A 57671-nucleotide genomic window follows, 5' to 3' on the forward strand; every position below is an offset into this window, starting at 1 on the left:
GACGACTTACCTTTAACTGGCGAGCAACTTGAGCGCGATTGTGGCATTCCAAGAAACATGAAATGGCCAATAAGCGAATGCGCATACGAGCATCTTTTTCTGACTTTGATAATTTAACGAGTTCAACAGCTGTGTAGTTTTTCAAAGAATAAAATGATTTAGAAATGATGAGCACATTAGATCACAATTCAATGCGGATTGGTATGATAGCAGTGTGGTCGATATGCCCATGTGAGAATAGGTCATTTCCAGACGCCTAATTTCTCTGAAAAGAGAGTGATAAGCCCGTTGCTAACGCAACGGGCTTTTCTACGTCTGGAATTTGAGTTTTGTGCATCAATTTTTATTTATCAAAATGAGCAATAAAGTAGTGTGGTCGATATGCCCATGTGATAGTAGGTCATTTCCAGACGCCTAATATACGAAAATTGTTCCAGACAATTTAAGGCACTTCCTATATCGTCAATCACTGGTCTGTTGGTATTTTTTTACTAAGAAGCTTAGCCTTTATATCGTTATAAAAAAGCCATCTAAATCGATGGCTTGTTAATTTATAAATCTAAATTGAATAACTTTTCTAGGATGGGTTTATTCGCTTCGGGAAACTCATACTCGTTTAGTGATTGTATTGCTACCCATTTAACTTGTTGACCTTCCATACCAGAAGCATTACCACTGAAATCAGTGACGAGATGAATATCGAGTCTTACGTGCTTATCAGGGTAGTCGTGGCTGATATCCATAAATTCAGTTGTACTGTTCACATCTAAATTAACTTCTTCTTTAAGCTCACGCACTAATGCATCGCTGACCGATTCATTTGTTTCTACTTTACCGCCTGGGAACTCCCATTTACCGCCTTGATGAAGATGATCGTGGCGTTTGGCAAGTAGGATTTGTTTTTGTGGGTTTATTACTATTCCAACGGCGACATGTATTCTCTTTGACATAAAAACTCTTATTACTGTTTAAAGAAGTCTTCTTCATCATAGCCAATATCATCCATCATATCTGGGTCGATATTGTCTTTCACAGGGATGCTGTGTTTTTCGCTAGCCCAATCCCCAAGATCGATAAGTTTGCAGCGTTCACTGCAAAATGGCTTAAATAAAGATGTGGCGTTCCATTCAACAGATGTACTGCAAATAGGACATTTAACGGTTAAAGGCATATTGGTATCTTTTACCCCACAGACTAATCTCGTAATGACTAGTCGTGTTATTAATTGATCATGGCTTAATGGTAAAGCGTTTAATCACAGGTTGCCAGTGAGAACTCGATTGTTTCGTTGGTATGGCGATGTAAACTGAAATCAACAAAATGGATAGCGTATCTATTTCTGTGGCCGCTAATCGTTGGATAACAGTTATAGATGGGATTAATTTTAACGCGGATTAATGATAAAGGGTGTGGTGAATCCCCCTGGTAAAAGCCTGCTTGGGCGCTAAGACAAGTAAACTCAGCAGTATTGCGATATAGGGTTAACAAAAGTGTGATAGGCGCTAAAAGAGGCTTAAATTGCTGCAGCCAGTATTGAATATCTTGTTGTCTTTGTGGCCAGTCTTTTCCTAACCAAAAATGAAGTTGAGGCAGGTCGAAGTTGCAGTAAGCACCGGTCATATTAAAACGTTGTCGTAATGCTGAAATAAATTTATCTTGTTTGAGCTTATAGCCTATTCTTTCGGGGATCTGTAATGGCGCTTTTAGTGAAGTGAGTTGCTGGATAAGTTGATTAACTTGTTCGCTATCGGCTTCTTGTAAATAGCAAATGCTTCTCAGCTGTTGAACCTGCCTATCTATATCTTTTAATACTTCAGATCGATAATCACAACGTTCGGTTAATTCTAAAAGTGAGAATAGCGGATAAAAGCATTGATGGTGTTGATCTTGAACGACATTATTTTGTAACTGTTGTGCTAAATTTTCTAAGCGTAAATAGCTGCGGACTTTTTCATTTAAGGGTTGTTCGTAAATTAAATCAGTCATTGGGTTTAGTTGTTAACTCAGCAGCTTGTTGTAAAAATAGTTTATGCAGGCGACTCACTTGACTGCGCAACAGGTTAATGTCTCCTTGATTATCGATGATGTGTTCGGCTTTATCTAAGCGTTGCTGTCTGCTCATTTGGCTCGCAAGTATATGTTCAACTTGCTGTCTGCTAACGCCATCACGTTGCATCGTCCTTGATATTTGCAATTCTGGTGAAATATCTACCACCAAAGTTGTAGTTACTAAACTATCTAAATGATTCTCAAATAGCAAGGGGACAACCATAATCACGTATTTAGATGTCGATGCATTTACTTGGTCCAACATTTTTTGTCGGATCATTGGGTGCAGTAAGTTATTAAGCCATAACCGCTGTGCTTCGTTATCAAACACTTGGTTGCGCAGAGTTGCTCTATCTAGTTGGCCATCGGCAAGTAATATTTCATTACCGAAGTGTTGAGCAATGGCTGCAAGCCCTGCAGAACCTTTATCAACGACCTCTCTGGCTATTACATCAGCATCAACTAGCTCAATACCGAACTCTGCAAACAGATTCGCCACAGTGGTTTTGCCACTGGCAATACCGCCGGTAAGACCAACAACAAACTTTTGACTTATCATAAGGTGCTTAGATACCAATTAAGAATATCTTGTCCCCAGACTAATGCTATCCAACCTGCTGCGGCTATGTAGGGGCCAAACGGGATTGGATTACCCTTATTGAGCTTTTTAGTGATGATCATTAAGATGCCGACAACAGCGCCAACAAGAGATGATAGTAATATGGTCAGTGGCAACATTTGCCAACCGAGCCAGGCACCAAATACGGCTAATAATTTAAAGTCGCCATAGCCCATACCTTCTTTGCCCGTGACGAGTTTAAATAACCAAAATACTGACCATAAGCTTAAGTAACCTGCCGCCGCACCAATAATGGCATCTTGTGGGCTGGTATAAATACCTTTGAGGTTGATGACTAAACCGAGCCATAATATCGGCAAGGTGAGTTGATCTGGTAAGAGCATTTCATCTAAATCAATGCCAGTGAGTGCCACTAGCACAAAGGTTAATATGCTGGCATAGACAAATTGCCATGTTGGGCCAAAATGCCAGGCAAGAGTGGCAATCAGTATCCCCGTTAATAATTCGATAATAGGATAGCGAGCAGAGATTGCGGTTTTACAATTAGCGCATTTACCTTTTAATGATAACCAGCCCAGAATTGGTAAGTTATGCCAAGGTTTAATGTTACTTTTACACTTAGGGCAAGCCGAACCCGGCACGACTAAGTTATACTTTGCAGGAAACTCATCAATGGGTTTATTTAAATGTTCATTACCTATTTGTTTAACAATATCTGGGTGATATTCATTCAGGTAAAAGTTACATTCGCTTTGCCATTCACGCTTCATCATCACTGGTAAGCGATGAATCACAACATTGAGAAAGCTGCCAATGGTGGCTGCAAAAATAAAGCTAATAACAACAAATACCCAAGGATACAGCTGCATTGTTGTCGCAAAAGTTGAGATAAATTCAGTCATTTTTATTCTTATATTAAACTTGTTAACTTACAATTTTACCCATTTGGAAGATAGGTAGGTACATAGCAACAATTAAGCCACCGACTACCGTTCCAATAACCACCATCATAATGGGTTCAATCAAACTTGATAATCCATCAACCGCATCATCTACCTGCATTTCATAGATGTTAGCAACTTTATTGAGCATTTCATCCAGACCGCCAGATTCCTCACCAATCATCACCATTTGAATTAACATATCCGGAAACAGACCTGTGGTGCGCATGGCTACGTTCATTTGCATGCCTGACATGACTTCTTGACGCACTTTTAATAGTGCAGAGCGGTATACATAGTTTCCCGATGCTCCAGCAGCTGATTCTAAACCATCAATTAATGGTACACCTGCAGCAAAGGTGGTTGCTAATGTGCGAGCAAATCGTGACATTGCAGCTTTGTGGAGAATATCGCCAATTGCTGGAATTTTAAGCACTATCTCATCAATTTTATTTCTAAAGGTTTGCGAGGTTCTGTGTGCTCTTCGAAAGATCCATATCGCAGCAATGGTAATAATCGCAAAATAGTACCATGAGCTTTGTAAACCACGAGAGAGTTCTACTACCATTTTAGTAAAAGCAGGAAGTTCAGCGCCAAATCCTTTAAATATATCTTCAAATTGAGGGACAACGAAAAGAAGTAGCAAAACAGTGACGGCAATGGCAACCACCACTACAGCAGCAGGATAAAACATAGCCTTTTTGATTTTAGACTTTAATTGTTCAGCTTTTTCTCGATAGGTTGCAATGCGATCAAAAACTGCATCGAGTGAGCCAGAGTGCTCACCAGCGGCAACTAAGTCTACGTAAAGGTCATCAAAATACTGTCGGTGTGGCCTTAGTGCATCTGATAGTGGGATGCCTGATTGTACATCTGATAAAATCGTAGCAAGTAATTCTCGAACTTTGGCTTTTTCATGACCACGGCCAAGTAGCTCGATAGTGGTGACTAATGGCACACCGGCAGCTAGCATAGTGGCAATTTGGCGGGTAATCATTGCAATGTCCATTGCAGTGATCTTTTTTTCTGATTTAAATAATGGTGCTGACTTCTTACGCACTCCTTTTGGCGTTACACCTTGGGCTTTAAGCACGCTGCGGATCTCAGCAATGCTTGATCCTCGTAACTCACCAGAAGTCCGCGCACCATCACGGTTTACTCCTTTCCACTCAAAAGTAAACACTTTAGGCTGGTGCTTTTGGGTTTGCTTTTTAGTTTTAGTTTTAGGTTTTCTTTTTGCTGTTGCAGTGGCCATAGAGCCAAGTCCTTTTATTATCGAGCTCTCACTCAAAAAATGCAGTTAAGAGCATGTCTGCAAATCGGATTAAATTTAAGCAGTTAACTGACTCACTTTAGACTATTTAAAAGCTGGTAACACGGTTTATTTCAGCAATACTGGTGACACCATGGATGACTTTTAATAAGCCAGATTGACGTAAATCGCGCATGCCTTGTTGTTTTGCTTGCTTAGCAATCTGCAGTGAGTTACCGCCTTCCATAATGGTGCGGGCAATTTCATCACTCATTTTCATTACTTCATAAATACCGACACGGCCTTTATAGCCGCCAGAGCACTGATCACACCCGACAGGTTTGAATACGGTGAAACCCTTGTCAATGTCACTTTGCTGGAAGCCTAAACGTTGTAATTCTGTTTGTGGGATGTCTTCTGCTTGTTTACAGGCAGGGCATAAACGTCTGGCAAGGCGTTGAGCGATAATTAAATTGACTGAGCTTGCAATGTTGTAACCGGGTACACCCATATTGATTAAACGGGTTAAGGTTTCTGCTGCGGAGTTGGTATGTAGTGTCGATAATACCAAGTGACCAGTTTGCGCCGCTTTAATGGCAATTTCAGCGGTTTCTAGGTCACGGATTTCACCGACCATGACCACATCAGGATCTTGACGTAAAAATGAGCGCAGCGCTGAGGCGAAGGTTAAGCCGGCTTTTAAATTAATGTGGACCTGGTTAACGCCTTCTAGGTTTATCTCGACCGGATCTTCGGCGGTAGAAATATTGCGTTCTTCAGTGTTAAGGATGTTAAGCCCAGTATACAAGGATACGGTTTTACCAGAACCTGTCGGGCCAGTCACCAAAATCATCCCTTGCGGCTTGGCGAGCATTTCTTCGTACAATAAGCGTTGATCATCTTCATAGCCAAGTTTTTCGATACCAAGCTGGGCGGAAGATGAATCCAGAATACGCATTACAATCTTTTCGCCCCAAATGGTGGGCAAGGTACTAACACGAAAATCGATAGACTTGGTGCGCGATAGCTTCATCTTAATGCGGCCATCTTGCGGTACACGACGCTCAGCAATATCGAGCTTGGACATCACTTTTAAGCGGGCTGAAATTCGGTTTGACAAGTTAACCGGTGGCTCGGAGACTTCATGCAAAATGCCATCAATACGAAAACGAATGCGGTAGCGTTTTTCATAAGGCTCAAAATGTAAATCAGAGGCGCCTTTACGGATGGCATCAGTAAGGATTTTATTGATATATATGACAATGGGTGCATCGTCACTACTTTCTGGGTTAGGCTCTTCTTGTCGATTTGTATCGGTAAGCTCAATACTCGCAAGAGCTTCTTCATCAGCGCCAGATAAGTCTAAGCCCGAAATATCTTCTTCTATTACTTTTTCTAATATTTTTAGTAGCTTATCATCTTCGACTAAAATAGCTTCAGCGTGTAAACCTAAACTGAATTGAAAGTCTTCAAGAGCTGCAATATTGGTTGGGTCTGATGTAGCAATGTAAAGACGATTACCGCGTTTAAATAAAGGCAAACATTTGTGTTTTTCGATGAGCTTTTTGTTTAGTAGATCCTCGGATATATTACTAATATCAAAATCATTTAGATCAAGTAATGGTGTCCCATATTCCTCGTAACATAGTTCGGCAACTTCTCTGGCAGAGATCAATTTTTCAGCAACGATGGTGGAGACAAGAGATTGCTTATTTTGGCGAGATTTAGTTATAGCTGATGCAACCTGCACTTCGCTGAGCAAATTTTTACGGATGAAGAGGGTTGATAAGCCTAGATGGATACCTGTTGTTGACATTAAGTCACCTTGACTAATAATTTCAAATATTGAATTTTTATTTTCATCTCTAGTGAGGCTGTAGGAATAGAGGTAAAACAAAAAGTTAAAGAGGTCGTATTCTAACCTCTTTAACTAATTAGACTAATCAATATTTAGTCGAGACCCGCACCTTCTGTACATTGATCTGCAGTAGCTCCAGTTGCAGTGCCATCTACTGCAGCAGCATAAGTTACAGTACCCTCGTCAGCAATTGATGCTGTTACAACACAAGTGCCATCAGTAAATGCTAAATCGCCACCAGAACCTTCACTTAAAGCTGCTGTAACACTTAGACCATCAGTATTTGTTATTTCAGTAGCTATTGTGTCACAAGATATTCCAGATTGAACACAAGTTACAGCTTTAGTCGTGAATGAAGCTACTCCTTTCATTGCTGCACCACCATGCGCTGCACCTACATAGTCACGGTAAGCAGGCAGTGCGATTGCTGCAAGAATACCGATGATCGCAACTACGATCATTAATTCAATAAGAGTAAAACCCTTAGCGTTTTTGATTTGGTTGATACCTTTCATATTTCTCTCCGTAAAATTAGGCTGGGGGTAGTATCAATCCTCGATGGCTGCTGCTTAAGCTAGTATTGGACTAGTCATAAGCTGAGTAGCTGGCATTCCGTTTGCCGAAAACCTTAAAGCACAATTGTGTAGTACTGGATGTGAGCTCCGTAGTACTACGTTTTTTTGTTTTGCGTACATTATAGCGTTCACGAGTTATCGAACGACCCAAACCGAACGGGTATATCATAACCATGTTAGTGCATATTATGTTAGCAGATATTTTCTGACTGACACTTCGGCTGAGCAGTAAAACGAGGGCAAACCCGCTGTCATTAACAAGATTTTGGCAACATTTGACTTTAAACTTACAAGTGAAATGTTAACAAAATGCTAACGTGTCAGTGTTGTTTATCACCTAGCGATTACTGTACATGGCCGAAAGGCCAACTCGCCTACAATAAACGTTAGTATAATTTGTTACAAAATGGAATAGCCTTATTGTACAAATATTAAATAAATGTCTAAAAACACTCTGATTTCACATTTTCAGGACATTATACGATAAAAATATTTTGACGGATTCGTTGAAAAAAATCTTTTTTTGACAAAATGATAACAATGTCGATTTGTTGACGGCTTTTAATGGCGTTTTTATGTCTGAATGGAATGCTATGTAAGATAGTTTGGTGCGTGACAAGTGACAAGTGACAAGTGACAAGTGACAAGTGACAAGTGACAAGTGACAAGTGACAAGTGACAAGTGACAAGTGACAAGTGACAAGTGACAAGTGACAAGTGACAAGTGAATCGCATGGTGCGAGTAAGCTTATGGCGACCTCGCACCCAGTGGTTTGATGGTTAGGCTTTTAAGCGTAGTGACAAGTCTAGCGCTTTAACGTGTTTGGTGAGTGCACCTACTGATATATAGTCAACACCGGTTTGTGCGAATGTGGCTAGGGTATCAATAGTCACGTTTCCTGATACTTCTAGTTTTGCGCCTTTGCCTTGATCTTTATAACGGTTATTGAGGCTAACGGCATCGACCATCATGGTGACGTCGAAATTATCGAGCATAATAATGTCAGCTCCGCCATCAAGGGCTTGAGTTAACTCGGCTAATGATTCGACTTCTACTTCAACAGGCTTACTGTTATCTAATGTGCGCGCAGCACTAATGGCTTGCGAAATGCCGCCGCAGGCCATGATGTGGTTTTCTTTAATGAGAAAGGCATCAAATAACCCAATACGATGGTTTTTACCACCGCCACATGTAACAGCATATTTTTGCGCGGTACGTAAACCAGGAATGGTTTTGCGGGTGTCAAGTAAGCGGGTATGAGTACCTGAGAGTTTATCGACATAATGTTTAGTCAGGCTAGCAACGCCAGACAAGGTTTGAATGAAGTTCATTGCTGTACGCTCGCCAGTTAAAATGGCGCGGGCAGGGCCTGATAACTCACACAATACTTGATTAGGCACAACTAAGTCACCGTCGTCTACATGCCAATGTAGTACGACTTCGCCACCGAGTTGGTTAAACACTTGCTCAGCCCACGCTTTACCGCAAAATACGCCGTCTTCACGGGTGATTAAGCTGCCAGAAACGTGTTTGTCAGCAGGAATGAGTTGTGCAGTAATATCTGCCGTTAGCATATCTTCGATGCTGTTATGTGCACTGTAGCCTAAGTCTTCGTTGAGTGCTGTTTTTACGGCGTGGCGGATGTCATTTTCTAACATAAGCAAAGTCCTTGCTAAAGAGCGTGATAAGGTAAAACGACTAGGGATAAATAGTGTGGTCGTTTACCAAAAAGCATTTAAACAAGATTACCATATTTAAATGCCATACTTACACAGGGCGTGTTTATCTTTGTTGATAAATTATGCCGTCGGTTATTTTTCTGTCAGACAATCGTAAATGAGTGCCGTTTAGCCCGCTTAATAAGTGAGTTTGTGGGCAGTATGACTGGAAATAGCCACTGCCCGTAGCGTTGCGGCTAAAATGGCTTTATACCGCCTTGGATAATTTCGACCTAAGGCAATTATTCTCGCAACTATGTCTGCAACTATGTCTGCAACTATTTCCGTAAATATTCCCGCAACTATCCGCCTTGCCTATAGGCATTTTATCTCTCAATATAAACAATATACAAAGATAAGCACGTCCTAAATACCAGTAATGTTTAGCATTGGTATTCAGGTTTATAACTGTTAAATTTACTGTATCGACATTGAGTTAAGGTTGTTATGGCTATTGGATTATTAGTTAATGGTTGGTTGACTAGCGCGCGTCAGTGTATATCGCCACATTTTAACCAGCGGCCCGAGGGTGAGGTCAGTTTATTGGTTATCCACAATATCAGTTTACCTGCGGGTTGCTTTGGTTTGCCGCACATCGACGGTTTGTTTCAGGGCTGTTTAGATATTGAAGCAGATAGTAGCTTTGCTGAGTTGGCTGGCTTAGAGGTTTCTGCCCACTTTTTAATTCGCCGAGATGGGGAGGTGGTGCAGTACGTTAGTTGTGATGAGCGGGCTTGGCATGCTGGCGTATCACGTTTTGATTCGCGCTCAGGATGCAATGACTTTGCCATTGGTATTGAAATGGAAGGTACCGACACCAGTGGTTATACTGATGAACAATATCAACAATTAACCCTGTTAACTTTGGCGTTAATGGCGCAATATCCTATGATTAAGTTACCTAATATTGTCGGGCATTGTGATATTGCTCCAGGACGTAAAACCGATCCAGGTGACAGCTTCGATTGGGTACGTTATAAACAAGCTATTGTCGCTGCAAACACTTGATATAGTCATCATCGATTGTTGATGACTTTTAAGATATAGCACGGGTAAAAGGATATTTATGGCGTTATTTTCATTATTGGTGGCTATTTTAGTTGAACGGTTAAAGCTACTGCCAAGTGGCTTACAGTTTGATCATTTGATGGAACGTTACCATAAGCAATTTTGGGACGATGAGTCGCTAGGGTCAGAATTTGGCGTTGCAATGGCGTTAATTTTGCCAGCATTAGTGGTGTTTGTGATTAGCCATTTATTGCAGGGCATTTTGTTTGATCTATTAAGCTTACTGTTTTGGTTATTGATATCGGTAGTGTGCTTTAGTCATCAAAGATTACGAGAAGTATTTAAACAATATATTCAGGCGGCTTGTCGTGGTGATGTACAGGCTTGCTATCGCTATGCTGGGCAACTTGATTGTGCTGAATGCCTTGATGTGGTTGATGAACAAGATTTAGGTCAAAATGTAGGTCAAACGGTGGCGTGGATTAATTACCGCTATTATGGCGCTGTGGCGTTATTTTTGATTTTTTTTGGACCTGTAGGCGCCGTATTATACTGTAGCGTGCGCTTTTACAGTGACTTTAATATAAAGAATAACAAGGGTATGCCTTTAGTTGATTACTTGCAGACCTTACTTGATTGGATACCCAGTCGATTATTTAGCTTTGGGTATGTGTTAAGCGGCCAATTTAGCAGTGGGTTAGGTGCATGGCGTCAATATGCTTTGCGATTAAAGTGTGATGCCAAAACCATTGTGACCCAAACCGCTATCGCGGCGGAGTCATTACCTGAAGCCGGCAATGCGCCGATTAGCGTGCAGCCTACCTTGGCTTTACTCGCATTAAGTAAACGTAACTTTATTTTGTTATTAACTTTGGTGTCAGTATTAACCATTTTTGGGTTTGTCAGCTAACCTTGTAAGTCGAGTGAGCTGGCAAAAGTAGGGCGTTAACAGACGTTAAGATTGGTTAGATTTATTAACAATCATGACAAATGGTCTGACCATTTTAATACAAATATTTGTTTCGCTCAGAGGTTGTGCGTTTTAAACAAACTTGTGTGGTATTGTCAATATGCTAGAAACTAGACATGGCCTGTATGATTTGATAAAGTGCGCTCTCTCATATTAATTGGTAAGACCAATTGACAATTGCTTGTTTAGGGAGCAGGGGCGCCAAATGGCTTATAGTAAAATTAACCAGCCAAAAATATCCGATGTGATCATGGAGCAATTAGAGCGCATGATCCTTGAAGGTAGTTTACAGCCGGGTCAGAAACTGCCTCCCGAACGTGAACTTGCCGTGCAATTTGAAGTGTCTCGTCCTTCACTGCGCGAAGCTATTCAAAAATTAGAAGCAAAAGGGTTGCTCATGCGTCGTCAAGGCGGTGGCACCTATGTAAAAGAACAACTCTGGCAAAGTCTTGCCGATCCTATCGTTGAATTAATGCATAGCGACTCAGAAAGTCAGTACGACTTACTGGAGTTTCGTCACGCCACTGAAGGTATGATGGCGTATTTTGCTGCGCTTCGCGGCACCGATGCGGATATGAAAAATATCAACAAACGTATTGCTGAAGTTGAATCGGCAACCAATATTGACACTAAAGCCGATGCGATAGTGCGTTTTTATCGTGCAGTTGCAGAAGCGTCACACAATGTTGCCATGCTTCATCTAGTATTAAGTTTAACCCCTGTGCTGCATAAAAATGTAGCGCAAAATTTGGAACTTTTGAGCAGACGCGAAGAAACTTCCGCTACGGCAAATAATCACAGAAGAACATTACTCGCTGCGATTGTGCGCCGGGACCCAGACGCTGCACGTGCTGCTTCGAACGAGCATTTAAGCTACATCGAAGAAGTCATGTTGTCAGTAAGAGAAGAAGACAGTCGGTTGCAACGTAGTTTGCGCCGTTTAAAGAGCGGCGTGTAACTGAGTTGTTGTGTCAACAAGCAACAACGAATGCCGAAATATAACCCCGTATATAAAGAAGGACTGCGAAATGTCTGAAGATATGCTTCAAGATTTAGACCCATCAGAAACCCAAGAGTGGGTTGATGCTCTGCAAGCTGTGTTAGAGCAAGAAGGGCCTGAACGTGCACACTTTTTACTCGAAAAACTTATCGACAAAGCACGTCGTAACGGTACTCACTTACCGTACAACGCGACTACTGCGTATTTAAATACTATTCCTGCTGGCCAAGAGCCAAACATGCCAGGCAACCAAGAAATGGAGCGTCGTATACGCGCCATTATTCGTTGGAACGCATTAGCAATGGTATTACGTGGTTCTAAGAAAGATTTAGAGCTTGGTGGACATATTTCAAGTTTTGCTTCAAGTGCGACGATTTATGATGTGTGTTTTAACCACTTCTTCCGTGCGCCTAATGAACAAGACGGTGGCGATTTAGTGTATTTCCAAGGTCATATTGCACCTGGTATTTATGCGCGTTCATTCCTTGAAGGTCGTATTACTGAAGAGCAAATGGCTAACTTCCGTCAAGAAGTAGACGGCAAAGGCTTGTCTTCGTACCCACACCCTAAGTTAATGCCTAGCTACTGGCAGTTCCCTACGGTATCGATGGGTCTAGGTCCTATTCAAGCGATTTACCAAGCACGTTATTTAAAATATTTAACTGACCGTGGCTTAAAAGACTGCTCTAAGCAAACGGTTTACTGTTTCTTAGGTGACGGTGAGTGTGATGAGCCAGAAGCATTAGGTGCCATTGGTTTAGCAGCACGTGAAGAGTTAGATAACTTAGTGTTTATCGTTAACTGTAACTTACAGCGTCTTGATGGCCCTGTACGTGGTAACGGTAAAATCATCCAAGAACTTGAAGGCGAATTCCGCGGCGCAGGCTGGGAAGTGGTTAAAGTGATTTGGGGTCGTTACTGGGATCCATTATTGGCCCGTGACACTAGCGGTAAATTATTACAGTTAATGGAAGAAACCGTAGACGGTGAATACCAAAACTGTAAAGCCAAAGGCGGCGCTTGGACTCGTGAGCACTTCTTTGGTAAGTACCCAGAAACCGCTGAAATGGTGGCTAACATGTCAGACGATGACATTTGGCGCTTAAACCGTGGTGGTCATGACCCTGTTAAAGTTTACGCTGCACTTGAGCATGCACAAAAAACCAAAGGTCGCCCAACGGTAATCTTGGCTAAAACTGTTAAAGGTTACGGTTTAGGTGATGCAGGTGAAGGTAAAAACATCGCACATAACGTGAAGAAAATGGGCGTTGACGCTATTCGTCACTTCCGTGATCGTTTTAATATTCCGATCCCTGATGACAAGTTAGAAGATTTGCCTTTCTATCATCCAGGCCCAGATTCTGAAGAAGTGAAATACCTAAAGAGTCGTCGTGAAGCGTTACTAGGTTACTTGCCACAACGTCGTGAGAAGTTTACCGAAGAGCTTGAAGTGCCTTCATTAAAGATTTTTGATTCGATTTTAAAAGGCTCTAACGGCCGTGAAATCTCGTCAACTATGGCATTTGTTCGCGTATTAACTGCGTTGTTAAAAGACAAAGGCATTGGCAAGCGCGTTGTGCCAATTATTCCTGACGAAGCACGTACTTTTGGTATGGAAGGTTTATTCCGTCAAGTGGGTATTTACGCTCACGAAGGCCAAAAATATGTTCCACAAGATTCAGATCAAGTGGCGTACTACCGTGAAGATAAAACCGGTCAGGTTTTACAAGAAGGTATTAACGAATTAGGCGCAATGTCATCTTGGGTATCAGCTGCAACCAGCTACTCAGTCAACGACATGCCAACGATTCCGTTTTACATCTACTACTCAATGTTCGGTTTCCAACGTATTGGTGACATGGCATGGGCTGCAGGCGACATGCGCGCACGTGGTTTCTTAGTGGGTGGTACTTCAGGTCGTACAACATTGAACGGCGAAGGTTTACAGCATCAAGACGGTCACAGCCACATTTTGGCTAACACTATCCCTAACTGTATCTCTTACGACCCAACATACGGTTATGAAATTGCAGTAGTCGTACAAGATGGTGTTCGTCGCATGTATGGCGAAAACCAAGAAGATGTTTTCTACTACTTAACTACCATGAACGAAAACTACGTTCAGCCAGAAATGCCAGCCGGTGCCGAAGAAGGCATTGTAAAAGGTATTTACAAGCTTGAATCTGTAGCCGGTAGTGGTAAAGGCAAAGTACAGCTAATGGGTTGTGGCACCATTTTAGAAGAAGTGCGTAAAGCGGCTCAAGCACTAGCGAAAGACTTTGGTGTGAGTTCAGATGTATTCAGCGTAACTAGCTTTAACGAGTTAACTCGTGATGGCCAGGCTGCTGAGCGTTGGAACATGTTGCACCCAAGCGAGCAGCCTAAGCAAGCTTATATTAGCCAGGTATTATCTGCTGATGCGCCAGCCATTGTAGCCACTGACTACATGAAGATTTACGGCGAGCAATTACGTGCTTATGTACCAACAGATTATAAAGTATTGGGTACTGATGGTTTTGGTCGTAGCGACAGCCGTGCAAACTTACGTCACCACTTTGAAGTTGACGCCAAGTTTATTGTTATTGCTGCACTGAAGTCACTTGTTGAGCGTAATGAAATGCCTGTTGATGTGTTAACTAAAACCATCGCTGAGTACGGCATTGACGCTGACAAGATCAACCCACAGTTCGCGTAAGGGGATACAAAATGGCTGATTTAAAGGAAGTTTTGGTTCCTAATATCGACACTGATGCAGTACAGGTTATTGAAATTTGTGCCGCAGTGGGTGATGTACTTGAGCAAGAAGCATCAATCATTACCGTTGAAAGCGATAAAGCAACCATGGACATTCCAGCGCCTTTTGCTGGTACGTTAGCAGAGCTGAAAGTTGCAGTAGGCGACACAGTGTCTGAAGGAACGTTAATCGCAATGATGAGTGCAGCTGATGCTGCACCAGCAAAAGCCGAAGCGGCTCCAGCACCTAAAGCTGAAGCTCCGGTGGCACAAGCTGCGGCACCTACACCTGTAGCACCTGTTGCTGCACCTGCTGGTGGCTCTGAAGTGATTGAAGTTAAAGTGCCTGATATTGGCGGTGATACTGATGTTTCAATCATTGAAGTATTAGTGGCCGTTGGCGATAGCATTGAGGTTGATACCGGGTTAATTACCCTAGAAACCGACAAAGCAACCATGGACGTACCCTCACCTAAAGCGGGTGTGGTTAAAGAAGTGAAAGTGGCCTTGGGCGACAAAGTGTCTGAAGGTTCACTGGTGATTTTATTAGAAGTGGCTGGTTCTGCACCAGCTGCGGCACCACAAGCTCAAGCTGCACCTGCTGCGCAAGCGGCACCTGCAGCAAGCACAACTCAGGTACAAGAAGTTCAAGTGCCAGACATTGGTGATGCTGCAGATGTGGATGTCATTGAAGTATTAGTGTCTGTGGGTGATGACATCACCTTAGATCAAGGCTTAATTACCCTTGAAACAGACAAAGCAACGATGGAAGTGCCAGCGCCGTTTGCCGGTAAACTTGTTTCGCTGACCGTTAAAGTAGGCGATAAAGTGTCTCAAGGTAGCTTAATTGCTACGATTGAAACCACAAGCTCAGCACCTGTTGCGCAAGCTGCTCCTGCACAAGCTCCTGCTCCAGCAGCACCTGCCGCCCCAGCACCTATGGCGGCAAGTCGTCCGCCAGTGCCGCATCACCCAAGCGCTGCAAAGCCAGCATCTACAGGTGCGGTACATGCATCGCCTGCAGTGCGTCGCTTAGCACGTGAATTTGGTGTTGATTTAACTAAGGTTACTGGTAGTGGTCGTAAAGGTCGTATTTTAAAAGAAGACGTGCAAGCGTTTGTTAAATACGAACTATCACGCCCTAAAGCTTCTGCAGCAACCAGCGTTGCGGGTGGCGCGGGTGGCTTAAACGTGATTGCAGCGCCTAAAGTTGATTTCAGTAAGTTTGGTGAAGTGGAAGAAGTGCCATTAAGCCGTATCCAGAAAATCTCTGGTCCTAACTTGCACCGCAACTGGGTAACCATTCCACACGTGACTCAGTTTGATGAAGCTGATATCACTGAGTTGGAAGCTTTCCGTAAGCAACAGAATGATATTGCTGCCAAGAAAAAAGCAGATTATAAAATCACTCCGCTTGTGTTTATGATGAAAGCCGTTGCGAAAACATTGGCAGATTTCCCAGTGTTTAACTCAAGCTTAAGTGCTGATGGCGAATCACTTATCCAGAAGAAGTACTTCCATATTGGTGTTGCCGTTGATACACCAAACGGCCTAATGGTTCCGGTTGTACGTGATGTTGATAAGAAAGGCATTGTTGAGTTGTCTCGTGAGTTAACCGATATTTCTATCCGTGCTCGTGATGGCAAGCTTAAGTCTGCAGACATGCAAGGCAGCTGTTTTACTATTTCAAGTCTAGGTGGTATTGGCGGTACGGCATTTACGCCGATTGTTAACTACCCAGACGTGGCCATTTTAGGTGTGTCAAAATCTGAAATTAAGCCAAAGTGGAATGGTAAAGAATTTGAACCTAAATTAATGCTACCGCTGTCGCTTTCATACGATCATCGTGTGATTGATGGTGCAATGGCCGCACGCTTCAGTGTGACCTTGTCAGCTATCTTATCTGACATCCGTACCATGATTTTGTAAACAAACAGGGCCGCTCATATCGAGTGGCCTTTTTTATGTTGATGATTATCACCAATGTTTGATTGTGATTGTCATCAAACAAAGGGTAAAATGCTGACAGCTATCACAATCTGGCCACATGGATTGTTGAATCGGTTTTGTCCGCCAACATATGCAAAAGAATAGAGGAAAACATGAGTAACGAAATTAACACTCAGGTAGTTGTATTAGGATCTGGCCCTGCAGGCTATTCAGCAGCATTCCGTGCCGCTGATTTAGGTTTAGATACCATTATCGTTGAACGTTTTAGCACCTTAGGTGGTGTATGTTTGAACGTAGGTTGTATCCCATCTAAAGCATTATTACACATTGCTAAAGTGATTGAAGAAGCTAAAGCAGCAGCAAGTCACGGTGTAGTATTTGGTGAGCCAACAATCGATTTAGAAAAACTACGTGGATTTAAAGAAAAAGTAGTTGGCCAGTTAACAGGCGGATTAGGCGGAATGTCTAAAATGCGTAAAGTTAACGTGGTAAATGGCTTTGGTAAGTTCACTGGCCCTAACACGCTAGAAGTGACTGCAGAAGACGGTACTGTGACTGTGGTTAAGTTTGAGCAAGCGATTATTGCTGCGGGTTCACGTCCAATTGAATTACCATTTATTCCGCATGAAGACCCGCGTATTTGGGATTCGACTGACGCACTAGAATTGAAAGAAGTGCCTGGTAAATTATTGGTTATGGGCGGCGGTATCATTGGTTTAGAAATGGGCACTGTGTACTCATCACTAGGCAGTGAAATTGACGTGGTTGAAATGTTTGACCAAGTTATTCCTGCAGCTGACAAAGATATCGTTCGTGTATTCACTAAGCAAATCAAGAAGAAGTTTAACTTAATCCTTGAAACTAAAGTGACTGCAGTAGAAGCCAAAGAAGACGGTATCTACGTGTCGATGGAAGGCAAAAGCGCACCAGCTGAGCCAGTCCGTTACGATGCAGTATTAGTCGCGATTGGTCGTACACCAAACGGCAAGCTTATTGCGGCTGAAAAAGCAGGTGTTAATGTTGATGAGCGTGGCTTTATCAATGTAGACAAGCAATTACGCACTAACGTGCCACACATCTATGCTATCGGTGACATCGTTGGTCAACCAATGTTGGCTCACAAAGGTGTGCATGAAGGCCACGTAGCCGCTGAAGTTATTGCCGGTATGAAGCACTACTTCGACCCTAAAGTGATCCCTTCGATTGCTTATACTGACCCTGAAGTAGCATGGGTGGGTTTAACTGAGAAAGAAGCAAAAGAGCAAGGTGTTGCTTACGAAACTGCGACTTTCCCATGGGCTGCAAGTGGCCGTGCAATCGCATCAGATTGTAGTGAAGGTATGACTAAGTTAATTTTCGATAAAGACACTCACCGCGTTATTGGTGGTGCTATTGTTGGCGTTAACGGTGGTGAACTACTAGGCGAAATCGGCCTAGCGATTGAAATGGGTTGTGATGCTGAAGATTTAGCATTAACCATTCACGCTCACCCAACCTTACATGAGTCAGTAGGTTTAGCTGCTGAAATGTACGAAGGTTCAATTACTGATTTACCTAACCCTAAAGCGGTTAAGAAAAAGAAGTAATATCGCGTTATGATTAATGATTAAAGCACTCCATAAACGGGGTGCTTTTTTTTGGATTTTCTTTGAAAATATGGTCTAGGCTTAATTTTCATTAGCACTTTTTGCAAACAGTGTACTGTGCTGGCAGCCAGCCAAGATAAGTGTTGTAAGGGGTTGTTGAAACAGCCGCAAGCAAAATAAATTTTCGTATTTAATGTAACGTTTATGGGTAGCAAGTTGAGCTGTTGATATAGCCTAAAAGGTGTAACTTTATGAATATTATGAGTTACTCAAATACCGTACGCTACACTGTATGTAAAAAGTATTTTGGACTGTGTTGTCAACGGTAGAGTTAACGTTAAAAACGTGTAATAAAATATGTGACTTTGCTAAGGTAATAATGTTAAAACAATAAGATATAACAATATTATGTAGTGGAACTGTTAGCACCTCACGTCCTCACCTCATTATTTATTGAGTTGGTAGGGTGTTATTTTTTCGGCATGATGCCTGTGTTTAATTAGAGGAATTGACTGAGTTTATGATTAGAGCTGTGTTGTTAAGCCTAAGTTGTTGGATATGTTTTCTCTTTACCGTTGCCCCCGCTCACGGAGCTGACATTGTTCAGCGGGTTTTTAATGCCAAAGATGGTTTAGCCAATGCACGAATTCAAGATATCAGCTTTGATCGCTATGGTTATGTATGGCTAGCAACCCAAGAAGGCTTGTACCGGGTTAGCAACAGCAAAGTAAGACGCATTGATAAGGTTGGTTTTGACTCGGTATTAGATGATGAGCTAACCACCTCGGTAATTAACTCAGGGCCTGATCATTTATTAATTGGCACCCAATCATCACTGTATTTATACAGCATTGTCGACAATCAATTTAGTTTACTGCTCAAGCCCAAAGGCGATGATATTACCAATATCAATAAAAGCATTCGGGTGGTTGCTTACCAACGCCAATTAGATAATCAATTACTGCTATTGGGCGATTCAGGCAAGGTTTATTACTTTGACGAAGACAACAAGTCATTGAGGCTCTCATTAAAGCATCAATTAAACCCCGACTTAAACTGGGCAAATGTACTGCAGTTACAAGATGGCCGTTACCTTTTCTCTACCCGAGGTGAACTTCAAATTCACCAAACTGATGGCACCTTTATTGGTCATATTCCTTGGGCGGATAATAATGGTTCAATCAGAAAACTATTTCAAGATAAGCAACAGCGGATTTGGCTACTCACATCGAAAGGATTATACCAAGCAAACCCTGAGTCATTATCAGTGCAAGTTGTGCCTGAGATACCTTATTACGTCGATCAAATGGCCGAGGATCTTAATGGCGATTTATGGGTATCGAGCCGTAGCGGATTAATTTTTTGGGAGCAAAAAAACAACACATTTACATTGTACCCAGATGAGTTAAAACAACGGGCTAACATTGATTACATCCATGACATTGCAGTCGATTCTGATGGGCTGCTATGGGTTGGCGGTTCGGGTGATGGCTTAGCTGTTATTGCGGGGACGCCGTCATTTTTACTTGAAAGCTATTCTAAAAAATCATCTTACCAACTCAAAAATGAGATGACATGGTCTATTTACGTTGAAGACGAAAAAATATGGCTTGGCACTGATAGTAGTTTATCCGCAATTGATCTGACGAGTAATGGCGCTTCGACAACCATTATCCCTTCAGGATTTAAAATCAGCGACAGTATTTATTCTCTTGGGTCATTAAATGAAAATCATATTGTTTTAGGCACAACGTCTGGGCTATACGTTGTCAATAAAACCACTAACGAAAGCAGTAATTTTGCGGCTTGGAGCGGCGGTAAAGAGTCTTTAAGTAATAGAATTATATTTCGTATTTATCGAGATAAACTAAATCCTAAACGTGTCTGGTTTGGCACTAATAAAGGAGCATATTATTGGCAAGAGGGTAATGATGATCTGGTGCTTGAGGAGTTATATGACGGCCAGCAAACATTAACAAATACTTCGTATCGAGATTTTCTTCGCGAAAATGAAGATAGATTGTGGGTCACGGGGGCCAAGATTTTTGGCTATGTTGATTCTACTGGTGAGTATCATTCAAAATTAAATCTCTTTAACGATTATGCCAATACACCGATGGTCAACTCTCTATTGCAAGTCTCACCAGATATACTCTGGTTAGGCACCACGCAACAAGGCATTATCGAACTCAATACACAAACCAACGCTATTAAGTCACTCGATCAACAGTGGAAAATTGACTGTAAAGTGGTGTACTTTTTACAAGATAGTGCCACCGATCATATTATTGGTTGTGCTAATTCACTGATTAAAATTAATAAACTCAACGGCAAGGTGAGTTCATTTAGCCATAAAGATGGTTTTATATCAGATGAGTTTAATGAGGCCGCTAAGTTTTATGACCCTGCTAAAGGCTTTTTTATTGGTACTCCAGATGGTGCAATGCTGATTGATTTAGATAAATTAGCCCCTCGAACCGTCAGTGATAAAGTCCTTCTTGAATCAGTATCTGTTTATTACGATGACACTACCGCGGTGTATTTAATTCCCAGTCAATTAACCCAGGTTGACCCTGGCGCCAGCCTAATTAGTTTTCATATTGCCCTATTAGATTATTTAAACGACACCCCAATGACATTGCAATATCGATTAACAAAAGAAGGCTCTGATGTTGGTAACTACTTGCTGCTTGAGGGGCAGTCTCAAATCAACATTACCGGTTTGAGCGCAGGCGATTATATTTTAGAGCTCTTGTATAAGCGCAACGGTGTTTGGTCTAGTGAACCGTTTCAATACCCATTTACGGTAAAGCAATATTGGTGGAAGTCCCAAGAGTTTAAAGGTGCGTTGAGTTTTTCAATATTGCTAATAGGCGTGATTCTGTTGTTGTTTAGACAGCAGCAAATTAATCGCTTTAAACTCATCAATTCGAAACTGCAAAAAAGTGATGAAAGACTGCATCAGGCTCTTAAAGGTAGTGATTCAGATTTATGGGAGTGGCATGACAGCAACCAGCTGATATCGTTAGACAATAGAGGGGGAGTGCTGGGAAGTGAACCGTCCTTTACGTTACCTATTGCTGATCTACCTTTGCACCCTGCCGATATGGATCGATTTAATAAAACTTGGTTTGAGTTTTACCATTGCCAAACGGATGTATTGGATATTGAATATCGCTATTTGCACCCACAAGATGGTACATGGCATTGGTCACGGATCAACGGTCGTGCAGTTGAGGTTGATAAACAGGCTGGTAAAGTCATTCACGCTGCGGGAATGTATACCGATATTAGCCAAAAGCGTGCACTTGAAAGTGAAGTTAACTTGCTGGCTCAAGCATTTGAAAACACTTCAGAAGGTATGTTGATTTTAAATGCCAATAAAGACATTAAAATTAGTAATGCTGCGGCAAACTTGATTTTAGCGTCACACAAAGCAGATTTAGCAGGTAAGCCTTTTATTGAGTTAGTTGCCGAGTCAGCAGAACCCTTCGATATGGACGATGTGTTTGATAAAGAGCGCTTTTGGACTGGCGAATGCGAATTTTATTGCATTGATGGCAGTCGCTGCCCAGTTTGGATGAACGTGTCTACCATGATCAACGACAGTGCTGAGTCGTTGTATTATGTGGTGGTATTTTCTGATATTACCGAGCGCAAACACAGCGAACAACACCTTAAACGCTTAGCCAACAATGATACCTTAACGGGACTGGCTAATCGGTCGATGTTTTCGCGCCGCTTAGGGCAAGTTATTGAAGCAGCAAAACAACATGACGAAACGCTCGCGTTGCTGTTTTTAGATTTAGACCGTTTTAAGCATGTAAATGACTCATATGGTCATGGTATGGGTGATGCGTTGCTGGTAGAAGCTGCTAGCAGGTTACAGGGTTGTTTGTCTGATGAGCACCTATTATGCCGTTTTGGTGGTGATGAATTTGTGATTTTATTGCGTGATGCTAAAGACATCGACACCATAAATCATATTGCCCAACAATTACTTAACCAAATAGAAATGCCGTTTAAGCTTTATGGCAGAGAGTTTTTCATTTCAACCAGTATTGGCATTAGTATTTGGTCTGGCGATGACCAAACCCCCGAAACCCTGATAAAAAATGCCGACTTGGCCATGTATCACGCCAAAGAAGAAGGGCGAGGTAATTTTCAATATTACTCAGCAGAGCGTAATGCCGAAGCCTTATATCATTTACGTTTAGAGGCCGACTTACACAAAGCCATAGCGAGCAATGAATTTGAAATTTATTACCAACCGCAAGTCAATGTTGAAAAGAATCGCTTAGCAGGCGTTGAGGCGTTAATTCGCTGGCATCATCCGCTAGATGGTCTGGTGCGCCCTGATGTATTTATTGGTATTGCTGAGTCGTGCGGATTAATCGTCGACATTGATCGCTGGGTATTAACTCAAGCCTGCATTGACGGAGCCCGATGGTGTAAAGAATATCAACAAGATTTGTTGGTGTCGGTCAATGTCTCAACAATGCACTTTAGGCAACCTGACTTTATCGACTTTATTACTGCCACTTTGCATAAAACCGGTATGCCAGCTAAGTGCTTGTCTATTGAAATCACAGAGGGCGTGTTGATGAGGGAAATCGATATTGCCACGCAACACTTGTTAGCATTAAAACAATTGGGCGTTGATGTGGCTATTGATGACTTTGGCACAGGCTATTCGTCACTCGCGTATTTGCGCACGTTTAAAGTCAATACGCTTAAAATTGATCGTTCCTTCTTGATTCATATTGACGAAAATCAAGCAGACCAGGCTATTGTTAGCAGTATCATCGAGCTGGCTCGAAACTTATCTTTAGAGGTGATAGCCGAGGGGATTGAAACCCCCGAGCAACTGGCCCAGGTTGTTAAACGAGGTTGTCATATTATTCAAGGCTATTACTTTGCTAAACCTATGCCCAAAGCTGAACTTGAGCAACACATGAAACAGTACCAATAAGCATTAAACAAACTGATGAAACAGGTTATTTCAAGCAATATTATTGATGAGCAAGCCTGAGTCTATTAGTTTGGGTATTGGTTAAATCTTGTTAGAATGCGTTGTTTTTACTTAATTGCGGAATGATTTATGCTAACAATTTTGCGCCTTAACCAGTTAAGCTGGTTTTTGCTAAGCTGCCTTTGCTTTAGTGCAGTGTTACAACCTGCAATGGCGGCTTCTAAAATAGCGAAAGAAAGACCGACTATTGGGCTTGTACTCAGTGGCGGGGGCGCAAAAGGCACCGCGCATATTGGAGTATTAAAAGTACTCGAAAAGCACCGGATCCCTGTCGATTATGTTGCCGGAACCAGTATTGGCGCATACGTTGCTGGCATGTATGCCCTGGGTTATAGCGCAGAACAAATTGAAAAAATCATGCTTAATAGCGAGTGGGCTGACGGCTACTCAGATACGATTCCACGTGAAAGCTTAAGCTATCGTGACAAACAACAGCGCGATCAATTTAATATTCCAATTAACGTTGGCTATAACGACAACCGCTTAACCTCACCAAGTGGCTTATTACGCGGGCATAGCATGTCGTTGTTACTTAGACATTCCACTGATTTAGTTGAGCAATTTGGTGATTTTGACGATCTTGCGATTCCATACCGCGCGGTGGCGACCGACTTAGCCACCAGTGAAGCGGTTGTACTATCAAGTGGTAGCGTGGTACAGGCCATGCAAGCATCAGCAACGGTTCCTGGCGCGCTGCAACCGGCTATTATTGACGGCCGTTTATTAGTTGATGGTGGCATCGCAAATAATATGCCTGTGGATGTGGTTAAAGCCATGGGCGCCGATATTATTATTGCCGTTGATATAGGCTCACCATTAGTGGGTCAGGACCGGCTCGACAGTACGGTTGCTGTACTTGAACAATTGTCGACCATATTGACTCAAGCCAGTACTGCCCGCCAAAAAACGTTACTGACAGAACGCGATATTCTTATTCGCCCAGCCATTGATGTGCTCAGTACCACCGACTTTTCTATTATGCCGCTGGCACTTAAATTAGGCGAGGATGCTGCAAAAATTCAATTAGAAAAACTCAAATCGTTATCGATAAAAGAGTCTGCTTATTTGGCTTATCAAGCGGGAAAAACACAACAAAGCTTGCAGTGGAATGACCCACTTAAAAAACCGATTTATAAAATTGCCTTTGATAATCAATCAAAAGTCAGTGAAAAATTATTGCGTGAACGCCTCGATATCAAAGAGGGGGATGTGTTAACTAAAGAGGACTTAGCCTCTGCCATTAACCGACTTTATGCCTTAAATAAATTTGAACGCGTTAATGCTGAGTTTGAAGACGTAGAGCAAGGACGTATTCTAACCGTAACCACCAAAGCTAAATCTTGGGGACCGAATTATTTTCAAGCTGGTTTTAACTGGGAAGATGACTTTAGTTTAGACTCTGCTATTACAGTAGGCTTGGCATTTAACATGACCGATATCACCCAAAATGGTGGTGAATGGCGTAACGAAATTGAATTAGGTTACCGCAAATTGATTGCGACTGAGTTTTATCAACCATTAGATCGCGACAAAACGTTTTATAGCCTGGCACGTTTACAGTACCAAATGTTAAATTGGGATGTTCTTGATGAAGACAGCAGCTATTTATTACTCGAAAATAACGTTGCGCAGCTTGAGCTAGGTTTAGGTTACAACTATGACTCCGATGGCATTATGGAACTTGGCTTTATTGGTGAAAATGGCCATGTAAAAAGTGAAATAGATAACCAAGATTCAATTAGTTACCACTCAACAGGGGCCTATTTTAAAATCAGTTATGACACCTTAAACAGTATTAGCTTTCCGACCGATGGTAATCGATTTACCTTTACGAGTTATTTAAGAGATGAGTCTTACAGTGGCGTTACAACTAGCGATACTACATTTAGCGACGACCTTGCATGGCAATTTGAAGCCGACTGGAAAGGGGCATTAAAACTGGGTAATCACGCTATTGTGGGTAAAGTTGAATTTGCTACTACTGAAAATGACGGCAACTTCACTCTACATGTTGCTGAATTAGGCGGCTTTTTAAATTTGTCAGGCTACCGTAAAGATACCTTAGTCGGCGCACATAAAATATTCAGTGCGATTATTTATCAGTATGATTTGGGACGTGACGTACTCATTACCGACTTACCTCTTTATTTAGGCGCTAGCCTTGAGGGCGGTAATGTGTGGTTTGAGCGTAGCCAAATGGACTTAGATGACTTAATTTATGCCAGTAGTTTATACCTAGGTACCGACACTGAATTAGGCCCTGCGGCGCTTGGTTTTGGTGTGACAAACCGAGGTGATACGGCGTTTTACCTGTTTTTAGGCAAGAACTTTTAAGCAGTCTATTTAAGCCAAAAGCCTAGAGGCTATAAAATCTTAACAGCGAAGCTGCCCCTAGCAGGACGAAGTCCGCCCTAGAAGCGAAGCGCACTCTCCGCGTAGCGGCCTAGGCGCCGAGAAGCTCGGGTAATAATCCTGCGTGAGCGAGTTTATGATGGGCGATGACCCATTTTGCTTGGTTAACGGTATGAGGCGCAGGAATCGCCACGGTTTGCATGGTGGCTGCTCGGGCAGCAATTAAGCCATTAAACGAGTCTTCAATGGCAATGCATTGGCTTGGCGCAATACCAAGTGCGTTAGCGCAGTTTAAATACACTTCAGGGTGTGGCTTACCGTAAGCTAAGTTCTCAGCAGACTCGAGTGCTTCAAAATAATGACCAATGGCGAGTTTATCGAGCACAGCGTGAATAATTCGCGATGACGATGATGTGGCGAGGCCGATTTTAAGCCCAAGTCGCTTGCATGCTTCTAGTGAGTCAATCACGCCGAACATTGGCTCACCCGTTGCGCTAATTTGCGCAATGACTTCATTCACTATCTTATTGGCGGTGGCCGTGTTGTCATAATGAGGCCAAGGAAAGCGCTGATACCAATAACTCACTACTTGGTCAATTCGCAGTCCGGTGGTTTGCTCAACTTGTTCAAGAGTCAAATTAAGCCCAAGGCTGTTCAATACAGTTTGTTCAGCAAGTTGCCAGGCGGGTTCTGAATCGATCAAAATTCCATCCATATCAAAAATTACCGCTTTTATTTTGGTCGACACCGCACAAGTTCCTTGAATCACCTCATTTAGGCATTAATTATCGCGATCTTGTGGTTTAGATACAACTCATGCACAAGTTTTTAAAAAATATTTCATCTCAAAAGTCGATATTTATTCATGTAAAAGTTCAATCAACAGGCTAGATTTAAGTTTATGTATTTAAATGTGTTTTAGCCTGTTTCAAACTATTGTCTAATTTTAATTTATTACCAGAGGCGTTAAATTGATTTTTAGCTGGATAAATCGAGTTGATTTAAAGCTTCTAACAGTGTGATCTGATTCATACTTTTATAAAGCTGTAGTATACTAAACATCGGATTTCAAGCCCGAACCTGTGGAATTATCAGCGTAACAATATGTGCGCTGAGTTTCGCCGTTAGGCGTCAAACAAAGAGGAATGTTGCCGTGCTAGAAGCATATCGTAAACACGTCGCAGAACGTGCTGCAGAGGGTGTTGTCCCTAAGCCATTAGATGCACAACAAGTGGCTGAATTAGTAAAATTAGTTGAGACTCCTCCTGCTGGGGAAGAGGCTGTAGTCCTCGACTTATTAGAAAACCGTATCCCACCAGGTGTTGATGAAGCTGCCTACGTGAAAGCGGCATTCTTAGACGCAGTGGCAAAAGGCACTGTAAAATCACCTATTTTATCAGCTGAACGCGCAGTTGAGTTATTAGGTACTATGCAAGGCGGTTACAACATTGAGCCGTTAATTGCTCAATTAGAAACTCCAGCATTAGCACCACTGGCTGTTAAAGCATTATCAAACACATTATTAATGTTTGATGCATACCACGACGTGGTAGAAAAAATGCAAGCTGGTAATGAGTCGGCTAAACAAGTGGTTGAAGCTTGGGCAAATGCGGATTGGTTCTTAAACCGTCCAAAACTTGCTGACAAAGTGACCTTGACTGTATTTAAAGTGGCGGGTGAAACCAACACTGATGACCTGTCTCCAGCACCTGATGCATGGTCTCGTCCAGATATCCCATTACATGCATTAGCCATGTTGAAAAACGCCCGTGACGGCATCGTACCTGATGTGTCTGGCGAAGTGGGCCCAATCAAAGAAATCGAAGCCTTAAAAGAAAAAGGTCACCCGCTTGTTTATGTTGGTGATGTTGTAGGTACCGGTTCTTCACGTAAATCAGCAACTAACTCAGTATTGTGGTTCATGGGTGATGATATCCCTTATGTACCTAACAAGCGCGCTGGTGGTTTCTGTTTAGGTAACAAGATTGCCCCTATTTTCTTCAACACTATGGAAGATGCAGGCGCATTACCGATTGAGCTAAACGTTGATAACATGGAAATGGGCGATGTTATCGACATTTATCCATATGAAGGCGTAGTTAAGCGTGGCGGTACTGACGAAGTTATCTCTACGTTCGAGCTTAAAACTGACGTATTGTTAGACGAAGTTCGTGCTGGTGGTCGTATTCCATTGATCATTGGTCGCGGCTTAACAGATCGCGCACGTGAAACGTTAGGCTTACCAGCATCTGACGTATTTGTTCGTCCTGAAGATGTTGTTGCATCAGACAAGGGCTTTACCCTTGCACAAAAAATGGTCGGTAAAGCATGTGGCGTGAAAGGTATTCGTCCTGGCCAATATTGCGAACCTAAAATGACCTCAGTAGGCTCGCAAGATACTACTGGCCCAATGACACGTGATGAGTTAAAAGACTTAGCCTGTTTAGGTTTTAGTGCTGATTTAACCATGCAGTCATTCTGTCACACAGCGGCTTATCCAAAGCCAGTTGACGTTGAAACACACCACAAACTGCCTGATTTCATCATGAACCGTGGCGGTGTTGCGTTACGTCCAGGTGATGGTGTTATTCACTCTTGGTTAAACCGTATGCTGTTACCAGATACCGTTGGTACTGGTGGTGATTCACATACTCGTTTCCCAATTGGTATTTCATTCCCAGCCGGTTCTGGCCTAGTAGCTTTTGCTGCAGCAACAGGTGTGATGCCTCTTGATATGCCAGAATCAGTTTTGGTTCGCTTTAAAGGTAAAATGCAACCAGGTATCACACTGCGTGACCTAGTACATGCTATCCCGTTAAAGGCGATTGAAATGGGTCTGTTAACGGTTGAGAAAAAAGGCAAAATTAATGCTTTCTCTGGTCGCGTATTAGAAATCGAAGGTCTTGAAAAACTGAAAGTTGAACAAGCATTCGAACTGTCTGATGCATCTGCAGAGCGTAGTGCTGCTGGTTGTACTATTAAGTTAGACAAAGAGCCAATCATTGAATACTTAAACTCTAACATCGTGATGTTAAAGTGGATGATCAGCGAAGGTTATGGCGATCGCCGTACCATCGAACGTCGTATTCTTGCAATGCAAGAGTGGATTGCTAACCCTGAGTTGATGGAAGCTGATAAAGATGCAGAATATGCTGAAATTATCGAAATCGACTTAAACGACATTAAAGAGCCAATCCTTTGTGCACCAAACGATCCTGATGATGCAGTATTATTATCAAGCGTTGCAGACACTAAGATTGACGAAGTGTTCGTGGGTTCTTGTATGACAAACATCGGTCACTTCCGTGCAACCGGTAAGATGTTAGACAAGTTTGCTAAAACATTGCCAACACGCTTATGGATTGCGCCTCCAACTAAGATGGACCGCGACCAGTTAACGGAAGAAGGTTACTATTCAATCTTCGGTCGTGTCGGTGCTCGTATAGAGATCCCTGGTTGTTCTCTTTGTATGGGTAACCAGGCACGTGTTGCTGAAGGTGCTACCGTTGTGTCTACTTCAACGCGTAACTTCCCTAACCGTTTAGGTACTGGTGCAAACGTTTACTTAGCATCAGCTGAGCTTGCGGCTGTAGCAGCCTTGTTAGGTCGTCTACCTTCTCCACAAGAGTATCAAGAATACGCGAAAGAATTAGATGCAACTGCAGCTGACACTTACCGTTACTTGAACTTCGATCAAATCGACTCTTACACGAAGAAAGCTGACAGCGTGATTTTCCAAGCTGCTGTTTAAGTTTGAACTAGTTAATTGTTGAATTAAAAATGCCAGCAGAAATGCTGGCATTTTTGTTTGGGTTTCGAGGCGAGGGTTTGATTATGGAATTACTCGTTACGCTTTAAGTAAATCAAAACCATTTTTTTGCACTAGATGTAGCAGTTTTAAAGCAGGCCCTTCAGGATGTCGTTTACCTTGCTCCCATTTTTGTACACTCGATACTGAAACATTAAGGCCCCTCGCAAATACAGGTTGGCTAAGATTATTTGTGATTCGAATATGTTTAATTTGCGCTGCCGACAATACGTTTATTTCAGGTAAACAGAGAACATCTAGCTCACGCATGGTCGCCGTTTTCATGACTCCTGTATCATGTAAGCCTTGTGCTGTGTTATGAAGTGATTTTAATAATCTACTCATCTCGTATTACCTCGTAAAGTGCTTTGCTTTTTAATGCTTTAGCTAACTGCTTATTGTCGTAAGAGAGCAACTCTTTAGCAATAATCTTTAATGCTGTCTTTTCTTTTATTGAAATATTCGCCTTTTCATTTTTGGAAAAACCAAAGATAAAAAACGATTTATCATCAACGTTAAAAGCAATGATAGTTCTAAAACCACCACTTTTACCTTGGCCAGTTCGAGCAACTCGTTTTTTAATGACATTACCACCAAGTTTGGCATCGATAAGTCCATTTTCAACTTCTTGAATCGCAGCGAGTAGGGCAGAATCATCAACATTTTCATTTTTAGCCCAAGATGTAAAATCAGGTGTTTTGAATATTCTGCCCACTTAAAATCCTTTAAGTGTATCACTGAGTCATACAGTTCATATTAGCATTTGAGTGTTTTCTAAGCAAGAATCGGGTGGCGTTAAGAATAAACTAAGGTTTTTATTGGTTATAAGGCATGCCCAAGGGCAAGCAATGGATGCAAATTAATACAAGTAAATGCCAGCAAAGTAGCTGGCATTTTATTTGGGGCTTTTAACGTTTTCGAATGATAACGACATCTTTTTTACGCACGTTATTAACGTTGGCGATGTTATATGTTATTGGTTTAACGACGGTTATTTTTTGAGTGGCCACTCTATTCACCGGGGGCACTAAGTGTCCTCGATGAAAAAATGGAGCGCATCCACTCAAGCTAACCAAGGTCATTATTACTAGCAATACTTTAATTTTTGACGCTGATGTGTGGGTTAACTGTTTCATAAAAACCTCATTACGATTGAACCATAACACCTAGATTAATCGTTTGAGTGTCAACCGCTGATCGTGATGAGTAAAGTTAAGCAAATACCCGAAATTAATTAAGCGTTAACTCGATTGATACTATGAATACTTAATATTCATATCAATCAATGGTTCGCGTGAACCTTTCTCTGCCCGCAGTCTAGCTAAATACTGCTGCCATAATTCAGCTTGATTGCTGCATAAATTGTATAGCACTTGCCAAGAATATAGGCCGGTGTCATGACCATCATCAAAGGTGATTTTTACCGCATAATGACCCACAGGTTCGAGCGCTTTGATATTTACCGCTTTCTTGTGAGTGACTAATATTGGGTTGCCATGACGCTGTACTTCAGCCGACGGGGAGAATACGCGGAGCATTTCACAGCTGATGTTGTAGGTTTGGCCGTTATCAAATGTGACTTCTAATAACTTAGATTGGCGCTTAAGCTTAATACCACTAACAGTTGGCGTTGATTGAGTCATGGGAATACCTATAAAAAAAAGGATTAACGCTAAATCGCAGATTATCATCATACGCGACTTTGCTGTTAATCCTATTGTTGTTAAGTCTATTTGTGACGTTTAATGTCCATCAGTTTGTGTCGATAAATTATGTATCAACACAAAATGATTTAAGCTTAAATCTTATAAAATAAAGCGGCTTAAATCTTCATCTTGTACCAAGGTATCAAGGTGATCGTTAACATACTGTGCATCAATCGCAAACGTAGAGCCTGACTTTTCAGACGCATCGTAAGAGATTTCTTCCATCAGCTTTTCCATCACGGTATGCAAACGGCGAGCGCCAATATTTTCAGTGCGCTCATTGACTTGCCATGCTGCTTCTGCAATGCGTTCAATGCCTGATTCTGCAAACTCTATCGTGACACCTTCTGTTGCCATTAGCGCAATATATTGTTCAGTTAAAGATGCATGTGGCTCAGTCAGAATACGCTTAAAATCACTAGCCGTTAGGGCATCTAACTCAACACGAATAGGTAAACGACCTTGCAACTCTGGGATTAAGTCAGATGGTTTTGACATCTGGAATGCACCCGAGGCAATAAATAAAATATGGTCGGTTTTCACCATGCCGTGTTTAGTGGTGACAGTACAGCCTTCAACTAATGGCAGTAAATCACGTTGCACACCTTCACGCGACACATCTGGGCCTGAGCTTTCGCCGCGCTTACAGATTTTGTCGATTTCGTCTAAAAACACAATGCCATTTTGTTCAACCAACTCGATGGCTTGCTCTTTAAGATCTTCTTGATTAACCAGCTTGGCGGCTTCATCTTCAACTAGCTGTTTGTAAGCATCTTTAATCTTAAGCTTTTTGCGTTTTGAGGTGCTTTGGCCAAGATTTTGGAATAAACCTTGTAGCTGGTTGGTCATTTCTTCCATGCCTGGAGGTGACATGATTTCAACGCCAATTTGTGGCGCAGCCACATCGATTTCAATTTCTTTGTCGTCTAGCTGGCCTTCACGCAGTTTTTTACGGAATACTTGACGGGTGTTTGAGTCGTCTTTTGGCTCAGTGTCCCAATCATCTTTCGCTTTAGGCAATAGCGCGTCTAGAATTCGTTCTTCGGCCATTTCTTCAGCGCGATGACGACATTTTTTCATTTGCTGCTCGCGGGTCATTTTCACCGCTGAGTCAGTTAAATCACGGATGATTTGTTCAACCTCTTTACCGACATAACCCACTTCGGTAAATTTTGTCGCTTCCACTTTAATAAATGGCGCGTTAGCTAGTTTGGCTAAACGACGGGCTATTTCGGTTTTACCGACACCGGTTGGGCCAATCATTAAAATGTTTTTTGGGGTGACTTCGTGACGTAACGACGGCTCAAGCTGCATACGGCGCCAGCGGTTACGTAAGGCAACGGCGACTGAGCGTTTAGCATTTTTTTGGCCGATGATATGCGAGTCTAGTTCGTGAACAATCTCGCGTGGAGTCATTTCAGACATAACTGTTCCTTTATTAACGCTCGAATTAGTAATCTAACTTTTCGATAGTTTTGAATTGGTTGGTAAATACGCAAATGTCGCCGGCAATGGTCAACGATTTATCCGCAATTTCTTCGGCGCTGAGTTCGGTATTTTGCAATAGGGCGAGTGCTGAGGCTTGGGCATAGTTACCACCCGAGCCAATGGCCACTAGGTCGTATTCTGGCTGCACTACATCGCCGTTACCGGTAATAATTAATGAGGCTTCACCATCAGCCACCACTAACATGGCTTCGAGTTTGCGCAGCATTCTGTCGGTACGCCAATCTTTGGCAAGCTCAACGGCTGACTTTAATAAATGGCCTTGATGCATTTCGAGCTTGGCTTCAAAGCGCTCAAAAAGAGTAAATGCATCGGCTGTACCGCCTGCAAAACCAGCTAATACTTTATTATGATACAAGCGACGCACTTTACGCGCGTTGCCTTTCATGACGGTATTGCCTAAAGATACTTGGCCATCGCCTGCGATGACAACTTGATTATTGCGGCGTACGGATACGATTGTAGTCACGGTAAATCCTCTTTTAATGCATCAACGAATGCAATTGTTGATTCATGATTAAAATGGATATGGGGCCAAAATGAGAGATATCAAGGACAGCATTAAAAAAGCCCTGCTCAAGTGAACAGGGCTGATGAAAGTTTATCGCGTTAGTCGATAGAAAAGCGCTATTGCCATAACCAAATTTGGCAGGTGTTAATGCCTGACTTTTGCATTTTATGGCGGTTGGTTTCAGCTTCGCGTTTGTTGGGGAAAGGCCCTAATACTACGCGGTACCAAATACCATTTGTGCCTTCGCTGCGTCGCACTTGGGCTTCCATACCTTGAAATGCTATGCGGGCTTTCATTTCATTTGCTTGTGACTCTTGTCTAAACGAGCCGCATTGCATTTGATAAATACCGCTTGAAACCACGCCTGTAGCAGGCAAGTCAATTTCAACTTCTTTGTTTTCTAATTCTTCAAGATAAGTCCACTCTTCTTGAGGCATAGGCGGCAAAGCATTAGGATCTGGCTTAACCACTTTTTTGGCCGCAGGTGTCGGCGCAGTTTCAGTTTCAGCTTGTACGGTTTTCTTTTTAGGTTGCTGGGCGGGCTCTGTCACCTGGATGTCTGAGCTGCCGTTTATCGACCATAAAAAGTAACCAAAGCCGATAATAAGCGCGACAACAACAAATACAGGCAAATACGGAAAGCTGCGCGCCGGCGCTTTTTTACGCTTGGTTGCACGGCTTTTAGTGGGTTTGCTTCCCTTAGGTTTGCGGTTTGCGTAGTCGCGACTCATGATTACATCCGCTCTAAAGTTTCAATGCCAAGCAGAGATAAACCGGTTTTAAGGGTGTTGGCAGTAAGTTGCGATAACAATAAACGGCTTTGTTTTTGCGCTTCAGTGTCAGCCGCTAAAACTGGGCAGGCTTCGTAAAAGCTTGAGAACTCACTCGCTAACTCAAACAAGTAGCCACACAGCACATGTGGTAAGCCTTTGTCTGTCATGCGAGTTAATACTTCACCAAACTGGGCTAACTTGGTGCCTAAATCTTTTTCTTTTTCGTGTTCAAGGACGATTTTAGCCTGACTTAAATCGATGTCTTCAGCACGTTTGAAAATACCGGCTACGCGAGTATAGGCATACAGTAAGTATGGCGCGGTATTACCCTCGAAACTTAGCATTTGCTCGAAGCTGAAAATATAATCGCTGGTGCGGTTTTTAGATAAGTCAGCGTACTTAACTGCACTGATCCCGACAACGCGGGCGATTTCAGTGAGTGTTGCTTCGTCCATGTCTGGATTTTTGCTGCGCACCAGTTCAAGTGCGCGCACGTTCGCTTCATCTAATAAGTCGACTAATTTAACTACGCCGCCTGAACGGGTTTTAAATGGACGACCATCTTCACCGTTCATGGTGCCAAAGCCTGTGTGCTCTAGAGACATTTCTGGACGAACAAATTTTGCTAACTTGGCAAGGCTAAATACTTGCTGGAAATGCAGCGCTTGGCGTAAATCAACAAAGTACAGTGCGCGGTCGGCTTTCAGTACGTTTGAACGATAGCGCATTGCGGCTAAATCAGAAGTGGCATATAAGTAACCGCCATCAGCTTTTTGAATAATAACCGGTAATGGCTCGCCTTCTTTAGTGCGGAATTCTTCTTGGAATACCACTTTAGCGCCATTACTTTCGCTCAATAACCCTTGGGCGTCTAAATCTTTAACGACCTGAGCAAGGTCTGCGTTGTAAGCACTTTCGCCGTGAACATCAGCGCGCGTTAGGCTCACACCTAGACGTTTGTATACATCATGACAGTGGCTTAGTGAGATGTCGTTAAACTCACGCCATAGTTTATTGCAGTATTCGTCGCCCGATTGTAAGGCAACCACTAACTGGCGTGCGCGGGTGGCAAATTCTGTTGATTCGTCAAAGCGGACTTTTGCGGCACGGTAAAAGCTTTCTAGATCAGACAATTCCATTTTGGCTTGTTCGCCATTGGCTGCACGTAACTCTTCCATGTAGGCCAGTAACATACCGAATTGTGTGCCCCAGTCGCCAACGTGGTTTTGACGGATTACGTTATGACCTAAAAACTCAAGCGCACGAACAACGCTGTCACCAATAATGGTTGAACGTAAGTGACCTACGTGCATTTCTTTAGCTAGGTTTGGCGATGAATAATCGACAACGATAGTTTGCTTAGTCGGTAAGCTCACGCCTAAGTGGTCATCGTTTAATGCTTGTTGTAGCTGATTAGCTAATGCGTTGTCGTCGATAAAGAAATTAATAAAACCTGGGCCGGCGATTTCAACTTTAGCAACGTGCGATGATGCCGGTAAGTTGTCGATGATCAATTGGGCTAATTCGCGTGGATTCTTTTTTGCTATTTTGGTCAGCATCATTGCAAGGTTAGTCGCTAAGTCACCATGACTTTTATCTTTAGTGCGATCGACCTGAATGCGCGCTTGAAAATCAGCTGGCACAATACCTTGCTGTTTAAAAGATTCGAGGGTTTGTTCTAGTAAAGATTCAATATGTGATTTCATGGGCGTTTGCTTGCACTAATTCGTTAAATGAATGACATGACGGAACCGCGTATTTTAGCCGTTTATGGGGTGTAATTGCTATCGGCTTTGGCGGAAATATTGGTTTTTTTATCATAAACCTGAATAACAATCTCAGTGAACGGTATTACAGAGGTTATAACCAATGATGACACGGCGGTTGCTATTACATTAAATCTTGTGGGTCGCGATCAATCGTCCAGCGACAGCGTTTACTTTCAGGGAGTTGTTCAATTTGACTCAGTACCTGCTCAAATACCGTTTGTAGTTGCTGACGATTTTTGGCCTGCAGCATTAACTGGCGTCGATATTTTCCGGCTTTACGGTCTAATGGCGCGGGGATTGGGCCAATCACTTCGAGTTCGTTACTTTGCGGGATAAGCTGGCTTATTTGAGCTAAAAAGGCGTCAGCATCTTGAGCCAAGTGCGCCTCTGCTCTAATTAACACCATGTGCCATGCTGGCGGTAACAATGCTTGTTGGCGCTCCGTTAACTGGCTGCGGGCAAATTCACCGTAACCACGTTGCAGCAAATCGCGCAAAATGGGGTTGTCACTTTGGTGGGTTTGTAACAGCACTTTACCGGGTTTATCGGCGCGACCCGCGCGGCCTGACACTTGAGTGTATAGCTGACCAAAACGCTCAGGCGCACGAAAATCGGCACTGAATAATGCGCCGTCTACATCCAATAAGCCCACTAACGTCACATCGGGAAAATGATGTCCTTTAGCCAGCATTTGGGTACCCACCAGAATTTTATATTTACCCATGTAAATCCCTTGTAGCTGTTGCTCAAGGGATCCTTTTCGGCGGGTAGTGTCGCGATCAATGCGCACAACTGGATATTGCGGGAACAGCTTCACCAACTCTTGCTCAAGCTGTTCTGTGCCTAAACCGTGTCCCATTAACATGGTGCTACCACATTGATGACATTGTTTCGGGATAGCATATTGATTACCACAGTGGTGACAGCAAATTTCGTTTAAGCCTTGATGTACGGTAAAAAAGGCATCGCAGCGATCGCATTCATGCAAATGGCCACATTCGTGGCACAGTAACGCTGGGGCAAAACCACGACGATTTAAAAACAATAACACCTGGTTGCCAGCATCGAGGTGCATGCGCATTTCGTTAATTAACGAGGCTGACATGCCGGCTTTTAAGGGCTGTGAAGTGATATCGATAATGCCTTGCTTCACTTTTTGCGCCGCGCCAGCACGCTCGCTTAATTCAAGGTGGTGGTAACGGCCAGATATCGCATTTTGTAGGGTTTCAAGTGAAGGCGTTGCTGAGCCAAGTACCACTTGAATATCTTCTAAATGGCCGCGCATTACGGCTAGATCGCGGGCGTGGTAGCGCACACCTTCTTGCTGTTTAAAGCTGCTGTCGTGCTCTTCGTCTAAAATAATCAGACCAGGAAACGCCATTGGTGTGAACAATGCCGAACGAGTACCAATAATAATCGCTGCTTCGCCAACGCGTGCTTGTCGCCAGGCTTCAAGGCGCTGGTTGTCGGTCAATCCTGAATGAATCACCGCCACTTTGACTTCAAACCGGCGTTTAAAGCGATTAATGGTTTGCGGGGTTAAGCCTATTTCGGGCACTAAAATAAGTGCCTGTTTACCTTGTTTTAAAATGGTTTCGAGCAAGGTTAAATAGACTTCGGTTTTACCCGAGCCGGTTATACCTTCTAGTAAGGTGCAGTGAAATCCTTGCTGTTGCGTAAGGACAGAAACCGCTACCGCTTGCTGTTTATTTAATTTGTGCGGCGACTCGTTCATGTGCAGCTTGTGACGCCAGCTCAAGTCGTGAGTAATGACCGCACTTTTTTGTTCAATCCATTGCTTATCTTGCAATGCTTTAAGCGCAGATTTACTTAACGCTTGGGTGGTAAATTCATCTTGAGTTAACGGATTATCTAGCAATAAATCGAAGAGTTTTTTTTGTGCAGGGGCGCGTTTAAGGACGCTTGAGTCTGCTTGACGGCCTTGCTCGTTTAAATGATATTCAACCATGGCTTGTGGTGTAGCATCTAACCCTTTGCGCAGGGCGACAGGAAGGGCTTGGCTGAGCATTTGCCCTTGGGAGGTAAAATAATATCTTGCCGCCCAAAGCGTTAATTTGTATAGCGAGTCGGGCAGTAATGGGGCATCATCTAATACCTCGGTAACCGACTTGATTTGTTGTGGTGCTAACGCACAAGTGTCTGTGATTGCGGTGATTAACCCTATGAGTTGTTGGCGGCCAAAAGGTACTTTAACTCGCAACCCAATTTGCAGCGTTGTTTGTTGCTCGTCTTTTACGCGGTAACTAAAGTTTTGGCGTAGTGGGACGGGTAAGGCGACTTCAACAAACACGGGCATAGGACTTCATCATTATTTAATGCTATCTAAGATTGTGGATCAGTTTACCTCTAAGTGTCATCAAAGTGATAGGGCAAGTGTTATGTATAAAAGACTTATTATGGTCTTGTTTGTTGTAGGCGGAATGTTTGTGAGTGTGATGCATGCTTTTGCTCAAGTCAGCCATGTGAGCATCAATAGCCGTCAATTTGATGTGGGTCAGCAAGCTTTATTAAAAATGAATCTAGTTGTGCAAAATGATGATGGCTCACAACTCAACTTTTACACTCGCCAGCAAATTGAGGGCGAGATGCAACAACAAAAATTACTGGTTCAACCTATAAATCGATTTTTAGTGCAGCTCAGTGGTCAGCAAATTATTACCGATACTCAGGCTCAGTTAGTGGTGACAGTAAACAGTCCTGATGGTGCTGTTTTATTAGCCGTGTTGGCATTGTTTGACGCGCCGTTGTCATTTAACAGTGCTCAGTTAACGAAAGTGTCAACAACATCAATGCCATCAGTTATAGCCAATAAACCGACATCTGCACACGTGGGTGTAACGCGTGATAATACTGAGCAAGTTGATGCTGTTAATAAACCCTCTTTACGACCTCAAATACCTGAAAATTGCCAGATTATAAAAGACAACTCAGATACTTTATGGCGTATTGCGGAGCGTTATAAAGGGCAATGGAATACCAGTGTTTATGGTGCGATGTTAGCGATTTTTGAAGCGAATATGTTGGCATTCTCAAAACAAAAAATTCATTTATTACTTAAAGATGCGCCATTGAACTGTCCGTCGTCGAACATATTGGCCCAATATGATAATAAAACAGTCGATAAAGAAGTGTTTGAAGTCATCGAGGCTAAACATGCAGCTAATTAGAGCCATGTGCGATTAAGTGTGACAAAGTTAAATAAAGCTTGAGTAATTACTCAGGTATGTCAGTAATTGGTTGCAGCAATGAATGTTAATTTATATAGTTGTTTGCTTTAATACTGGTCGCTCGCAAAAAATAAAGTCAGTGTAAAAATAACGCGGCAATATTAAATAGATAATTACAAACAATAATAAAGAATATAATAAATGGATTTTCAGCGTTATAGACGCTGTCTTAAAGCTTTGCTAAGTGAAGGATGATTGGATGAAAGGCGTAAAGTTGCTAGTCATATTGGCATTCATGGCGGTAGGGCAGGTTTCAGCTGTCGTTGCTGAAGTCAGCCATATAAGTATAGATACTGCAGCTTTTGAGCGTGGAAAATTACCAACGCTAACTGTCAATGTAGTAACCGAACACCATGATTTATCTAGGTTAACTTTTTATTTACGTCAAATTTATCAAGATAATATCGTATTAGAAAAATTAGACGTAGAACGTCAAGGTAACGACGTATTTTTACTCAATGGTAAAGAACAACTTCGTGATCCCGACGCTGCGCTCATTGTGTCTGAGTTTCGAAATGCCAAGTGGCAACAATATTCACCCGTTCCGCTATTTAGCCCAGTCTTACAAGTGAGTAATCACCACCCTGTCGCAATCAAAAAAATGAAGTTACCTTCATCTTCAATTCCAGCTTCTACAACTACAGCTACTACTACTAATACAGTCAGTCGAGTTGTCGACTCCACTCCAGTATTAGCCCAAACCCAAGAGTTGCTAGAAGGGTGTAATATTCTTAAGCAACCAGATGACTCGTTATGGAAAATAGCAGTTAGGTATCGTAAACAATGGAACTCTAATATTTACGGAGCAATGTTGGCATTGTACGAGTCTAATCCTCAAGCTTTTTATCAAGGCAACATTAGCATGTTGCAATTAGACAGTTCATTACGCTGTCCACCTGCAGATATATTGGTTAAGTACCAAAATGTTAAGGCCGACAGAGTGACCTTTGATAACTTAGTGGTCAGCCAACAAGGTAAAGCAACTGCGGTTGTCGCCAAGACACCGAGCCTACCTACAGTAACCACAGACAGTGTATTGGCATCAACCACTGAGGTAGAGCCTACATTGTTAGCCAGTACTCAAGAGATTGCGCCAGTTGAAAAAAGCACTCCAATAGCCATTGCCGATAACATTGCAGAGAGCATTGTTGATACCAGTATCGATATAAACGTGAGTGTAGACGCTGATGAAATGGCAGATACAACCGATGAAATGACGCTGAGCGACTCATCGCTATGTGTTATTGATAAACGCCCAGAAGATAATTTATGGCGCGTTGCAGTGCGTAATCAAAAACAATTACACACTAATGTTTATGGCACCATGTTGGCGATTTTCGATGCCAATCCGCAAGCATTCGTGAATAATAAGATTTATTTGTTAATGGCAGATAGTGTGCTGATTTGCCCATCAGAGGCAATCTTGCAGCAGTATCAAGATGCGACAAAAGACAGGTTAGCTTATGAAGCATTTGAACAACAGCAAAGGCAACCCTAAAGCTCAATCAAAGTTTACTTAACCTGATTTCGGGATAAGGGATGAACTTATGCTATTTAAAATCAACATGTTACCCATTTTTCACTTTCAAGCTTGTCATTTGTTCTGCTAACAAGGCGAATTGACGCGTCAATAGCTAGCCTATTGCAAGTCGATTCAACGCAGTTAGCAGGGCAAAGGACTGTTTGAAAGGCGTTTATTATCCCGAGCTCGGGTTAATTATAGTAATGCTTATAAATTCTACTTGTCTGAACAGAGTAGACACTGTATTATCTCGCGCCTAAAACATATTGTTATTAACTGCATGTGGTGTCCAACTTCGGGTTGTGATAGCGACATGGCCTTCAATTTAAGGTACTCCAAATGAAACCTGGTATTCACCCAAATTACGCTGAAATCACTGCAACTTGTACTTGTGGTAACGTTATCAAAGTAAATTCAACTGTAGGTAAAGACTTACACTTGGACGTATGTGGTGCATGTCACCCATTCTACACTGGTACTCAGAAAGTTGTTGACACTGGCGGTCGTATCGACAAGTTCAACAAGCGTTTTGGTATGCTTGGCAAGAAGTAATTGCAATGCAATTAACTTCAAAAAGGCGCCTTTGGCGCCTTTTTTGTTTTTAGTCTCCGCGAGCACAGCTCTTGTCGGTGTCTGCACAACTCTTCAATTGATTTTTTTAATAGTGAAAACTTATTTTTTCACTGTAAACAATTAAAAAAAGCCTCGATGGCTCTTTATTGTTATTTAAGCAAAATAAATAACAAATAATGCGGGGAAAACGCTTTATGATCGGTAAATCTTGTTATTTTCCTACATTTTTAACTCTTTGATTTATATATATTCATGTTCGCTTATTTTGATTAACAAAACTTAGCCCCTTTTACAGCGTCCAACACATCCTATGGCAGAGTTTTTGATTTCTATCGCCTCTGTAATAGCGTATCGTTACAAAACTTTCGATGACTTAGCATAATCAAGATATTTGAGGCGCGAGTCACAATTTTACTACATAGCGCATTTCAGGAAATATAAAATGTCGGATATTCGTCAACAAGCACTCGATTATCATGAATTCCCAGTACCAGGTAAAACGGCCGTTTGCCTAACTAAACCTGCCCAATCTAGCCATGACCTAGCACTCGCCTATAGCCCGGGTGTTGCAGAGCCGGTAAGAGAGATTGCTTCTAACCCTGAAAATGCTTATCGCTATACCAATAAAGGCAACACTGTTGCTGTGATTTCTAACGGAACTGCCATTTTAGGCTTAGGTAATTTAGGCCCTTTGGCATCAAAACCTGTTATGGAAGGTAAGTCACTTTTATTTAAGCGTTTTGCCAATATTGATTCAATTGACATTGAAGTTAAGCACCGTACAACTGAAGATTTCATTAATACCGTGGAAGCCATCGCCGACACATTTGGTGGCATCAATTTAGAAGATATTAAAGCGCCTGAGTGTTTTGAAATTGAGCGTGAATTAATTAAACGTTGTAACATCCCTGTGTTTCATGATGATCAGCATGGTACTGCCATTGTGACCGCTGCAGGTATGATCAATGCATTAGAAATCCAAGGCAAAAAAATTGATGATGCAGTATTTGTTTGTTTAGGTGCCGGAGCGGCAGCGATTGCATGTATGAGCATGTTTGTTAAGTGTGGTGCTTTGCGCGAAAATGTTTATATGCTCGACAGACAAGGGGTTATTCATACTCGCCGTGAAGATTTAAATGAATACAAAGCACTATTTGCTAACAATACTGACAAGCGCACTTTGCAAGATGTGATCAAAGACGCTGATGTGTTTTTAGGTTTGTCGGGTGCAGATTTATTAACTGCGGATGATATTGCATTAATGGCACCTAATCCGGTTATTTTTGCTTGCTCAAACCCCGACCCTGAAATTAAACCTGAATTAGCTCATGCCATTCGTAATGATCTGATTATGGGAACAGGCCGAAGCGATTACCCAAATCAGGTGAATAATGTATTGTGCTTCCCGTTTATTTTTAGAGGCGCATTAGATGTGCGTGCTCAAGTGATTAACGATGAAATGAAATTAGCAGCGGTATATGCCATTGCCAATTTAGCTAAAGAGCCGGTACCTGAAGAGGTATTAGCGGCGTACCCTAAAGTGAGTTCTTTGAGCTTCGGTGCTGAATATGTGTTACCTAAACCAATGGATCCGAGGTTATTGCCTAATGTCGCTCGCGCGGTATCGCAAGCCGCAATTGACTCAGGTGTAGCCAAAATCACCACGTTACCGACAGAATATAACGTGTAAAGTTTTCTGGCATATTGACGATGTAATACAAAGGGGCTTAAGCCCCTTTGTATTATCTAACGATTGGCGACGGGTAATAATAAATAATGTGATTGGGTTTGTAGATAAACGATTAGTGAACTTATAGAGCACAATCGTTATACTGATACGGATTTAATTGGGCTAGACCATAAGAATAAATCCAGCAGGATAGCGGATAAATGCAACTCACTAAGATCCTTACAAAAAAACTCACAAGCTTTTGGTTACTGTCGTTAGCTGCCGTCGCGTTTGTGTTTCTTCTGAGCGCAGTGATGAGTTTTATCCAGCTCACTTACAGCTTTCAGCAGCAAAAAGTGACCGAATTAGAAACCATGTTGGTCGCGCATCATAAGCAACACGGTAATAGTCAGCTTGCCACCTGGTTGCCGCCTTTATTGTCAGCGTATAATGCCATCGATTTTACATTGACCCACGATAAACAAGTTATATATCAACTCCATAAAGACAAACCTATCTTGCCCAAGAGCAGCTTAACCCTTTATCAACGTCAGTTAGATCATGGTTTAAGTTTGTCGTTAACCTTGCCTGCGCCATTTGTTCTATATCATTTAGGTTGGTCAGAAGTCATTATTTTACTCATCGGCTTTATTGCCATTGGCCTGTTTGTGCGTTTCGGCCATCGTTGGTATTCGCGCGAACTCGATGGTATTGAACAGCTTGCTCAGCGCAGCAAGTTAATTTTAGAGGGTAATCTAACCCAAGCTGCGCAGGTGCCAACCAATGGCAAACCTCGTTTGATTAACCGAGCGTTGACTAAACTCCTTACCGATTTAGATGATGCTCATAAAGAACGTGGCCGCTTAGACCAATTTATTCGTAAAGACACATTTTTAGATAAACAAACTCAAATTGGCAACGGTATCTTTTTTCAAAACCGTCTAGATGCATTAAGTCATAATCAAAAAATGATTGCCCACGGGGTGCTTATGTTGATCGAGTTTGACGATGTTGACTTAGTTGAAGATAAATTGGGTGAGAGCGATTTAACCGCGATGCTAACCCTAACAACAGAAGCCATCACCGCGGTACTCGCACAATACGAAGACAGTATTTTTGCCAGAAGAAGCTACCAGCAACTCGTGATAGTGGTGCCCCAGCTCTCGTTAGCAGAGGCTGATCAGTTGGCGCAGCGAGTGCTGAAAACCTGCTTAGCCTTACCTTTTTATGGCATAGGTAATCCAGAAAACTTTTTACACCTAGGGAGTGCATTTTTTAAAGCCGGTGATTTGCAGGTGCAATTGATCGATGAAGCCGAAATGGCCCTTCGTGCAGCGCAGTTACAGCAGGTCAACAACTGGTTTATGTATGATAAGGGCTCTGTCGATGAAGAAATTGCAAAAGGCTCAGTTCGTTGGCGCAGCTTTTTAGAAAACGCACTTGTCAGTAAACGTTTTTTTACTTTACAGCAGGCGGTTGTCGACAGTGATAACAGCATTTTACATTATGAGGTTTTCAGCCGTGCACGCGATCATCAAGGCAAGGATGTACGCGCCACTTTATTTATCCCAATGGCAAACAAGTGTGGCTTAATGCCACAGATAGAACGGCAAATACTCGAACAAGTGTTATTTTCCCTAATGCCACAAAATGATGCCACCTATTGCATTAATCTCAGTTTAGATACCTTAGTGAGCCGCGCTTTTGTGCGCTGGATACAGTCAACTCTGTTAGAGCACCGACCGCTAGCGGCGCGACTTATTTTTGAAGTGTCCGAAGACATTATCGTCAAACATCAAAAAAACACCGCTTTAGTGAAATCACTTGATATGTTACGCAAAATGGGGGCAAAACTCGCTGTGGATCATGTCGGTCAACATGTAGTTGGCACCCATTATATTCAGGAGTTTTACTTTGATTTAGTTAAGTTGCATCGCTCAATTGTTCGCCAAGTGCATCAACGTTCGGAGAATCAATTGTTTATTCGCAGTTTAATTGGTGGGCTCTATCGGGCAGAAGTGAAGGTCATTGCTGAAGGTGTGGAGAGTTTTGAAGAATGGCAAACCTTAAAGATTTTAGGGGTAAGTGCTGCTCAAGGTGAGTATTTAGCCCAAATTACAGAGGCGGAAGCTTGAAAAATAGCCTATTTACGTGGTTTTGAGTGAATAGCCCTTGTTTACAATGCAATTGCATTCTATTTTAACGAGGTATGCTATATTGTAATTGCTAACAAAATTAAAACATTAGCCGTGTGTTGTATCAGGAGTTTAATCTTGGCAACGATCCGGCTAAAAAGTCATAAAATTAAACGGGGCAATACTAACAAGTATCTTTATTAATGGTTTTTTTGAGGCTAAACAGACTTATTTGTTTCTTCATCATATTTAAAGCCAATAACCTAAAATAGTGATCACTTTAGTGTGCATGGGACGCGTAATGAGCAATGGTTTTTTGAGTAAATTGGCCTTTTGGCAATCATCCCAAACAGCAGGAGATGTTGGTGTATTTATTACCGACAATGCATTGTGGGTTTGTTATGACGAAACTGCCGAGTCGACTCAAGTTGTTAAACAAATACCCATAATCAAGCATGATTGGAAGCAAGCATTTGAGGAGCTTAAAGCTCTGTGTGGCAAAGCTAACTTGCAACTAGTACTGTCTTTTTCGAATTACCAAATGCTACAAGCCGACAAACCCAGTGTTGAATCCTCTGAAATTGCCCAGGCATTAATTTGGGCAGTGAAAGACATGGTGTCAGAGCCAGTCGCCAATATTCACTTAGACTATTTTGAATCAAGTCTCACTCCTAGCGCTAAAGTCAGTGTTGTTGTTACCAGTCGTGATTTACTGATGCAATTGGTTGCGGCATGCGAAGAGAGTGGTTTCAGCATTGCAGGGATCACAGTCGAAGAGTTAGTGCTGCGTCATATATTGCCTAATGACAGCATGGCACATATGCTCGTTGCACATGCTCCACAAGAAGAGTTGCTACTCATGGCGGTTAAAGCGGGAGAGGTGTTAATGCAGCGCCGTGTCCGTGGCTTTAACCAACTGAACAAGGCAACATTCCAAGAGTTACAAAACAGTATTGCTGATAACTTAAGCTTAGAAATCCAACGTTCAATGGATTATTTTGAAAGTCAGCTACGCCAGGCGCCAGTGGCTTCAATTACCATTGCCTCTGATGGTGACAGCCCCTCGCTAGCCAAGTTAGTGGCTGCTAATTTTAATCAAACAGTAAACGCAGTCAATCATGATGGGGTTAGCGGTTTATTAGCTCAACTAGCGTTGCAAGAAATAGCGCGAGGTGAAGCGTGATAAAAACTAGCATAAATTTATACAGCGCCGATTTATTACCACAAAAGCAGCGATTGACGTTATCACGCTTAGTGCAGGTGTTAGTGTTGTTGGTTGTTGTCAGTATTGGTTTTTATGGTTTTGCCTTATGGCAACAAAGCGAGTTACAGACCTTACAGCAGCAAGCGAATAATAAAAAAACTCAATTAAATGCTGAAAAAAAGCAATTAGAAGCTCAAATTGCTGCACGTAAACCCAATACCGCCTTAGCCGACCAAGTCGAATTAGAAGAACAACGTTTAGCACTTAAACAGCGTTTAAAAGATGAGCTGAGTCAGCGCAAAAACCTAATTAGCCAAGGTTACTCCCCTTTATTAACAGACTTAGCTGCAGTGGCAGATGCCAACGTATGGTTGAGTCATATTAGTATTGAGCAACAAGATAATGCCCCTCAACGTATTCAGTTTGAAGGGTTTGGTCGCACACCGCAAAGTATCCCATTATGGATTGATAAGCTAAAAAATACCGTCACCTTAAAAGGATATGCTTTTTCGGCAATGACCATGGACCGCGGTGATACTCAGCCATTAATGTTCAAACTTACGAGCAAACCTTCAGATATGGAGCCCTCACAATGAAGCAACAATGGGCTATCTGGTCAGAAAAATTTAACCAACTCAGTCAGCGCGAGCGGTTATTAATCTCTCTTGCCAGTATCGTGGTGATTGGGATGCTGCTGTATTTACCATTAGAGTCAATTTGGAAGCAACAGCAATCGACACAAAACCAATTGAATGGATTACAGCAAGAAAACGACATATCACTGCAACAAATTGACTTATACCAGCAACGTTTGCAGTTAGACCCTGATAAAGATTACCAACAACGTTTGCAGTTAGTCAGCGAGCAAATGTCAGCTATTGATGCAGAATTAGACGCGCAAATGGTTGATATGGTGCCAGCGGATTATATGCCGACGGTGCTCGCTAATTTACTGGGTAATGTTAAAGGTGTGACCCTGAAATCTTTTGCTTCCATTGAGCCGACCCCGTTATTAAACATGGGCGACAATAGCCAGGTTAACTTATATAGCCATGGTATTAAGCTGGTTTTACAAGGTGATTATTTTGCTATTTTAGATTTTGTTTCTGCGGTTGAAAACATGCCCGACAAACTGTATTGGAAGCGCATGGATTATCGTGTCGAGACTCACCCAAAAGCGTTAGTTGAACTAGAACTTTACACACTTAGTGTGAATAAGGACTTTATTAGTGTTGCTAAACAGAATTAACTCTATGGCATTGGCTTTTGTTGCAACGAGTCTATTGTTAGCGGCAAGTGTCAATGCGCAAAGCTTGCGTGACCCAACATTACCGGGTCAAGGGTATGCCGTTGTTACGCCCCAAAATATTTCTCAACAAAGCTTGGTACTCAATAGTATTGTCAATGGTCAGCATGCTTATGCCGTCATCAATAATAAAATTGTGGCTGTGGGTGGTAAGGTCAACAATGGATTAACCGTATCTTCAATCGGTCAGGATAATGTAACTTTGTCAGATGGCAGAAAGCTTCAGCTTTTTCAGTCGATAACAGAGCGATAGGATTAGAATAAAAATGAAAGTAATTAAATATGTTACCCCTCTGATGTCACTGTGCTTGATTGCTTGTCAAACGACAGACCGACCTGAGCCACAAAACGCTAAATCCACATTGTCGGAATCAATCCAACAAGCGCAAACTAATGCCAATACAACGCCACCGCCAGCAACGATGCCTGCAGAAGTTCAGCGTGAGTTAAATAGTAATAATGTATTAGGGGCAGCAAGAGCGTTACCAGCAGAGCGCCGTTTTGATGTGTCAGCTAATGATGTTGAAGCCAGAGTGTTTTTCCCGAGTCTTGTAAAAGATTCACCGCTGAGTGTTGCTGTTCATCCGGATGTCACCGGCACGATTTCATTATCGTTAAAAGCGGTTACTTTGTCTGAAGCGTTACAGGTTGTAGAAGACATTTATGGTTATGAAGTCAGCCGTCAAGGGCGCATCTTAAGAGTGTTCCCTTCAGGCATGCGCACTGAAACTATTCCATTAAACTACCTGTATATGCAACGCGAAGGCTTATCGTTAACGTCAGTGAGCTCAGGCCGCATTTCGGATGATAACGACAACTCAAATAGCAGTAGTAATAGCAGCAATAGCTCAAGCAGTAGTTCAAGTAGCAGTAATAACAATTCAAGTAATAGTGAAAACACCAACGGTACTTTCATCAGTTCAACCACCAAAACTGATTTTTGGGGGGAGCTGCAATCAACATTAGTGTCAATTATTGGTGAGACGGGAGGCGGGCGTCAGGTGGTTGTTACCCCTCAGGCCGGGTTAGTGACGATTCGGGCTTACCCTAATGAATTACGCCAGGTTCGCAGTTTCTTGAAAACAGCAGAAAGCCATTTACAACGCCAAGTGATCCTCGAGGCTAAAATTTTAGAAGTGACGTTATCTGATGATTATCAACAAGGTATTCAATGGGAAAATGTCTTAGGCCATACTGGCAATACTAATATCGACTTTAGTACCTCATCTGGACAAGGTTTAAGTAATACGATTTCATCGATTATCGGCGGAGTGACATCGATAAATGTTGAGGGTACAGATTTTAGTACTATGATTAGCTTACTCGATACCCAAGGCGATGTAGATGTATTATCGAGCCCACGTGTTACAGCATCTAACAACCAAAAAGCGGTGATTAAAGTCGGTACTGACGAGTATTTTGTGACTGATGTGTCGACAACTACAGTGTCTTCTACCACAACCGTAACGACTCCAGATGTCGAGCTGACTCCGTTTTTCTCTGGTATTGCGCTTGATGTAACTCCACAAATTGATGAAAACGGCAATGTGCTTTTGCATGTTCATCCGTCGGTGATCGATGTTGAAGAACAAACCAAAACCATTGAAATCAGTGATTCAACATTAGAGCTGCCTCTCGCGCAAAGTGAAATTCGTGAGTCTGACACCATTATTCGTGCAGCATCAGGTGATGTCGTTGTTATTGGTGGTTTAATGAAGAGCGAAAACATTGAAACCGAATCGAAAGTGCCTTTATTGGGTGACATTCCATTTTTAGGACAGGCATTCACCAGCCGCACTAAATCTAAACAAAAAACAGAATTAATTATTTTACTTAAACCTACAGTGGTTGGCGCGAATACATGGCGAGATGAGTTAAAGCGCTCACAAGAATTAATTGAGCGTTGGTACCCATCTAACTAATGATGGCCAATAACGGAACTTAATTCATTATGTATTTGCAGCACTTTGGTATGGGGCAGTTACCATTTACGCTCACCCCTAACACAAGCTTCTTTTTTGGGTTAGCTCCCCATGTAGAGGCCTTGCAAGTGTTGCAAACCGCTTTAGAAACGGGCGAAGGTTTTATTAAGGTGACTGGCGAGGTAGGCACAGGTAAAACATTAATATGTCGCAAACTACTTAATGATTTACCTGCTCAATATCATTGTGCCTATTTACCTAACCCTTATTTGTCTCCCAAAGAATTACGTTTTGCTGTGGCCGGCGAATTAGGACTAAATTTACCTAATAAAATCGATCAACAGCAATTAACACGACTGATCCATGAGCGGTTACTGGAGCTAAATCATCAAGGGTTTCATGTCTTGTTAGTGCTGGATGAAGCGCAAGCATTACCCGACGACAGTATTGAAGCATTACGACTCTTTACCAACTTAGAAACCGAAAGCCGTAAGTTGTTACAAGTGGTGTTATTTGGTCAGCAAGAGTTAGATGAGCGATTGGCTCAAGCTAAATTTAGGCAGCTACGTCAGCGAATTACCTTTAGTTACCATTTACGGCCATTGAGTTGGGATGAAATTCAGGCCTATATTCAATATCGATTAGTCACTGCAGGTTATCAGGGCCCTCAGTTATTTAGCGTGAGTGATATTAAGTTGTTGGCGAAAGCGGCTAGGGGGATCCCTCGGTTGGTGAACATCTTAGCCCACAAAAGTTTATTGTTGTGTTATGGCGAAGGCGCTCAAAAAGTACAAACCAAGCATTGCCGTGCAGCAATTAGAGACACTGAAGATATAAATTTAACTGAGCGGTCAGGCTTTTCACGTTCAAGCATGCTAGTTATTATCATGATATTAGTACTCATGCTAACGATAGGATTAACGGATGTCAGCGGTGATTGGTTAACACGGATAAGTGAGCATTAATGAGTGTGATAATAAAAATGCTGCGCGATTTAGAGCAGCGCCAACAACCAGGGGCTGAGCAACCAGAGCTCGAAACATCAGCGCCTGAAAATGCACCTTCTCAGCCGAAGGGCGAGTTTGTTCGTCCGCAAGTTCAATATTATCCTACCGAAAAATCTCGTTTGCCTTTACTTGTTACTGTGGTGTGTGTGCTTTTATTTATCCCAGCCGTTTGGTATGGGGTGTCAATGTATCAACAAACTGCGCCTACAGCTGAATCGCCATTGATGGCTAATAATGCAGATGAGCCATTAACAATAACCGACGACACAGCAACTCAAATTACTCGCGACGTTGAGCCACAAAGCACTGATGTCGAACCCAGCAATAACACTACGTTACTCGCCAAGCAACAATCGAGCGTGAGTGATAATGCTGAGCCCGATAATGCTTCACCACGTGCAGAAGGTACTTCTGCTGATACACCTTCAACAGCAGCGTTAGCGCCAGCAACGGCCTCTATTCAGGCTCAAGAACCCATTGAGCAAACAACCAGTACCGATGATGCCAAGCTAATATTAGCGGCGACAAGCCAACCCACTACAGAAGATGTTATTCAGGTTGCCAAGGTGGTTGAAACACTTATCGTGGCGAAAGACACGCCTACGGTTCAACCGGTAGTCTCGCCGGTTAACGCACCTCAAAGCAGCCCTAAAATAGCGCAAACCTCATCGTCTTCAAATGCTATGACGGTAAAAGAGGTGGTGATCAGCAAAGCCGAAATGGCGCAGTTACAATACCGCAAGGCAACCGATGCTGAAAATGCACAACGGTTAGAAGAAGCCGCCAGTTTTTATTTAGAAGCCATTATATTGCAGCCGAGCTTACACAAAGCGCGTAAGCAACTGGTGGCGATTTATTACGGACAAAACAACACCACAACCGCTATGCGCTTGTTAGAAAGTGGTATTAGTATGTTTCCGCAAGAGTGGGAGTTTTATGTGATTTTGTCGCGACTTCAAACTGAAACAAAATCCTTTGATAGTGCCCAAACAACCTTAGCGATGATCCCCGACAATTCTAGTTGGGCGCGTGACAAGTGGGTTGCGCAAACTGAGTTAGCCCAAAATACACAAGATTTTGTGTTAGCTGAACAAGCGTATCGTCAATTATTACAAGCCGAATCGACGCAAGCGCGCTGGTGGATGGGCCTGGGTTATGCATTAGATTCCCAACAAAAATATATTCCAGCGGCTCAGGCTTATCGCTCTGCATTAAGTTATGAAGGATTATCAACCTCAGCGATGGACTTTATTGAAAACAGATTAGCTCAGCTAGGAGAAACACGATGAAACCTAAATTGAAGATGCGCTTAGGTGACCTTCTAGTACAAGAGCTGATTATTAGCGAAGCGCAATTGCAACAGGCGCTGACCGAGCAGCGTAACAGTGGTAAAAAACTGGGTCGTACGTTAATCGACTTAAAATACATTACCGAAGTTCAACTGCTCAAGTTTTTGTCTCAGCAGCTAAATTTACCTTATTTGGACATTAGTCGTCGGCCAATCCCTGCCGAAGTGGTTAATATTTTACCTGAGGTGCAAGCACGCCGTTATCGTGCCTTAGTGGTTGAAAGCGGTCCTGACCATGTGCTGATTGCCATGAGTGACCCTGCTGATTTGCAAGCCATTGATAATTTAGAAATCTTGGTCGCTCCTAAGCAATTGATGCTTGCGGTGGCGCCCGAGCAACAATTATTAGATGCGTTTGATAACTTATATCGCCGTACAGGGCAAATTGCCGAAATTGCCGGCAAGCTTGAAGAAGAATATGCCGCTGATGACATGTTCGACCTTAATGGCTTAACAGAAGGCGACAGTGATAATGAAACCACGGTGGTTAAGTTATTACAGTCTATTTTTGAAGATGCGGTGCAAATGCGTGCGTCGGATATTCATATCGAGCCGGGTGAAAAAGTATTGCGTATTCGCCAGCGTATTGATGGTCAGTTGCACGAAAATACCCTTGGTGAAGTCAATATTGCTGCCGCCCTGGTATTGCGCCTTAAGTTAATGGCTGGTTTAGATATTTCTGAAAAACGTATGCCGCAAGATGGCCGTTTTCATATTGAAATTAAAGGTCATAAAATCGATGTGCGTATGTCGACCATGCCCATTTACCATGGCGAATCAGTGGTAATGCGTTTGTTAGACCAAACCACTGGACTGCGCACCTTAGATGAAACCGGTATGCCTCCGCATATTGTGGCGCGGATCCGTAAACAAATTAAGCGCCCTCACGGAATGTTATTGGTGACAGGACCTACGGGTAGCGGTAAAACCACAACGCTGTACGGTATTCTTAGCGAGTTAAACACGCCCGACAGAAAGATCATTACCGTTGAAGACCCGGTGGAATATCAATTACCGCGTATTAACCAGGTACAAGTTAATCATAAAATTGGTTTAAACTTTTCCAATGTGTTGCGTACCACTTTGCGTCAAGATCCCGATATCATCATGGTGGGGGAGATGCGTGACCAAGAAACGGTTGAAATTGGTTTACGAGGTGCGTTAACCGGTCACTTTGTGTTATCAACACTGCATACTAATGACGCCGTAACCAGTGCTTTGAGATTACTCGACATGGGGGCTGCCAGCTATTTAGTTGCCAGCGCACTTAGAGTGATTATTGCGCAGCGATTGGTTCGCCGTGTATGTCAAAACTGCGCCGTGGCGTACCAGCCTAATGCATCAGAGCGCAGCTGGCTTGAGAGTGTGACCCAAAAAGACATGACAACTGCAACCTTTAAAGTGGGCAGTGGTTGTCAAACCTGTAATGGTTCTGGTTATCGTGGCCGAATTGGTATTTTTGAAATATTAGAGCTCGATGAAAACATGATCGACGCCATGCGAACCGGTAACCCGCAAGACTTTGCCCGCGCCGCATTGCGCAGCCCAAACTTTATTCCGTTAGCGCAGTCGGCCATGGAGTATTTATTTCAAGGCACCACCACGTTAGAAGAAGTCGCCAAATTAGTTGAAGATGTCAGCGAGTCAGCTGTTGCTTTATCAGTTGATATTACTAGTCAATCAGGCCTTGGGGCATAACGATGCCAACGTATCAATATCGAGGGCGTAATGCTCAGGGAAAGGCGGTGACTGCTCAAGTGGAGTCAGCCGATGAAAGCGCTGCGGCAGATTTATTATTGTCGCGCGGCATTATCCCGTTAGAGCTAAATGAGGTTAAGACTAAACAATCGTTTTCAATGGCATTGTTTCAGAACCGAGTCTCATTAGAAGAGTTGCAAATTTTTACCCGGCAAATGTACTCGTTAACGCGTTCAGGTATTCCAATTTTACGCGCCATTGCAGGCTTGTCTGAGACCACACATTCACACCGAATGAAACAGGCGTTAGATGATATCTCTGAGCAGTTAACCTCGGGCAGACCTTTATCTTCAGCGATGAACCAACACCCCGATGTGTTTGATTCGTTGTTTGTATCGATGATCCATGTGGGTGAAAACACCGGTAAATTGGAAGATGCATTTATTCAGTTGTCGCATTATATTGAGCGCGAGCAAGAAACTCGCCGCCGTATTAAAGCGGCAATGCGTTACCCTGTCTTCGTTCTTATTGCGATTACCATCGCGATGGTGATCCTCAATATTATGGTGATCCCCAAATTTGCTGATATGTTTTCGCGCTTTGGGGCCGATTTACCCTGGGCCACTAAAATCCTCATCAGCACTTCTAATCTATTTGTTAATTATTGGCCGCATATGCTGGTGGTATTAATTGGGGTCATTGTCGGGGTCCGTTATTGGCACCATACCGATAAAGGCCAAAAGCAATGGGATTTATGGAAGTTACATATTCCTGTGGTGGGATCGATCATTGAGCGATCTACTTTGTCGCGTTATTGCCGAAGCTTTTCCATGATGCTCAGTGCTGGCGTGCCAATGACTCAAGCATTAAGTTTGGTTGCTGATGCAGTTGATAACGCTTATATGCATGACAAAATTGTGGGTATGCGCCGTGGTATTGAATCTGGTGAGTCGATGCTAAGGGTTTCAAATAGTAGCCATTTGTTTACGCCTTTAGTGTTGCAAATGGTGGCTGTTGGTGAAGAAACCGGTCAAATCGATCAGCTATTAAATGATGCGGCCGATTTTTATGAGGGTGAAGTCGACTACGACTTAAAAAATCTTACCGCAAAATTAGAGCCTATTTTAATCGGATTTGTCGCGGTTATCGTACTTATTCTTGCGCTAGGCATCTATCTACCTATGTGGGACATGCTAAAAGTGGTTAAAGGTGGTTAAATTACAGGGCCTTTGGCTTATTGGGTAACAGTATGTTAAGTCAGCAAAAAGCCGATGATGACTTACTTAAAGTCTATGGCAAGGTGATAGCAATCGTGGTGTTGATTATTTTGGTGGGCATCTTAGGTGGCCGCTATGTCAACACTGCGCCAAATTTAACTAGCCAAGGCTTGGCCTTTGAACATAATCGACTTTTAAATGTCTTAGCTATGGTACGCAGCCAATGGTTAGCTTCAGGAAGACCGAACAAGATGTTATTGTCTTGGTACGATATGGCACCAAATGTGCAGGCACAAGATAAGCCCAATTATAATGCGGAATCGTCAAAAAATGGACGATTGGATGCTTCAGCGCAAATAGACAATACCGACGCTGAGTTAGTCGGCACTAATAATTGGATTCAATTGTCATCAAACGGTTGGCCTTTGGTTGAAACCTATGATGAAAACGGTTGTAGGCAGCTATGGCAGCAATTGCTGGCAATAGACGTAAATGAGCTAGGGTTAACGGTGGTTTATCAAGCAGAAGATAAAGTTTGTCGTTTTACTTCTGCCAATCAAGCCAGTCTAAGCTACCAGTTACAAACCGGCAGAATCATTTATTTAGCGGCTGAGTAGTAAAAAAGTCTACCCTAGGTGTTAAAATTTTAATAAGCTGCTAATATCTGACAAGTTATGGCAGCACTATTAGTAAAAAGACTAGCAAAAAGATTAGCAACAAGATTAGCAACAAGAGTGTTATTTTTGTTGCAAATACATTTAAATGAGTGAGGTATTATGAAAGTTAAACAACAAGGTTTTTCATTAATCGAGTTGGTCATTGTGATTGTGATTTTGGGATTATTAGCGGCAACCGCTATTCCTCGCTTTTTAAATGTAACTGACGATGCAGAAGACGCAAGCGTAGATGGTGTTGCAGGTGGTTTAGCGACAGCAGTAAGCTTTGTGCGTGCACAGTGGGAAGTCGATGGTCGTCGTAACACGAGTGTGGTTCTCGATGGCACAACCATCTCTTTAGACTCGCGTTTTGGTTTCCCAACAGGCACAACCAATACAAGTGCAACAGCGATGAACACTACTCGATGCCAAGAAGTGTTTGACTCGGTATTACAAAATGCGCCAAGAAACGTATTTGTGACTCAAGATGCAAGCGATGTACGTTATACCGTGAGTGTTCAAGATGGCGCGGGTGGATCATCAACCAGTATTGATGGTGCAACCGTAAACAACCTTGATGTATGTGTATATCATCAAGTCGCCTCATTAGCTTTAGATCAAACAAGTGGTGTGGCTACACCAACACCAGATTTAACGACTGACGGTGCTAAAGGCGTGACATACAACCCAGGTACTGGACAAGTCGTTGCTTTTAGCAACAACTAATTTATTAACCACCCAATCGATTGATCCATTCATCAATGGATAGAGATTTATATTAATAGAGGTATTTTTATATGCAAAAGCAACAAGGTTTTACATTAATCGAATTAGTGGTTGTGATCATTATTCTCGGCATTTTAGCGGTAACAGCAGCACCTAAGTTTATTAACTTACAAGGCGATGCACGTGTTTCTGCGTTAAGTGGTATGAAAGCGGCAATTCAAGGTGCGAATACCCTTGTTTATTCGAAAGCGGCTTTAGCGGGTGAAGAGAAAACAGCTAAAGCAGATTCTCCATCTGTTGATCTAGGAACAGGCACGAATGCTGTGACTCAATATGGATATCTACAAGGTCTTCAAGCTGAGCTAGAAAATGCGTTGGATGTTACTTTCAATGTAGGTACTAGCGATGAAGATTCTACTGTTGCAACAGACAATGGTGCTGATTGGACAATCTTTGTTGATAGCGGAGTCGCTACTATTTGGCAAGTAGGTGCGCCAGACGCATGTAAGTTGACGTATACAGAAGCTTCAAGCGCTACAGTGCTACCAAAATATGTAGCAGAAACAAATCCTGATAATTGCTAATATATTCTCTAATTACTAAAACCTGCTTCGGCAGGTTTTTTTTTGAGTTTGTATCAATAAAAATCAGCCTTTACTTCAATGGCTAACCAGGCTAATACACAAATAAGCAGACAATATTGACTGTTTTTGCCATACTGAATCAGCTAGTATAAGTCTCTGACACTCTTATGGTTTAGTTCGACTTAGTGTCAAAATGTTTAGCGGTGAAATAGAGGGTACCATCTACGTGAGTCAGCAGCGCAAGGTTCAACTTGGTTTTACCCTGGTTGAATTAGTTACCACCATTATCTTGATTGGTATTATTGCCGTGGCGGTGTTACCGCGCCTATTTTCTGCTTCATCCTACAGTGCTTACACCCTGCGTAATGAGTTTATTAGCGAGTTAAGACACGTACAGTTAAAAGCCATTCAAAATACCGATCAATGTTATCAACTCGATGTCAGCGCCAGTGGTTATACCTTGCGTTACTTTAATGACCGCATTGGCAACAGTTGCAGCGATGTGTTTCGTGAGGAGCAGCCCCAAAGCTTTAGTGCCAATGCTTATATCACCCTAGCCAGTGATGCTAGCCAGGTGTTTTCAATTACGTTTGACAGCCTTGGGCGAATGATTTCTCCTGCGTGTTCTGGCCATTGCTTTAATGCGGTGGCAGATGAAACCTTAGCTATCGCGGTGGAGTCTGAGGGGTATATTTATGCTCAATAAGCTTCAACGTCATCACACTCTGCGCACTAAGGGTTTTACCTTAATCGAATTAGTGATTGGCATGATGGTCATTGGCGTTGCAATCGTTATGTTGACCAGCATGCTATTCCCCCAAGCAGATAAAGCATCGGCTACCTTACAAAGAGTGAGATCGGCAGAGCTTGCTCATTCGGTAATGAATGAGATTTGGGGTAAACGTTATGATCAAAACACCAATGCCAATGGCGGTGTCCCAGCCTGTAATTCTGGCGCTGGGTTAACATGTTCGACATCAATGGGTAATGACGGTGAAAGCCGTGATGCGTTTAATGATGTTGACGATTACCACGGGCTGAATGAAACCAGCAATATGCTCGACTCTAGCCAAACCTATGCGCAGGCATACTCAGGCTTTAAATTAGCCGTTACGGTGAGTTATCTTGATACTACGCAAGCTGCAAAACTGATTACTGTCGATGTCACTACACCCAGT

The 57671-nt window shown here is 42.5% G+C and carries 46 protein-coding genes (1 of these 46 running past the window's edge); 28 read left to right on the forward strand and 18 right to left on the reverse strand.

Translation table 11 applies throughout. The features are described 5' to 3' along the window. Positions 1-551: 551 nt before the first annotated feature. The 9 genes from mutT to nadC all read right to left on the reverse strand — a co-directional run bounded on the left by mutT (position 552) and on the right by nadC (position 8914). On the reverse strand, positions 552-950 hold the full coding sequence (mutT, locus tag IEY48_RS02605) for an 8-oxo-dGTP diphosphatase MutT (protein ID WP_188916954.1): 399 nt from the start codon (positions 948-950) through the stop codon (positions 552-554). Between the two features lie 11 nt (positions 951-961). Then, positions 962-1171 (reverse strand): DNA gyrase inhibitor YacG, encoded by a 210-nt coding sequence (yacG, locus tag IEY48_RS02610; RefSeq protein WP_188916956.1) that lies wholly within the window; start codon positions 1169-1171, stop codon positions 962-964. A gap of 80 nt (positions 1172-1251) precedes the next feature. Next, complete coding sequence (gene zapD, locus IEY48_RS02615; RefSeq protein ID WP_188916958.1) at positions 1252-1986, reverse strand: cell division protein ZapD; 735 nt, start codon at positions 1984-1986, stop codon at positions 1252-1254. Further along, complete coding sequence (gene coaE, locus IEY48_RS02620; RefSeq protein WP_188916960.1) at positions 1979-2608, reverse strand: dephospho-CoA kinase; 630 nt, start codon at positions 2606-2608, stop codon at positions 1979-1981. Before coaE ends, zapD begins: the two co-directional genes overlap by 8 nt. Continuing rightward, positions 2605-3531 (reverse strand): prepilin peptidase, encoded by a 927-nt coding sequence (locus IEY48_RS02625; RefSeq protein WP_188916962.1) that lies wholly within the window; start codon positions 3529-3531, stop codon positions 2605-2607. The genes coaE and IEY48_RS02625 overlap by 4 nt, the downstream gene beginning before the upstream one ends. A gap of 22 nt (positions 3532-3553) precedes the next feature. Beyond that, positions 3554-4825 (reverse strand): type II secretion system F family protein, encoded by a 1272-nt coding sequence (locus IEY48_RS02630; RefSeq protein ID WP_188916965.1) that lies wholly within the window; start codon positions 4823-4825, stop codon positions 3554-3556. A 106-nt stretch (positions 4826-4931) separates the two neighbouring features. Then, positions 4932-6638 (reverse strand): type IV-A pilus assembly ATPase PilB, encoded by a 1707-nt coding sequence (pilB, locus tag IEY48_RS02635; RefSeq protein ID WP_188916967.1) that lies wholly within the window; start codon positions 6636-6638, stop codon positions 4932-4934. Positions 6639-6772: 134 nt separating this feature from the next. Further along, positions 6773-7195, reverse strand: coding sequence for a prepilin-type N-terminal cleavage/methylation domain-containing protein (locus IEY48_RS02640; RefSeq protein WP_188916969.1), 423 nt, complete (start codon positions 7193-7195; stop codon positions 6773-6775). Positions 7196-8035: 840 nt separating this feature from the next. Further along, a complete protein-coding gene (gene nadC / locus IEY48_RS02645) occupies positions 8036-8914 on the reverse strand; it encodes a carboxylating nicotinate-nucleotide diphosphorylase (RefSeq protein WP_188916971.1) in 879 nt (292 codons plus the stop codon). A 507-nt stretch (positions 8915-9421) separates the two neighbouring features. On the opposite strand from nadC, the gene ampD reads away from it, so the two are divergent. The 8 genes from ampD to IEY48_RS02685 all read left to right on the forward strand — a co-directional run bounded on the left by ampD (position 9422) and on the right by IEY48_RS02685 (position 25587). Then, on the forward strand, positions 9422-9982 hold the full coding sequence (gene ampD / locus IEY48_RS02650; RefSeq protein WP_188916973.1) for a 1,6-anhydro-N-acetylmuramyl-L-alanine amidase AmpD: 561 nt from the start codon (positions 9422-9424) through the stop codon (positions 9980-9982). 58 nt (positions 9983-10040) lie between these two features. Further along, complete coding sequence (ampE, locus tag IEY48_RS02655; protein WP_188916975.1) at positions 10041-10892, forward strand: beta-lactamase regulator AmpE; 852 nt, start codon at positions 10041-10043, stop codon at positions 10890-10892. A 265-nt stretch (positions 10893-11157) separates the two neighbouring features. Further along, complete coding sequence (gene pdhR / locus IEY48_RS02660; protein WP_188916977.1) at positions 11158-11910, forward strand: pyruvate dehydrogenase complex transcriptional repressor PdhR; 753 nt, start codon at positions 11158-11160, stop codon at positions 11908-11910. A gap of 70 nt (positions 11911-11980) precedes the next feature. Next, the gene (gene aceE / locus IEY48_RS02665) at positions 11981-14647 is read left to right on the forward strand and encodes a pyruvate dehydrogenase (acetyl-transferring), homodimeric type (protein WP_188916978.1); all 2667 of its coding nucleotides are present in this window, start codon (positions 11981-11983) and stop codon (positions 14645-14647) included. A gap of 11 nt (positions 14648-14658) precedes the next feature. Further along, positions 14659-16614 carry a pyruvate dehydrogenase complex dihydrolipoyllysine-residue acetyltransferase gene (gene aceF, locus IEY48_RS02670; RefSeq protein WP_188916981.1) on the forward strand — a complete coding sequence of 652 codons (1956 nt, stop codon included), beginning with the start codon at positions 14659-14661 and terminating at the stop codon, positions 16612-16614. 173 nt (positions 16615-16787) lie between these two features. After that, positions 16788-18221 carry a dihydrolipoyl dehydrogenase gene (gene lpdA / locus IEY48_RS02675; RefSeq protein ID WP_188916983.1) on the forward strand — a complete coding sequence of 478 codons (1434 nt, stop codon included), beginning with the start codon at positions 16788-16790 and terminating at the stop codon, positions 18219-18221. A gap of 520 nt (positions 18222-18741) precedes the next feature. Continuing rightward, complete coding sequence (locus tag IEY48_RS02680; RefSeq protein ID WP_188916985.1) at positions 18742-23193, forward strand: EAL domain-containing protein; 4452 nt, start codon at positions 18742-18744, stop codon at positions 23191-23193. Positions 23194-23322: 129 nt separating this feature from the next. Further along, positions 23323-25587, forward strand: a complete 2265-nt coding sequence (locus tag IEY48_RS02685; protein ID WP_188916987.1) for a patatin-like phospholipase family protein — start codon at positions 23323-23325, stop codon at positions 25585-25587. 109 nt (positions 25588-25696) lie between these two features. Here the strand turns inward: IEY48_RS02685 and hxpB are convergent, their stop codons facing one another. After that, a complete protein-coding gene (hxpB, locus tag IEY48_RS02690) occupies positions 25697-26353 on the reverse strand; it encodes a hexitol phosphatase HxpB (RefSeq protein WP_188916989.1) in 657 nt (218 codons plus the stop codon). Between the two features lie 405 nt (positions 26354-26758). On the opposite strand from hxpB, the gene acnB reads away from it, so the two are divergent. Beyond that, positions 26759-29356: a bifunctional aconitate hydratase 2/2-methylisocitrate dehydratase gene (gene acnB, locus IEY48_RS02695; RefSeq protein WP_188916991.1), complete on the forward strand. Its 2598-nt coding sequence runs from the start codon at positions 26759-26761 to the stop codon at positions 29354-29356. Positions 29357-29452: 96 nt separating this feature from the next. Here acnB and IEY48_RS02700 read toward each other — a convergent pair whose 3' ends face one another. The 8 genes from IEY48_RS02700 to priA all read right to left on the reverse strand — a co-directional run bounded on the left by IEY48_RS02700 (position 29453) and on the right by priA (position 37995). Next, a complete protein-coding gene (locus IEY48_RS02700; protein WP_188916994.1) occupies positions 29453-29758 on the reverse strand; it encodes a helix-turn-helix domain-containing protein in 306 nt (101 codons plus the stop codon). Further along, on the reverse strand, positions 29751-30128 hold the full coding sequence (locus tag IEY48_RS02705; RefSeq protein ID WP_188916995.1) for a type II toxin-antitoxin system RelE/ParE family toxin: 378 nt from the start codon (positions 30126-30128) through the stop codon (positions 29751-29753). Before IEY48_RS02705 ends, IEY48_RS02700 begins: the two co-directional genes overlap by 8 nt. A 541-nt stretch (positions 30129-30669) precedes the next feature. Next, positions 30670-31056, reverse strand: a complete 387-nt coding sequence (locus tag IEY48_RS02710) for a gamma-butyrobetaine hydroxylase family protein (RefSeq protein WP_188916997.1) — start codon at positions 31054-31056, stop codon at positions 30670-30672. 162 nt (positions 31057-31218) lie between these two features. After that, positions 31219-32544, reverse strand: coding sequence for an ATP-dependent protease ATPase subunit HslU (hslU, locus tag IEY48_RS02715; RefSeq protein ID WP_188916999.1), 1326 nt, complete (start codon positions 32542-32544; stop codon positions 31219-31221). A gap of 25 nt (positions 32545-32569) precedes the next feature. Continuing rightward, positions 32570-33094, reverse strand: coding sequence for an ATP-dependent protease subunit HslV (gene hslV / locus IEY48_RS02720; protein WP_188917001.1), 525 nt, complete (start codon positions 33092-33094; stop codon positions 32570-32572). A 158-nt stretch (positions 33095-33252) separates the two neighbouring features. Beyond that, positions 33253-33870, reverse strand: coding sequence for an SPOR domain-containing protein (locus tag IEY48_RS02725; RefSeq protein ID WP_188917185.1), 618 nt, complete (start codon positions 33868-33870; stop codon positions 33253-33255). Further along, entirely contained in the window at positions 33870-35615 is a 1746-nt protein-coding gene (gene argS / locus IEY48_RS02730; RefSeq protein ID WP_188917003.1) for an arginine--tRNA ligase, read from the reverse strand. The genes IEY48_RS02725 and argS overlap by 1 nt, the downstream gene beginning before the upstream one ends. Positions 35616-35799: 184 nt before the next feature. Beyond that, positions 35800-37995, reverse strand: a complete 2196-nt coding sequence (priA, locus tag IEY48_RS02735; RefSeq protein ID WP_188917005.1) for a primosomal protein N' — start codon at positions 37993-37995, stop codon at positions 35800-35802. Positions 37996-38077: 82 nt separating this feature from the next. Here priA and IEY48_RS02740 point away from each other — a divergent pair, with 82 nt between their 5' ends. From IEY48_RS02740 to IEY48_RS02830, 19 genes are all read left to right on the forward strand, one after another. Next, on the forward strand, positions 38078-38866 hold the full coding sequence (locus IEY48_RS02740; protein ID WP_229786297.1) for a FimV/HubP family polar landmark protein: 789 nt from the start codon (positions 38078-38080) through the stop codon (positions 38864-38866). Positions 38867-39125: 259 nt separating this feature from the next. Then, on the forward strand, positions 39126-40424 hold the full coding sequence (locus IEY48_RS02745; RefSeq protein ID WP_188917009.1) for a FimV/HubP family polar landmark protein: 1299 nt from the start codon (positions 39126-39128) through the stop codon (positions 40422-40424). 363 nt (positions 40425-40787) lie between these two features. Continuing rightward, complete coding sequence (gene rpmE, locus IEY48_RS02750) at positions 40788-41000, forward strand: 50S ribosomal protein L31 (RefSeq protein ID WP_188917011.1); 213 nt, start codon at positions 40788-40790, stop codon at positions 40998-41000. Positions 41001-41463: 463 nt separating this feature from the next. After that, positions 41464-42711, forward strand: coding sequence for a malic enzyme-like NAD(P)-binding protein (locus IEY48_RS02755; RefSeq protein ID WP_188917013.1), 1248 nt, complete (start codon positions 41464-41466; stop codon positions 42709-42711). Positions 42712-42911: 200 nt separating this feature from the next. After that, on the forward strand, positions 42912-44825 hold the full coding sequence (csrD, locus tag IEY48_RS02760) for an RNase E specificity factor CsrD (protein WP_188917015.1): 1914 nt from the start codon (positions 42912-42914) through the stop codon (positions 44823-44825). A 301-nt stretch (positions 44826-45126) separates the two neighbouring features. Further along, entirely contained in the window at positions 45127-46008 is an 882-nt protein-coding gene (locus IEY48_RS02765) for a biogenesis protein MshI (protein WP_188917018.1), read from the forward strand. Continuing rightward, positions 46005-46625, forward strand: a complete 621-nt coding sequence (locus IEY48_RS02770; RefSeq protein ID WP_188917020.1) for a PilN family protein — start codon at positions 46005-46007, stop codon at positions 46623-46625. Before IEY48_RS02765 ends, IEY48_RS02770 begins: the two co-directional genes overlap by 4 nt. Next, the gene (locus tag IEY48_RS02775) at positions 46622-47278 is read left to right on the forward strand and encodes an MSHA biogenesis protein MshJ (RefSeq protein ID WP_188917022.1); all 657 of its coding nucleotides are present in this window, start codon (positions 46622-46624) and stop codon (positions 47276-47278) included. Before IEY48_RS02770 ends, IEY48_RS02775 begins: the two co-directional genes overlap by 4 nt. 4 nt (positions 47279-47282) lie before the next feature. Beyond that, positions 47283-47588: an MSHA biogenesis protein MshK gene (locus IEY48_RS02780; RefSeq protein WP_188917187.1), complete on the forward strand. Its 306-nt coding sequence runs from the start codon at positions 47283-47285 to the stop codon at positions 47586-47588. Positions 47589-47601: 13 nt separating this feature from the next. Further along, entirely contained in the window at positions 47602-49257 is a 1656-nt protein-coding gene (gene mshL, locus IEY48_RS02785) for a pilus (MSHA type) biogenesis protein MshL (RefSeq protein WP_188917024.1), read from the forward strand. 29 nt (positions 49258-49286) lie between these two features. Next, the gene (locus IEY48_RS02790; RefSeq protein WP_188917026.1) at positions 49287-50222 is read left to right on the forward strand and encodes an ExeA family protein; all 936 of its coding nucleotides are present in this window, start codon (positions 49287-49289) and stop codon (positions 50220-50222) included. Beyond that, entirely contained in the window at positions 50222-51553 is a 1332-nt protein-coding gene (locus tag IEY48_RS02795) for a tetratricopeptide repeat protein (protein WP_188917028.1), read from the forward strand. Before IEY48_RS02790 ends, IEY48_RS02795 begins: the two co-directional genes overlap by 1 nt. Continuing rightward, positions 51550-53310, forward strand: coding sequence for a GspE/PulE family protein (locus IEY48_RS02800; RefSeq protein ID WP_188917029.1), 1761 nt, complete (start codon positions 51550-51552; stop codon positions 53308-53310). The genes IEY48_RS02795 and IEY48_RS02800 overlap by 4 nt, the downstream gene beginning before the upstream one ends. 2 nt (positions 53311-53312) lie before the next feature. Further along, positions 53313-54527 carry a type II secretion system F family protein gene (locus tag IEY48_RS02805; RefSeq protein WP_188917032.1) on the forward strand — a complete coding sequence of 405 codons (1215 nt, stop codon included), beginning with the start codon at positions 53313-53315 and terminating at the stop codon, positions 54525-54527. A 32-nt stretch (positions 54528-54559) separates the two neighbouring features. Then, complete coding sequence (locus tag IEY48_RS02810) at positions 54560-55144, forward strand: hypothetical protein (protein ID WP_188917034.1); 585 nt, start codon at positions 54560-54562, stop codon at positions 55142-55144. Between the two features lie 159 nt (positions 55145-55303). Next, positions 55304-55909, forward strand: coding sequence for a pilin (locus IEY48_RS02815; protein WP_188917036.1), 606 nt, complete (start codon positions 55304-55306; stop codon positions 55907-55909). A gap of 71 nt (positions 55910-55980) precedes the next feature. Beyond that, on the forward strand, positions 55981-56493 hold the full coding sequence (locus IEY48_RS02820) for a type II secretion system protein (protein WP_188917038.1): 513 nt from the start codon (positions 55981-55983) through the stop codon (positions 56491-56493). 193 nt (positions 56494-56686) lie between these two features. After that, positions 56687-57199 (forward strand): type II secretion system protein, encoded by a 513-nt coding sequence (locus IEY48_RS02825; protein WP_188917040.1) that lies wholly within the window; start codon positions 56687-56689, stop codon positions 57197-57199. Then, positions 57189-57671, forward strand: the 5' portion of a protein-coding gene (locus tag IEY48_RS02830) for a type IV pilus modification PilV family protein (RefSeq protein WP_188917042.1). It continues 42 nt past the right edge of the window; only the first 483 of its 525 coding nucleotides appear in the window; the start codon lies at positions 57189-57191; the stop codon falls past the right edge of the window. Before IEY48_RS02825 ends, IEY48_RS02830 begins: the two co-directional genes overlap by 11 nt.

It is taken from the genome of Shewanella saliphila, from assembly GCF_014648295.1.
GTDB classification, from domain to species: Bacteria; Pseudomonadota; Gammaproteobacteria; order Enterobacterales; family Shewanellaceae; genus Shewanella; species Shewanella saliphila.

What these genes read in the sequence shown, in the direction of transcription:
- IEY48_RS02640 (WP_188916969.1), bottom strand. Translation starts at nt 7,195, where the DNA reads ATGAAAGGTATCAACCAAATCAAAAACGCTAAGGGTTTTACTCTTATT.
- yacG (WP_188916956.1), bottom strand. Translation starts at nt 1,171, where the DNA reads ATGCCTTTAACCGTTAAATGTCCTATTTGCAGTACATCTGTTGAATGG.
- IEY48_RS02810 (WP_188917034.1), top strand. Translation starts at nt 54,560, where the DNA reads ATGTTAAGTCAGCAAAAAGCCGATGATGACTTACTTAAAGTCTATGGC.
- csrD (WP_188917015.1), top strand. Translation starts at nt 42,912, where the DNA reads ATGCAACTCACTAAGATCCTTACAAAAAAACTCACAAGCTTTTGGTTA.
- aceE (WP_188916978.1), top strand. Translation starts at nt 11,981, where the DNA reads ATGTCTGAAGATATGCTTCAAGATTTAGACCCATCAGAAACCCAAGAG.
- pdhR (WP_188916977.1), top strand. Translation starts at nt 11,158, where the DNA reads ATGGCTTATAGTAAAATTAACCAGCCAAAAATATCCGATGTGATCATG.
- IEY48_RS02800 (WP_188917029.1), top strand. Translation starts at nt 51,550, where the DNA reads ATGAAACCTAAATTGAAGATGCGCTTAGGTGACCTTCTAGTACAAGAG.
- IEY48_RS02740 (WP_229786297.1), top strand. Translation starts at nt 38,078, where the DNA reads ATGTATAAAAGACTTATTATGGTCTTGTTTGTTGTAGGCGGAATGTTT.
- IEY48_RS02805 (WP_188917032.1), top strand. Translation starts at nt 53,313, where the DNA reads ATGCCAACGTATCAATATCGAGGGCGTAATGCTCAGGGAAAGGCGGTG.
- coaE (WP_188916960.1), bottom strand. Translation starts at nt 2,608, where the DNA reads ATGATAAGTCAAAAGTTTGTTGTTGGTCTTACCGGCGGTATTGCCAGT.
- IEY48_RS02700 (WP_188916994.1), bottom strand. Translation starts at nt 29,758, where the DNA reads ATGAGTAGATTATTAAAATCACTTCATAACACAGCACAAGGCTTACAT.
- IEY48_RS02790 (WP_188917026.1), top strand. Translation starts at nt 49,287, where the DNA reads ATGTATTTGCAGCACTTTGGTATGGGGCAGTTACCATTTACGCTCACC.
- IEY48_RS02775 (WP_188917022.1), top strand. Translation starts at nt 46,622, where the DNA reads ATGAAGCAACAATGGGCTATCTGGTCAGAAAAATTTAACCAACTCAGT.
- nadC (WP_188916971.1), bottom strand. Translation starts at nt 8,914, where the DNA reads ATGTTAGAAAATGACATCCGCCACGCCGTAAAAACAGCACTCAACGAA.
- lpdA (WP_188916983.1), top strand. Translation starts at nt 16,788, where the DNA reads ATGAGTAACGAAATTAACACTCAGGTAGTTGTATTAGGATCTGGCCCT.
- mutT (WP_188916954.1), bottom strand. Translation starts at nt 950, where the DNA reads ATGTCAAAGAGAATACATGTCGCCGTTGGAATAGTAATAAACCCACAA.
- IEY48_RS02780 (WP_188917187.1), top strand. Translation starts at nt 47,283, where the DNA reads ATGGCATTGGCTTTTGTTGCAACGAGTCTATTGTTAGCGGCAAGTGTC.
- IEY48_RS02685 (WP_188916987.1), top strand. Translation starts at nt 23,323, where the DNA reads ATGCTAACAATTTTGCGCCTTAACCAGTTAAGCTGGTTTTTGCTAAGC.
- IEY48_RS02680 (WP_188916985.1), top strand. Translation starts at nt 18,742, where the DNA reads ATGATTAGAGCTGTGTTGTTAAGCCTAAGTTGTTGGATATGTTTTCTC.
- pilB (WP_188916967.1), bottom strand. Translation starts at nt 6,638, where the DNA reads ATGTCAACAACAGGTATCCATCTAGGCTTATCAACCCTCTTCATCCGT.
- rpmE (WP_188917011.1), top strand. Translation starts at nt 40,788, where the DNA reads ATGAAACCTGGTATTCACCCAAATTACGCTGAAATCACTGCAACTTGT.
- aceF (WP_188916981.1), top strand. Translation starts at nt 14,659, where the DNA reads ATGGCTGATTTAAAGGAAGTTTTGGTTCCTAATATCGACACTGATGCA.
- zapD (WP_188916958.1), bottom strand. Translation starts at nt 1,986, where the DNA reads ATGACTGATTTAATTTACGAACAACCCTTAAATGAAAAAGTCCGCAGC.
- ampE (WP_188916975.1), top strand. Translation starts at nt 10,041, where the DNA reads ATGGCGTTATTTTCATTATTGGTGGCTATTTTAGTTGAACGGTTAAAG.
- IEY48_RS02755 (WP_188917013.1), top strand. Translation starts at nt 41,464, where the DNA reads ATGTCGGATATTCGTCAACAAGCACTCGATTATCATGAATTCCCAGTA.
- IEY48_RS02710 (WP_188916997.1), bottom strand. Translation starts at nt 31,056, where the DNA reads ATGACTCAATCAACGCCAACTGTTAGTGGTATTAAGCTTAAGCGCCAA.
- hslU (WP_188916999.1), bottom strand. Translation starts at nt 32,544, where the DNA reads ATGTCTGAAATGACTCCACGCGAGATTGTTCACGAACTAGACTCGCAT.
- IEY48_RS02630 (WP_188916965.1), bottom strand. Translation starts at nt 4,825, where the DNA reads ATGGCCACTGCAACAGCAAAAAGAAAACCTAAAACTAAAACTAAAAAG.
- priA (WP_188917005.1), bottom strand. Translation starts at nt 37,995, where the DNA reads ATGCCCGTGTTTGTTGAAGTCGCCTTACCCGTCCCACTACGCCAAAAC.
- IEY48_RS02745 (WP_188917009.1), top strand. Translation starts at nt 39,126, where the DNA reads ATGAAAGGCGTAAAGTTGCTAGTCATATTGGCATTCATGGCGGTAGGG.
- argS (WP_188917003.1), bottom strand. Translation starts at nt 35,615, where the DNA reads ATGAAATCACATATTGAATCTTTACTAGAACAAACCCTCGAATCTTTT.
- IEY48_RS02815 (WP_188917036.1), top strand. Translation starts at nt 55,304, where the DNA reads ATGAAAGTTAAACAACAAGGTTTTTCATTAATCGAGTTGGTCATTGTG.
- ampD (WP_188916973.1), top strand. Translation starts at nt 9,422, where the DNA reads ATGGCTATTGGATTATTAGTTAATGGTTGGTTGACTAGCGCGCGTCAG.
- IEY48_RS02820 (WP_188917038.1), top strand. Translation starts at nt 55,981, where the DNA reads ATGCAAAAGCAACAAGGTTTTACATTAATCGAATTAGTGGTTGTGATC.
- IEY48_RS02795 (WP_188917028.1), top strand. Translation starts at nt 50,222, where the DNA reads ATGAGTGTGATAATAAAAATGCTGCGCGATTTAGAGCAGCGCCAACAA.
- mshL (WP_188917024.1), top strand. Translation starts at nt 47,602, where the DNA reads ATGAAAGTAATTAAATATGTTACCCCTCTGATGTCACTGTGCTTGATT.
- IEY48_RS02625 (WP_188916962.1), bottom strand. Translation starts at nt 3,531, where the DNA reads ATGACTGAATTTATCTCAACTTTTGCGACAACAATGCAGCTGTATCCT.
- IEY48_RS02825 (WP_188917040.1), top strand. Translation starts at nt 56,687, where the DNA reads ATGTTTAGCGGTGAAATAGAGGGTACCATCTACGTGAGTCAGCAGCGC.
- IEY48_RS02765 (WP_188917018.1), top strand. Translation starts at nt 45,127, where the DNA reads ATGAGCAATGGTTTTTTGAGTAAATTGGCCTTTTGGCAATCATCCCAA.